Origin of the sequence: Klebsiella sp. HMSC09D12 (assembly GCF_001808475.1) — a bacterium.
GTDB lineage: Bacteria > Pseudomonadota > Gammaproteobacteria > Enterobacterales > Enterobacteriaceae > Klebsiella > Klebsiella oxytoca.
Window position 1 is genome coordinate 1 of the sequence record NZ_KV793439.1, and the last position, 45,635, is coordinate 45,635.

At 51.5% G+C, this 45,635-nt stretch carries 43 protein-coding genes and 1 pseudogene; 17 read left to right on the forward strand and 27 right to left on the reverse strand.

Going from position 1 to position 45,635, the window contains the following annotated elements:
* Positions 1-163: 163 nt before the first annotated feature.
* The 7 genes from HMPREF3178_RS07995 to HMPREF3178_RS08025 form a co-directional block, all read right to left on the reverse strand.
* Positions 164-433, reverse strand: a complete 270-nt coding sequence (locus HMPREF3178_RS07995; protein WP_004101670.1) for an HPr family phosphocarrier protein — start codon at positions 431-433, stop codon at positions 164-166.
* A gap of 9 nt (positions 434-442) precedes the next feature.
* Positions 443-1,303 (reverse strand): class II aldolase, encoded by an 861-nt coding sequence (locus HMPREF3178_RS08000; protein WP_004112667.1) that lies wholly within the window; start codon positions 1,301-1,303, stop codon positions 443-445.
* 37 nt (positions 1,304-1,340) lie between these two features.
* Positions 1,341-2,849, reverse strand: coding sequence for an FGGY-family carbohydrate kinase (locus HMPREF3178_RS08005; RefSeq protein WP_017145991.1), 1,509 nt, complete (start codon positions 2,847-2,849; stop codon positions 1,341-1,343).
* Positions 2,842-4,200 carry a PTS galactitol transporter subunit IIC gene (locus tag HMPREF3178_RS08010; RefSeq protein WP_004101663.1) on the reverse strand — a complete coding sequence of 453 codons (1,359 nt, stop codon included), beginning with the start codon at positions 4,198-4,200 and terminating at the stop codon, positions 2,842-2,844. The genes HMPREF3178_RS08005 and HMPREF3178_RS08010 overlap by 8 nt, the downstream gene beginning before the upstream one ends.
* A 77-nt stretch (positions 4,201-4,277) precedes the next feature.
* On the reverse strand, positions 4,278-4,565 hold the full coding sequence (locus HMPREF3178_RS08015; protein ID WP_004101661.1) for a PTS sugar transporter subunit IIB: 288 nt from the start codon (positions 4,563-4,565) through the stop codon (positions 4,278-4,280).
* A complete protein-coding gene (locus HMPREF3178_RS08020) occupies positions 4,562-5,035 on the reverse strand; it encodes a PTS sugar transporter subunit IIA (RefSeq protein ID WP_004101659.1) in 474 nt (157 codons plus the stop codon). Before HMPREF3178_RS08020 ends, HMPREF3178_RS08015 begins: the two co-directional genes overlap by 4 nt.
* Positions 5,036-5,048: 13 nt before the next feature.
* Positions 5,049-5,795, reverse strand: coding sequence for a GntR family transcriptional regulator (locus HMPREF3178_RS08025; protein WP_004101657.1), 747 nt, complete (start codon positions 5,793-5,795; stop codon positions 5,049-5,051).
* 397 nt (positions 5,796-6,192) lie between these two features.
* Here HMPREF3178_RS08025 and HMPREF3178_RS08030 point away from each other — a divergent pair, with 397 nt between their 5' ends.
* The 5 genes from HMPREF3178_RS08030 to gap all read left to right on the forward strand — a co-directional run bounded on the left by HMPREF3178_RS08030 (position 6,193) and on the right by gap (position 11,542).
* Complete coding sequence (locus tag HMPREF3178_RS08030) at positions 6,193-6,813, forward strand: histidine phosphatase family protein (RefSeq protein WP_032728685.1); 621 nt, start codon at positions 6,193-6,195, stop codon at positions 6,811-6,813.
* Positions 6,814-7,186: 373 nt separating this feature from the next.
* On the forward strand, positions 7,187-7,909 hold the full coding sequence (locus HMPREF3178_RS30805) for a hypothetical protein (protein ID WP_139146020.1): 723 nt from the start codon (positions 7,187-7,189) through the stop codon (positions 7,907-7,909).
* A 78-nt stretch (positions 7,910-7,987) separates the two neighbouring features.
* Positions 7,988-9,055, forward strand: a complete 1,068-nt coding sequence (locus HMPREF3178_RS08035; RefSeq protein WP_017145995.1) for a DUF6602 domain-containing protein — start codon at positions 7,988-7,990, stop codon at positions 9,053-9,055.
* A 417-nt stretch (positions 9,056-9,472) separates the two neighbouring features.
* Positions 9,473-10,453, forward strand: a complete 981-nt coding sequence (locus HMPREF3178_RS08040) for a GlxA family transcriptional regulator (protein ID WP_017145996.1) — start codon at positions 9,473-9,475, stop codon at positions 10,451-10,453.
* Positions 10,454-10,531: 78 nt separating this feature from the next.
* The gene (gap, locus tag HMPREF3178_RS08045) at positions 10,532-11,542 is read left to right on the forward strand and encodes a type I glyceraldehyde-3-phosphate dehydrogenase (RefSeq protein ID WP_004112651.1); all 1,011 of its coding nucleotides are present in this window, start codon (positions 10,532-10,534) and stop codon (positions 11,540-11,542) included.
* A gap of 282 nt (positions 11,543-11,824) precedes the next feature.
* On the opposite strand, the gene HMPREF3178_RS08050 is transcribed toward gap, so the two are convergent.
* Positions 11,825-12,808 carry a hypothetical protein gene (locus HMPREF3178_RS08050; protein WP_017145997.1) on the reverse strand — a complete coding sequence of 328 codons (984 nt, stop codon included), beginning with the start codon at positions 12,806-12,808 and terminating at the stop codon, positions 11,825-11,827.
* 797 nt (positions 12,809-13,605) lie between these two features.
* Between HMPREF3178_RS08050 and HMPREF3178_RS08055 the strand changes: the two genes are divergently transcribed.
* Positions 13,606-14,085, forward strand: a complete 480-nt coding sequence (locus HMPREF3178_RS08055; protein WP_004101646.1) for an RrF2 family transcriptional regulator — start codon at positions 13,606-13,608, stop codon at positions 14,083-14,085.
* Between the two features lie 67 nt (positions 14,086-14,152).
* Here HMPREF3178_RS08055 and oqxB read toward each other — a convergent pair whose 3' ends face one another.
* Both oqxB and HMPREF3178_RS08065 read right to left on the reverse strand, forming a co-directional pair.
* Positions 14,153-17,305, reverse strand: coding sequence for a multidrug efflux RND transporter permease subunit OqxB (gene oqxB, locus HMPREF3178_RS08060; RefSeq protein WP_017145998.1), 3,153 nt, complete (start codon positions 17,303-17,305; stop codon positions 14,153-14,155).
* Between the two features lie 23 nt (positions 17,306-17,328).
* Complete coding sequence (locus HMPREF3178_RS08065) at positions 17,329-18,504, reverse strand: efflux RND transporter periplasmic adaptor subunit (RefSeq protein ID WP_017145999.1); 1,176 nt, start codon at positions 18,502-18,504, stop codon at positions 17,329-17,331.
* A gap of 335 nt (positions 18,505-18,839) precedes the next feature.
* Here HMPREF3178_RS08065 and HMPREF3178_RS08070 point away from each other — a divergent pair, with 335 nt between their 5' ends.
* Entirely contained in the window at positions 18,840-19,184 is a 345-nt protein-coding gene (locus HMPREF3178_RS08070) for a helix-turn-helix domain-containing protein (RefSeq protein WP_004101642.1), read from the forward strand.
* A 177-nt stretch (positions 19,185-19,361) separates the two neighbouring features.
* Here the strand turns inward: HMPREF3178_RS08070 and HMPREF3178_RS08075 are convergent, their stop codons facing one another.
* Positions 19,362-19,832, reverse strand: a complete 471-nt coding sequence (locus HMPREF3178_RS08075) for a GNAT family N-acetyltransferase (RefSeq protein WP_004101640.1) — start codon at positions 19,830-19,832, stop codon at positions 19,362-19,364.
* Positions 19,833-20,074: 242 nt separating this feature from the next.
* Positions 20,075-21,574, reverse strand: coding sequence for an aldehyde dehydrogenase family protein (locus HMPREF3178_RS08080; RefSeq protein WP_004101638.1), 1,500 nt, complete (start codon positions 21,572-21,574; stop codon positions 20,075-20,077).
* Between the two features lie 235 nt (positions 21,575-21,809).
* On the opposite strand from HMPREF3178_RS08080, the gene feaR reads away from it, so the two are divergent.
* Positions 21,810-22,718, forward strand: a complete 909-nt coding sequence (feaR, locus tag HMPREF3178_RS08085) for a transcriptional regulator FeaR (RefSeq protein ID WP_017146000.1) — start codon at positions 21,810-21,812, stop codon at positions 22,716-22,718.
* Here the strand turns inward: feaR and HMPREF3178_RS08090 are convergent, their stop codons facing one another.
* From HMPREF3178_RS08090 to HMPREF3178_RS08100, 3 genes are read right to left on the reverse strand one after another with little or no spacing between them, the layout of a single operon-like run.
* A complete protein-coding gene (locus HMPREF3178_RS08090) occupies positions 22,719-23,042 on the reverse strand; it encodes a YdbL family probable chaperone protein (RefSeq protein WP_004112635.1) in 324 nt (107 codons plus the stop codon). It lies immediately after the preceding gene.
* A 7-nt stretch (positions 23,043-23,049) separates the two neighbouring features.
* On the reverse strand, positions 23,050-23,235 hold the full coding sequence (locus HMPREF3178_RS08095) for a YnbE family lipoprotein (RefSeq protein ID WP_004101631.1): 186 nt from the start codon (positions 23,233-23,235) through the stop codon (positions 23,050-23,052).
* Complete coding sequence (locus tag HMPREF3178_RS08100; protein WP_017146001.1) at positions 23,235-25,874, reverse strand: YdbH family protein; 2,640 nt, start codon at positions 25,872-25,874, stop codon at positions 23,235-23,237. Before HMPREF3178_RS08100 ends, HMPREF3178_RS08095 begins: the two co-directional genes overlap by 1 nt.
* A gap of 195 nt (positions 25,875-26,069) precedes the next feature.
* Between HMPREF3178_RS08100 and HMPREF3178_RS08105 the strand changes: the two genes are divergently transcribed.
* From HMPREF3178_RS08105 to hslJ, 3 genes are all read left to right on the forward strand, one after another.
* The gene (locus HMPREF3178_RS08105) at positions 26,070-26,570 is read left to right on the forward strand and encodes a DedA family protein (RefSeq protein ID WP_004101627.1); all 501 of its coding nucleotides are present in this window, start codon (positions 26,070-26,072) and stop codon (positions 26,568-26,570) included.
* A 146-nt stretch (positions 26,571-26,716) separates the two neighbouring features.
* On the forward strand, positions 26,717-27,706 hold the full coding sequence (locus HMPREF3178_RS08110) for a 2-hydroxyacid dehydrogenase (protein WP_004112629.1): 990 nt from the start codon (positions 26,717-26,719) through the stop codon (positions 27,704-27,706).
* Positions 27,707-27,831: 125 nt separating this feature from the next.
* Positions 27,832-28,272, forward strand: a complete 441-nt coding sequence (gene hslJ / locus HMPREF3178_RS08115) for a heat shock protein HslJ (RefSeq protein WP_004101623.1) — start codon at positions 27,832-27,834, stop codon at positions 28,270-28,272.
* On the opposite strand, the gene HMPREF3178_RS08120 is transcribed toward hslJ, so the two are convergent.
* The 7 genes from HMPREF3178_RS08120 to HMPREF3178_RS08150 form a co-directional block, all read right to left on the reverse strand.
* Positions 28,269-28,541, reverse strand: coding sequence for a putative hemolysin (locus HMPREF3178_RS08120; protein ID WP_029496829.1), 273 nt, complete (start codon positions 28,539-28,541; stop codon positions 28,269-28,271). The genes hslJ and HMPREF3178_RS08120 overlap by 4 nt on opposite strands.
* Positions 28,542-28,868: 327 nt before the next feature.
* Entirely contained in the window at positions 28,869-29,234 is a 366-nt protein-coding gene (locus HMPREF3178_RS08125; protein ID WP_017146002.1) for a hypothetical protein, read from the reverse strand.
* Between the two features lie 229 nt (positions 29,235-29,463).
* Positions 29,464-30,006 (reverse strand): glycoside hydrolase family 108 protein, encoded by a 543-nt coding sequence (locus tag HMPREF3178_RS08130; RefSeq protein ID WP_017146003.1) that lies wholly within the window; start codon positions 30,004-30,006, stop codon positions 29,464-29,466.
* Positions 30,007-30,013: 7 nt separating this feature from the next.
* Positions 30,014-30,286, reverse strand: a complete 273-nt coding sequence (locus HMPREF3178_RS08135; protein ID WP_004101614.1) for a phage holin family protein — start codon at positions 30,284-30,286, stop codon at positions 30,014-30,016.
* A complete protein-coding gene (locus tag HMPREF3178_RS08140; RefSeq protein ID WP_004101612.1) occupies positions 30,276-30,668 on the reverse strand; it encodes a phage holin family protein in 393 nt (130 codons plus the stop codon). The genes HMPREF3178_RS08135 and HMPREF3178_RS08140 overlap by 11 nt, the downstream gene beginning before the upstream one ends.
* 76 nt (positions 30,669-30,744) lie before the next feature.
* Positions 30,745-31,107, reverse strand: a complete 363-nt coding sequence (locus tag HMPREF3178_RS08145) for a hypothetical protein (RefSeq protein ID WP_004101611.1) — start codon at positions 31,105-31,107, stop codon at positions 30,745-30,747.
* Between the two features lie 460 nt (positions 31,108-31,567).
* Complete coding sequence (locus tag HMPREF3178_RS08150) at positions 31,568-32,269, reverse strand: S24 family peptidase (protein WP_049595801.1); 702 nt, start codon at positions 32,267-32,269, stop codon at positions 31,568-31,570.
* A 478-nt stretch (positions 32,270-32,747) separates the two neighbouring features.
* Between HMPREF3178_RS08150 and nifJ the strand changes: the two genes are divergently transcribed.
* The 5 genes from nifJ to HMPREF3178_RS08175 all read left to right on the forward strand — a co-directional run bounded on the left by nifJ (position 32,748) and on the right by HMPREF3178_RS08175 (position 39,091).
* Complete coding sequence (gene nifJ, locus HMPREF3178_RS08155; RefSeq protein ID WP_070585112.1) at positions 32,748-36,275, forward strand: pyruvate:ferredoxin (flavodoxin) oxidoreductase; 3,528 nt, start codon at positions 32,748-32,750, stop codon at positions 36,273-36,275.
* A gap of 354 nt (positions 36,276-36,629) precedes the next feature.
* The gene (gene ompC, locus HMPREF3178_RS08160) at positions 36,630-37,736 is read left to right on the forward strand and encodes a porin OmpC (protein ID WP_004101605.1); all 1,107 of its coding nucleotides are present in this window, start codon (positions 36,630-36,632) and stop codon (positions 37,734-37,736) included.
* A 149-nt stretch (positions 37,737-37,885) separates the two neighbouring features.
* The gene (locus HMPREF3178_RS08165; protein WP_004112591.1) at positions 37,886-38,098 is read left to right on the forward strand and encodes a KTSC domain-containing protein; all 213 of its coding nucleotides are present in this window, start codon (positions 37,886-37,888) and stop codon (positions 38,096-38,098) included.
* 82 nt (positions 38,099-38,180) lie between these two features.
* Entirely contained in the window at positions 38,181-38,615 is a 435-nt protein-coding gene (gene uspF, locus HMPREF3178_RS08170) for a universal stress protein UspF (RefSeq protein WP_004101601.1), read from the forward strand.
* 185 nt (positions 38,616-38,800) lie between these two features.
* Positions 38,801-39,091, forward strand: a complete 291-nt coding sequence (locus tag HMPREF3178_RS08175; RefSeq protein WP_017146008.1) for a Bor family protein — start codon at positions 38,801-38,803, stop codon at positions 39,089-39,091.
* 206 nt (positions 39,092-39,297) lie between these two features.
* On the opposite strand, the gene HMPREF3178_RS08180 is transcribed toward HMPREF3178_RS08175, so the two are convergent.
* Complete coding sequence (locus tag HMPREF3178_RS08180) at positions 39,298-40,236, reverse strand: omptin family outer membrane protease (RefSeq protein WP_023320857.1); 939 nt, start codon at positions 40,234-40,236, stop codon at positions 39,298-39,300.
* A gap of 951 nt (positions 40,237-41,187) precedes the next feature.
* Between HMPREF3178_RS08180 and ttcA the strand changes: the two genes are divergently transcribed.
* Positions 41,188-42,123 carry a tRNA 2-thiocytidine(32) synthetase TtcA gene (ttcA, locus tag HMPREF3178_RS08185; RefSeq protein WP_004101599.1) on the forward strand — a complete coding sequence of 312 codons (936 nt, stop codon included), beginning with the start codon at positions 41,188-41,190 and terminating at the stop codon, positions 42,121-42,123.
* Positions 42,124-42,167: 44 nt separating this feature from the next.
* On the opposite strand, the gene dbpA is transcribed toward ttcA, so the two are convergent.
* From dbpA to HMPREF3178_RS08200, 4 genes and pseudogenes are all read right to left on the reverse strand, one after another.
* The gene (dbpA, locus tag HMPREF3178_RS08190) at positions 42,168-43,541 is read right to left on the reverse strand and encodes an ATP-dependent RNA helicase DbpA (RefSeq protein ID WP_023320856.1); all 1,374 of its coding nucleotides are present in this window, start codon (positions 43,539-43,541) and stop codon (positions 42,168-42,170) included.
* A 40-nt stretch (positions 43,542-43,581) separates the two neighbouring features.
* A pseudogene (locus tag HMPREF3178_RS32075) lies at positions 43,582-43,746 on the reverse strand (hypothetical protein); the annotation flags it as partial.
* Between the two features lie 277 nt (positions 43,747-44,023).
* Entirely contained in the window at positions 44,024-45,007 is a 984-nt protein-coding gene (gene zntB / locus HMPREF3178_RS08195; RefSeq protein WP_004101596.1) for a zinc transporter ZntB, read from the reverse strand.
* 341 nt (positions 45,008-45,348) lie between these two features.
* Positions 45,349-45,597, reverse strand: coding sequence for a response regulator transcription factor (locus HMPREF3178_RS08200; RefSeq protein WP_227499102.1), 249 nt, complete (start codon positions 45,595-45,597; stop codon positions 45,349-45,351).
* Between the last annotated feature and the right edge of the window lie 38 nt (positions 45,598-45,635).

The window sequence follows — 45,635 nt, forward strand, 5'->3', positions numbered from 1 at the left end:
CAGCAAAAGTTCGATTTATTCAACAAAGCCATTAAGAGAGTAAGAAGGCCGATTCCATTAATGAAAAAAGCCTGCATTCAATAAGTTAAGTGATTGTGATTCAAAAGATCATAAGAGGCGCATCAAGTCGTCACAACTTCACGCGCCTCTTAAGGGAATGACACTATTCGGACTCACCAAAACCAGCAGCAAAGGCAGATTTTAATTCATCCATAAAGGCCAGTTCATCCTGTCCATCACAAATGAGATCAATCATCGTATTTCCTTTTACACCAGCACCCAGAATGCTCATCATTCCTTTAATGGGGATTTCTTTGTCATTATTAACCAGTATCAATGAAGACTGGTATTTTTTGACGATCCGGGCCAGGCTTGCGGCGGGTCGGGCATGTAATCCGGTACTGTTCATGACGCGTACTTTTTGTCTAATCATGTCCGATCCTTAACACGCTTTGCGAAATGCAGGATGAAGTTTATTCATCATCTGAATTTTAGAATACACATCATCTTCAACCGCCTGTTTTGCATTTGCCATTACGCGAGCAAGATTAGCCTCGTTATTATTGTTCACCCAGGCTTTTCCGACTGTAGTAATAAAGGCTTTGCGCAAATCACTCGCAATATTAACCTTTGCCACTTTATAATTAACAAAGCTACGTAGAATCTCTTCATCAATACCAGAGCCGCCGTGGATAACCAGGGGGACCGGGCAAACGGAAGCAATGCGTTGCAGTAGCGGGATATCGATGCGTGGGATATCTTCCAGTCCGTGGACATTGCCGATTGACACTGCCAGCATGTCACACCCTGTTTCTTCAACGAAGCGCTGGACTTTCTCGGGTTCGGTTTTGCAGTCAGCCTCGCTAACGTGATCGTCTTCTTTACCCAAAATAGCGCCAAGTTCCGCTTCAACGGGTACGCCAAATGATTTACAGAAATCAACCGCCTCTCTTGTAAAAGCAATATTTTCTTCAAACGGTAAAGCCGCGCCATCAATCATTACTGAGGTAAACCCGGCTCTTACCGCCTGCTTAACATCTGCCAGGGTTTTACCATGGTCCAGATGCAGGCTCACCGGGACATCCATTTTGTCAGCATACCGTTTAACAATTTCGTAAATGTAATCGTAACCAGAAAGCTGCGCATTAGTTGGCGCAATCTGAATAAAATTAGGTAACCCCGAGCGTTCTATTGCATTAAGAATAGAAATTGTCGTCTCCAGGTTTGTTGTATTAAATGCACCAGCCAGCACCTGCTTTTCCTGAATGCAATTGAGCAGGATCCTACCATTAACTAAAGGCATATTAACTCCAGATATCTATATTGAAAGTGTAAAGAAATTATCGAACTACTGAGCTATTATCCTCCTCACCAATAAATACTCCTTCCTGCATTAATTTAAATCGGTAAAAGGCTAGCCATTGCTGCTGATATTTTTGCAACTTCTCCGACCGTATTACGTCAGGAATATAGCGCCCGGCCACAGGAACAGAGGGAGGGTCAATCTCCGGGCAGGCTATCAATAATGCCCCAACGGATACGGCTTCATCAAAAGCAATGGCCTCAATGGGGCATTGAAGGATGTCAGCCTTCAACTGGAGCCAGTACGGGTTTCTCACCGCAGGGCCTATTACTTTTACACTCCTGCCAGCCTGGATGTTAAAGCACTCATAACAGAGAGAAAACTCCATCGTCAGACCGATAAAGACACTCTCAAGCAGAGTCGCTGGCGAAAGTGAATCCGTCAGACCAAAAATCAGACCGCGCGTGTGCCGATTTTTATTTGGCGAACCAGACCCCCGCAAATGAGGAATGAACACGGGAATGTCTTCGGCAGACCAGGAAGGCTGGACATAGCGCTCGCGTGCTTTTTCCAGGCCTGTTTGAATTTCCTCATCCGTCAAACGAAACGTTTTTCTCACCCATTCAAGCGCATAACCGCCAACAGGAAGTGATGCAAAAAGCGTGAAAAATTCAGCATCGGAATAACAGCCGTTTGCCAGCTTATCCCTCCGTGACTGGTCACTGAGTGTTGGCTGAGTATCCAGCAGCAAAATACCCTCTGTCGTCCCGGTAGAATTCAACACCTCACCGGGTTGCATCTGTAATGCCCGGGCTCCGACCATATGATCGTGTCCCGCAATCGTGATTTTGACTTCATGAGAGAATCCAAGCTCTTGTCTGAGCGTGGCGGTCATCCAACCCGCGACTTCACCCGGCTTTATCAATGGTGCCAGCGCATCAAATGGTATACCGAGGATCCCGGCAGCTTTACGAGACCAGGTCTGTCGGCTGACATCCAGGCACAACGTTCTGCTGGCCATTGAGACTTCCGTCTTTTTCTCACCCGTCATTCTCCACAGCAGTACTTCAGGTGCATGTAACCAGCAAATATCTCTTCGTTCATGTAATGAGTAGTTATCAAGCAACCATTTCATTTTGAAGGCTGAATAATTGCTGTGAGGCGGAAGTCCTGTAATAGCGTACAGCTCTTCAGCCTCTGATTTGCTTAACGAAGACAGATAAGATTCACCACGACGATCGTACCAGGCCAGCATCGGGGTAAGAATGTCACCGTGCTCATCAACGAAAACACCAGACTCACCGAAACTCGCAATACTGATATCTTTCACCGGTAAAGGTGCAGAAGCTACCAGTTCAGCCATTACCTGCCGCAGGGCCTGCCACAGCGCTTCGATATCGAAATCTACCCCGCCTTTCTCCGACGCCCTGGTAGGTGTAGGAAATTTGCGGACATCCAAAACTGACGCGTCATGACAGGAATAACAGCTGACTTTGCAGTTAGTTGTGCCAATATCGATGACAAGCGCGGCGCGGTAATCAGGCATAGACAGTTCCTTTTGTCAGACGAAAGATAGCGTAAATAATCAGAGCAATTACCGGGACCAGCCCAATAGCAATCATATTTCCGTTAAATATCTCAAGCAGCCAGTAACGGAAAGGGTTGCCACCATCCAGGAAGCTTGATACCTGACCACTTGAGCCTTCGGCCATTTTGAAATTAACGTCTTTAGCCATACCGGTAATAAATGGCGCAATTTTAGTCGCAATCCACAGGTCGGCGATGATCACCGGAATCGCGGTAATCACTGCCCGGAAAATATTACCTCGACAAGCCAGGACAATCATTGAAGCCATGACAGCCAGATTTGCCAGATCGCCAAGCGGCAAGACTTTATTGCCGGGAAGGAGAAATGCAATAAAGACAGAGATGGGGGTCAGGATCAGGGCCGTGGAGATAATAGCTGGATTACCGACTGCTACTGCGATATCCAGACCAATAAAGAGATCATCGCGACCGGGGTATTTTGCATTCAGATATTTCTTGATAGCCTCTGACAGCGGTAATAAACCTTCCATCAAGATACGGACCATGCGCGGGAGAATAAACATAACGCCACCAATGCTGATACCCAGCAGCAGGATATGTTTAAAATCGTAACCGGCAATAATACCCAGCAAGATACCCAGAATTGTCCCCACCATCATCGGTTCACCAAAGATTCCGAGCCTTTTCTGCACACTTTCCGGATCGATATGAATACGGTTAAGACCAGGGATTTTGTCGATAATTTTGTCAAACAATAGCCCAATCGGGAAGAAGACGACAGATGACAGAGTGGGAAGCGAAATGCCTTCCAGACCAAAGTACTTAGCGACTAATGGCGCTGACCAGTCCGCAACTTTGAGCACGACTATCGCAGCAATAGCAGCGGCAGAGAGCCCTAACACAAAACTCCCCGTGCTGTAGTAAACCAGCGTTCCGGCAAGAGCAAAATGCCAGTAGTTCCACATGTCAACATCGACAGTGCGTGTCTTGTTCAGAGCCAACATGGCGACGTTAATGAGCATAGTCAGCGGGATAACAAAGGGAGCGATCGGCGAACCCCATGTAATCGCAGCCAGCGGTGGCCAGCCTAAATCGACCACTGGAAGACTGATACCGGTACGCTCAACCATTGCCTGCGCAGCCGGACCCACATTGCTGGTGAGAATGTCAAAGATGGCATAAATCCCGACAAAACCAATTCCGACAATTAACGATGAACGAAGTGCTTTTGCTGGTTTTACCTTAAAGAACAATGCCAGGAAGAACAGCACCAGCGGTAATAAAACCGTAGGGCCAAACCCCAGGACATATTGCACAACGGTATAGAGGGTGTGTGCTATATCATTCATATCCGACCTCTTGATTCAGATGTAACCAGACCTCGCGTTAGCGCCTGGATAATTTATCTTGTTTTATATTTATGAAATCAGGCCTGGCCTTTAAGAATTGAAATTATTTTTTCCAGTACTTTATCCTCACCTATTCCGGTAATAATTGGCAGACCACTAACAACCGGGATATCCAGTTCATAAGGCACTTTTGTTGTTGATACCACTAAAGCTGCACCATCAGTATTATTTGGGAGAGAGGCGACATTAGTTTGTGAGTAATTAACATCAAGCCCATTCTCTTTACAATATTCCATTACCTTTTCTGCCACGGCTGTGGAAGTAGCAACACCCGTTGCACAAACAAACAGTATCATTTGACTCATAACTCACCTCTTTCAGATAATCGTATGTAAATTGATTGATAAATTTCATCATCATTCATGACCAGCAACTGCTGCATAAAATCCCCATCCTGGATGACATCCATAATCCAGCCCAGGATATTGAGCTGCTTGTTGCTTTCACCTAATGCAAGCATGAATACTACCCTGACTGGAACAGGTTCTGGCTCTCCGCCCATATCTTCGAAATTGACGCATTCTGCCAATATCCCAATACTGATCGCATTCTGACGAACATGTTGGTGATCGGTATGGGGAATAGCGACACCCACAGGTTCAACAGCCAGACCTGTTGGAAAACTTTTTTCCCGCTCAATAACGTGATCGGCAAAATCAGACACGACCATACCATCGTTAATGAGTGGACTGGCGAGAGTCCTGATAATGTCCTGTTGGCTGACCTCCTTTGGAAGGTGTCGCACGTAATGACGACGAAAATTAATATCCTGCATAATTCCCTCTTTACTAGTTAGCATCCCGGCGCTGCAATATGGTGCCAAGATAATATTTATTGCCTTTTAGCCAGACGTTTCCAAACTCAACGGGCAATCCTCTGGAGAAAAACACTAACTGTTCTAAATGTAAAACAGGCGCATCTTCACCAATATCCAGAAAATGTCCTCGTTCATTACCAATGAGTCTGGCAGCGTAACGACTTTCAGAGAAACTTATTTTCTTTTGAGATAATCGCTCAATCGTTGGAAATAAATTTTCCCTGGTAAAATCCACATCCACAATACCGGGACAAAGCTCAATGTTGATACGATTTTCAATCAACATCACTTTTTCATCACCAATAGAGCGAAGGCGTTCAAGAAACAGAATATCCTGCCCCGGGTGAATTCCGAGCTTTTCAGCCACGAAACGATTGGCTGGTTCCAGCCGGGAAGTAATAACGCTGGTGGTGAAGTTTATTTTCTGGCTTGCCAGGGCTTCTGCAAAAGAGAGCAAACCTTCACCCAGCGGATAAGCAACATTTTCCTTTTTCACAAAGGTGCCTTTACCCTGAACTTGCACAAGGACACCTTCTCTTACCAGTTGGTCCACCGCTTTCTTAACGGTACCGCGACTCACCTCAAGCATATCCATGATTTGAAACTCTGAAGGTATGCGGTCATCCTCAACAAGTTCCCCGCTATAGATACTTTCTCTTATCCACTCCACAACCTGCTGATAAAGCGGAATTTGTGAACTTTTTATTAATGTTTTCATGGTGCGCACCTGAACATTTAGAGTTGTCCATGGACAATCATGGACAACTTCGAGTTTATGATAGGGATTTTTTAGATGGGAGGTATGGCAGAGAGTCACAATTTTGGAGCTCTAATCAGGATCATTTTTATGTGATGAACATCACATAAAGTCCGTTATCTGGCCATTGAAGTCGATAATGCGTTAGCGATCGCTGGGTAAATTTAAGTCCAGGGTGGTGAAAGCTGCTGCGGACCAGGAGTGGAGGTTAACGATGTTCAATGCATCAATTCTGAGACTGAACATCCTGGTCAGCTACACTTATTGCTGTTTATCGTCCAGAGCAGAAACATCCTACTCTATTAAAGGGATAGGTTTGGTCTTTAGCATTTTCATCAATAACACACATGGCCCTTTAATGATGCAAGTGATACTTGTTCGACACGCGGAAACCGAGTGGAATGTGAGAGAGATTCTACAAGGACAGAGCGATAGCGCATTGACCTCCCGGGGGAAACGCCAGACATCAGCTTTACTCGCGGCGTTTGCAGCGTGTGATTACCGGGTAGAATGTGTCTACGCTTCTCCGCTTGGTCGTGCCTGGCAAATGGGACAGAGCCTGGCTGAAAGCTTTTGTTGCTCACTGATAGCTGAGCCTGCCCTGAAAGAACAAGCATTTGGTCAATTTGAAGGCATGGCAACAGCGCAGCTCCTGAAGCACAGCCCGGACGCTGCAGAAGCGTTATTCAAACTTGATGCCGAGTATTGTCCGCCCGGAGGCGAGTCTCTCTCATATGCCTCTCAGCGTATGATGCATTTTTTATACGCTCTGGAAAAAAATCGCCATCATCAAACGATATGCATTGTGTCGCACGGACATGTCATTCAGGGCGTTCTTTCGATTCTCCAAAGTGGAACTGTCGATGATTTCCCGCGGTATGCGCAACCCAACGCGAGTTACTCGGTTTTCGACCTGATTGATGGACGATGTGCCGCCCTTAGATGGGGAATTGCAACGCATTTACGGCTACGGGATTAGTTGTTACCTTTCAATCATCCACAGCTATCCTGCCAGCGCGATCATGGTTTAAGCACAAGGTCCGCTGAGCGCCAGAAACGGACGTTGGCATAAACAGGTATCTTTAGCTTTTGGATGCTTCCGTTAGAGAAATGCTCATTGAACCACTAACTCAAATTACAGCTATATCACTGAGTTCAATTTCTCCCACCTAGCAAACATACTGCCTATAAATATTATATCGATTGACATATCATAAATCTCTGGAAACATATTGCATTATAGATGCAACAGAGCTAGTTTAATCTTGGATAACATAATGTAAAAAGTCAGATTACATCTTAATCAAAGCATGTACTTTCTGTTATTTTTTTTGTAAAAGGACGATAAGCATATGAATGAAAATTTTGAAAGAAAACTCTGGCTATCCACCGTGCCGCTTGTGTCTACTGACGTGAGAGGCTTCCCAACAGGGATAGCTTCGGGGTGTTTTGTAAGGTATGGCAATAAAAGATTGCTTCTATCCGTTCAACATGCAACCGGAAATGGCGAAGTATGGGCTATTCAGCAACAGTATGTTCCTAATCGAGGTGCAGAATTATACAGGTTAGGCGGAGTCAACTTTTTAAGGAAAAACAAAATAAATACTTCGGAAATTGTGGATGTTGATTTTTCCTACGTTGAAGTGCCAGAATCAACAATTGCCAAACGCCAAGAAATAAACCCAAACACTGCTGAGATCCTTTCTGAAGAATATATTTCAACACTGACATCTTCTTTAGAAAATCAACCATGTGCAAACACTAAGTATGGTTTTAGTGGGCTTATTAAGCCATCAATAGATCAGTGCGGGGGAAATAATTTTCTAGTTACTGAATCCCGCATTTATACTGGCCTTGTGTATCTTCGTACCGAAGGTGACTATCATTATTTTAAACTTCCTTTCAATCATCCTGGCCACCAACATTTCCAAGGTTGTAGCGGCGCACCAATTATCGGTGAAGATGGTAAACTGGTTGCTTTAGTTTGTGGTGGGAATATCAATACAAATGAGTTGTGGGGGATTTCACTAAGGGCATATAAATTTTCCGTAGATGTTCTTGTTAAAGGCCTATAAAAGCAGACCTAATAATAGCCTGTATAGTTCATAATTTTTAAAATCAGAGAAAATAAGTTAACAGGGTGAGATATTAGCATGAGCATTATTTCCGAGAAAATATCTTCTAGGATCAAAACGTTAAAGCAAGAGTTCGCTTTAAATAAAAACGTTAAACATCAAGGCGTAAAGGGTGAATTAAACGAAGTAGAGTTGATAAAAATAATAAAAGACGTTATTCCAAAGAAGTATGAGATTTCAAAAGGTATAATTGAGAACTCATCTGGAGAGCAGTCAAACGAAACTGATATTGTAATTTATGATAATGAAATCCTGCCGCCATATATAAATAGTGAACTTGCATTCGTCCCTGTAGAGGCAGTTAGATATAATATTGAGGTTAAATCAACTTTGACAGCAAAAGAGCTCGAAACAACAATTGGAAAATTTAGAAAATTTCGATCAATTGGCGGACGCTCCCCCACTGTTCTATTTGCCTTTTCAAGTAACGCAAAAAAAAGCGAACTTAGTAGATATTATGATAACGATGTTAACTTCTTAACAAACCCAGCAATTAGTGTACTCTGCATTTCAGACAAGTGTTACTATTACAAACACACAGAAACTAAATACCTAAAAGACTATCTTAGTAATTCTGATATAATTAAAAGCATCCTGAAAGATGAAGATTTTGAAATTTCTAATTTCAAAAATGTCATTCAAGATACTTTAAAAAACGATGACATTCTCTCAAAACTAACGAGGTCTCAATTTGCCTTATTATTACAGTCTTCTATCCAAGCTAAGGCAATAGGTACCAATGTTGACACCAAAAAACTGACAATAAATGACATTAATTATAATGAAATAACATTTAAAATACACCAATGGATTGGAGTAGAGTGTTGTAATAATGATGTAGAGTTATCATTTTTCTCTGGAATATCGAACACATTATCCAAGGAAGCTTTCGGTAGTTACTTACTTAACGATAAAAAACTTCACCTCAAAGTTTTTTCTATTTGCTATGAAGATATGTGGGGTAATTTAAGTTGTCAGCGATTTGATAAAAACGGCCTAGATGAGGATTTGAATGATGTCAGCTTCAATTTTCAAAGCTCATCTGAGGAAAGTAAAATAATCTTTCACCTTAAAAAATCATCATAGGAAGAATACAACATGAACAAGATAGGTTCTGTCAGCCACCAGATTTATACCTTCCCCACAGTATGATGCTGAAGCCTTTTTAAAAGGCTCTTTTGTGGTTGCAGACAGTACCCTTCCCGCCAAAATGGGGATTCAGGCGGTAAGTTATGCTCCGCCCAATCTTTGTTAATTCCAGTATGATCCTGTAATCGTGGAAGTATCCCGGTAACCTTACTATTCAAATTTAGAGAATATACAGTATTCTAGGGGCCGATCCTCGCTCATAGCGGACATTCTGCCCTCTTTTCCAGCAGGCGACGCCGCTCAGGCAACGTCACCCATCATCTGGCTGAAAATACCGTCTCTCAGGCAAGTAAGATTGCCCCCTTCCCCATCCATCCTGTTGACTTATTCTGTAAAAAGATTACTTTTCAGGACATGAAGAAAATACTCATTATTGTCCCCGATGGCGGCATGCTGTTTGAATCCGCCGGTATTGCCGACATTCTGATGCAGGCTAACCGCCTGCATCCGCAAGGCGCCAGTGAGATCGGTTACCAGGTACGGCTGGCGACGACTCAACCGCATCAGGTGATCCATGGTCAGTCCGGTTTAAATTTGCTGGCCGATCATCGCCTGCATGAGATAGACCCTCGCGAGCCCCTCGATACGATCATCATTACCGGTAGAGGTCAAAACCCGCAGGAAGGGATTGCGGTGGTTGACTGGCTGCGCCTTGCCGCTCCCCATGCCCGCCGTATTGCTTCCATTTGCGGTGGTGCAATGCTGCTGGCGCAAACCGGACTGCTGGACGGCAGACGGGCCACTACCCACTGGAAGCTGCTGGAAACCATGCAGGCGGAATTCCCGCTGGTCCGCGTCGAGGGCGGTCCGCTCTATATTCAGGACGAACATATCTGGACCTCTGGCGGGGTCAGTTCCGGCTTTGATCTTACGCTGGCGCTGGTTGAAGAAGATTACGGCTTCAGCCTGGCGCGCGATATCGCCCAGGACTTCGTCATGTATCTGCGTCGCCCCGGAGGCCAGCTGCAGTTTAGCCGCTACAACCTTCAGCAGACTACCACCCTGGGCCCGATTAACGATCTGCTGGCATGGTTGCTCGAAAATCTCACCGCCGACCTCAGCGTGGATAAGCTGGCGGAAAAAGTCGCCATGAGTCCGCGAAATTTCACCCGCGTGTTTACCCGGGAAACCGGCGCTTCGCCGGCGCGTTACGTCGCGGAAGCTCGTCTGGCCGCTGCCCGGCAGCGTCTGGAGCAGACCAGCGACACGCTGGAGCGTATCGCCGAACAAACGGGATTTGGCAGTAGCATTAATCTGCGACGGCTGTTTGAAAAACAGCTTCATCTCACGCCCGGCGAATATCGCCAACGGTTTCACAGCAGCAGAATGGCGTAAAGTGATCCTTTTTTGTCATTTACGCCATCAAACGCCCGGCCTACATTGACTCCAGAGCCAATCAATAAGGAGTGGATTATGGTTAAGGTCGGTATTAACGGTTTTGGTCGTATCGGACGCAACGTACTGCGTGCTGCACTGGGCAATCCGGATATTGAGATTGTGGCAATTAACGATCTGACAGACAGTAAGACGCTGGCGCATCTACTGAAATACGACTCGCTGCTCGGTAAACTCGACGCCGACGTCACCGCTAGCGAGGGGCAGCTTGTGGTTGATGGTAAACCCATTACCGTGTTCAGCGAACGCGATCCGGCAAATATCCCGTGGCGTCAGCGTGAAGTCGATATCGTGATTGAAGCCACAGGCTTCTTCACCGAGCGCGACAAGGCGGCGGTGCATATCCACAGCGGTGGCGCGAAGCGCGTGATTATCTCCGCCCCCGGTAAAAACGATGATTTAACTATCGTGATGGGCGTTAACGATGGCCTCTACTCCCCGGATAAGCACTACGTGGTCAGTAACGGTAGCTGCACCACCAACGGTCTGGCGCCTGCCGCCCAGGTTCTGCACCAGCATTTTGGGATCAAGCATGGCCTGATGAACACGACCCACGCTTATACCAACAGCCAGGCGCTGCACGACCAGCCGGAAAAAGATCTGCGTGGCGCCCGCGCCGCTGCGCTGTCGATCGTACCGTACTCCAGCGGTGCCGCGAAGGCGCTGGGCAAAGTTATTCCTGCGCTGGAGGGCCGGCTGACGGGATATTCGCTGCGCGTCCCCGTTCCGGTGGTATCCATTGTCGACCTGACCGTCACGCTTGAGCGAGATGTGACAAGCGAAGAGGTGAATAATGCCTTTCGCGAAGCCGCCGCGACGGGGCCACTGAAAGGTATCCTCGGCTATAGCGATGAACCGCTGGTCTCCAGCGACTACCGGGGCGACCCGCGCTCATCGATTATCGACGGTCTGTCAACGCTGGTGATTGGCGGCAATATGGTCAAAATTCTGGCGTGGTACGACAACGAATGGGGATTCTCTAATCGCCTCGTCGACCTGGCGCTGATGATGGCAAGTCGTGAACGCTAATTCACTGCGGGTGTGATTGATAGTGAACATCATGGAGAGATTCAGGTGACGCGCAGCAGGCTCCGCTGAGCGCCTGATAAAAAGCATAAATGCCCTCAAAGGGCATTTATGCTTTAGCGGTAATGTGCGCAAGGCCAGTATATTCTTAACAACTATTCCTGCGGAGCCGGAAAATCGTTAGTGCACAAATAACGCGATCAAAATAATGATCGGGATAGGCACGCCCAGAAAGAAAAGCAATATTGAACGCATAGGTTCCTCCTGAATAATGAGTGTTAGAAATTATAAGTCACGCTGACGGCCGCCATAGGTTGCACACAGGCTGGCAACGAATGCGCCGATTAACAGAGAAATAAATGACCACAGGGTAACGTAGCTCGTGGCTTTTCTGGCAGCATCTGCGGCCTGCTGTGCTTTATTTTTTGCCTCTTTCAAATTGGCCTGCGCTTTATCATAAACAGCCTGAACCCGCTGCTCGGCCTCTTGCTGACTGATGCCGGTATTCTGCGAAACTAACTGCGCTACATAAGTCAGATCTTCCTGCGGAAGCGCACCAGTATAAATGCTGTTAGCAAAAATACCCGTAACCTCTGCTAATTGCGCTGGAGATTCGGCCTTTGGCGGTACGGGCTGATTCATTGCCATCGCGTCATTGCCTGATGAATTAGCCGGAAGTCCGCCGTTATCTGCCGGAGCGGAAGCGGTCGACCGGAACAGCGAGCGGGTAAAATATTCCATCGATGACTTCGACAGCACGGAAGATTCGTCTCCCGCGTTACTCATCGCGGTTGCCGTCGCGCCCCCAGCAACGGAGCCAATCACTTTTGCGCTGCCGCCGATGAGAGAGCTGATAGTGGTGGTCAAAAGCACAGCCGATACCAGCAATACAACGGCCCAGGTCAGAAAACCATGCGCTGTATCGCGAAAATAGATTTCATTGGTATGAGTATCAACCCATTTGGTACGCAAACGCCCGGCCAGATATCCCCCCATTCCTGACGCCACAATTTGGGTAAACGTCAGCCAGGCAATGGCGACAATACCCACGGTACCTGCTGCAAGACCGTGATTTTCCCACGGAGAAATGGACGTCAGGCCTAAGCCTGCGCCAAGCATAAGCAGCATCAGCGCCAGCGAAGCCGCTGCGGCTGCGCCTGCAAATATTGCTCCCCATGATACCGCGCTCGCGCTATTTACCCCGCCGACAGGCAAAGGTCTGGCTGTTTCCTGATTACTAATATTGGTAGATTCGTAGATATGCGTCATTTACGTTGTCCTTTGAAATAACTTTTTAACCCCGAACTCGTTATGCACAAACGTCCAGGGCAGAAGTTTACCTGCCAGACTTATGGCAATATCGAACTGAGTAATTATCGTCAGCAGCTATCATTCACCGCTGCAATTTCGGGCGATAGACAAAAGCCAATCATCTAAATTAATACGAATGAACAGTGTATGAATTTAATCAACAATTTGATTTTAGTAGAGGATTCCATTTTAACCATTTTTTCTCGCCAAAAATATTAGCAGGCAAGCGTAACCACCTGTAAATAATGAGAATATTAATGCAGATGCATTATTGGTGGAAATATCCTTGATGGGTAAATAGTGCCCAGCCTCGCTAGAATAATCTTATTTTTGCTACAGTCATTGACTGAATACTGATGTGTATTAGAAGTGGCGTAGATTTAAAGTTTGCAATATCGAATATTTTATACGTCAGCGTTCAAACCGTATAAATTACCTGACTGCTGCGCTGTTTGCTGGCCAGGGGACGACCGGGGACTAATCGTTTTTCGCTTATTACCTGCGGCATCTTTGCTCTCATGTTAAACCTTGCCCCCTCCCCTAACCTGATCATCCTGCCCTTCACCGATACATTTTTACGCGCTCTGGCATAACTTTGCGGTAAAGCACAGGTACACCGGAAACTCTTTTTTACGCGCCAGGTCAATCGTTGATGACTTCAAAAAAAATACCGTATTTGGTATATTGTTGTTTATTGATTACTCACCTCTGCGGTGCCAAAAAGAACAAGATTCACCGCAACCCAGGACAAGAAAATGTTAGATTACCGCTTCCCGACAGCTTTGCAGATGGTCCTCAGCGTAGCGATGGCGGAGCAATCGGGCGAACGCTCAACGAGTGCGATTCTGGCCTACGGTCTGAAAGCCAATCCGAGCTTTATCCGCAAATTGATGGTTCCGCTCACGCGTGACGGTATCATCGTCTCAACGCTTGGCCGCAACGGCTCTATCCATCTTGGTCGCCCGGCGGAAGAGATTACCCTGCGCGATATCTACGTATCCGTCATCGAAGATAAAAAGCTGTGGGCGTCACGTCCCGACATCCCTGCCCGCTGCGTGGTGAGCGCCAACGCGTGCTGGTACTTCAAATCTGTCGCCGATGAAGCAGAGCAGGCTTCGTTAGAGGTTTTAGCTCGCCATACCGTGGCCAGTGCGCTGGAAGAAGTCAAAAAAGCCGACACCAGCGGCTGCGATCCGGTTCCTGAAATCTGTACCCAGCACAACAAATCGCACTAATCCGTTGCTTATGGCAAAAAACCGCCTTCACAGGGAAAGCGGTTTTTCTTCACTGCGGCAGCCTGTCCTACGCAGGCATCACGTCCTTCACCGCTTTACCGCGCGTCACGAATAGACGCAGCGTCACGTAAAACACCGGCGTCAGAAACAGACCAAACAGCGTAACCCCCAGCATACCGGAAAACACCGTGATCCCGGTGACGCCGCGCACTTCCGCGCCTGCGCCGTGGCCGAGTATCAGCGGAATCGTCCCGGCAATAAAGGCGATGGAGGTCATCACGATCGGGCGCAAACGCAGGCGACATGCTTCCAGCGCCGCTTCCATAATCCCTTTTCCCTGGAGCTCCAGCTCGCGGGCAAACTCGACGATCAGAATCGCATTTTTACAGGCCAGCCCCATCAGCACCACCAGCCCCACCTGTACGAATACGTTATTATCGCCGCCGGTCAGCCAGACGCCAAACAGCGCCGAGAGTAAGGTCATCGGTACGATAAGGATCACCGCCAGCGGTAGCGTCCAGCTTTCGTACAGCGCCGCCAGCACGAGGAAAGCCAGCAGCACCGCCACCGGGAAGACGATCAGCGCCGTATTGCCTTGAGTCGCCTGCTGGAAGCTCAGATCCGTCCATTCGATATTCATGCCGTTCGGCAGTATCTGCTGCGACATCGCCTCCAGCTGCGCCATCGCCTGCGAGGATGAGAGTACGCGCGGATCGGCATCGCCAATCAGATCCGCCGCCGGATAGCCATTGTAGCGAATCACCGGGTCCGGCCCATAGGTGGTACGGATATTCACCATACTGCCGATCGGTACCATTTCGCCCTGATTATTCCGGGTACGCAAATTGGCAATATCTTCCACGCTTTCGCGGAACGGCCCGTCGGCTTGCGCCATCACCCGCCAGGTCCGCCCGAACTGGTTAAAATCATTGACGTAAGACGATCCCAGATAGGTTTGTAGCGTACCGAACAGATCGGTCAGCGACACGCCCTGGGCTTTGGCCTTATCGCGATCGACCTGCACATCCAGCTGCGGAACGTTAGCCTGGTAGGTTGAGATGGGGAAATGCATCCCCGGCGTCTGCATAATGGTACCGGACATCGCGTTCACCGCGTTTTGCAGCGCGCCATAGCCAAGACCGGCGCGGTCCTGAATATAGAGCGAATAGCCGGACCCCTGGCCCAGTCCTAAAATCGGCGGCGGTAAAATAGAGAAGCCAAAGCCCTGCTGGATTTGCGCAATTTTTGCGTTGATCTCAGCGTTAATTTCCGCCGCCGTATGTTGACGCTGGTCGAACGGCTTCAGGCCAAAAAAGACCGTCCCGGTATTCGGCGTATTAGTGAACTGCAGCGCGTTAAGACCGGGAAACGCCACCGCATAATCCACGCCTTCGGTATTCATTCCGATTTCGCTCATTTTGCGGATCACCGCATCGGTGCGCGCCAGCGAAGAGCCTTCCGGCATTTTCACGCCGCCAATCAAATAGAGCTTATCCTGGGTGGGAATAAACCCGCCAGGGACGGCTTTAAACATGACGCCGGCGGCGCAAAGCAACAGCAGATAGACCACAAAAACCGCCCCGCGGCGCCCGAGCGTTTTCCCCACCAGCCCTTGATAGCCGTTCGAGCTACGGTGGAAAAAGCGGTTAAACGGACGGAAAATCCAGCCGCACAGACGATCGATAAGCCGGGTCGGGAAGTCTTTCGGCGCACCGTGCGGCTTAAGCAGTAGAGCGGCCAGCGCCGGAGAGAGGGTCAGCGAGTTGATGGCGGAGATCACCGTGGAAATCGCAATCGTCACCGCAAACTGTTTGTAGAACTGACCGGTGACCCCGGAGAGGAACGCCATCGGCACGAACACCGCGCACAGAACCAGCGCAATGGCGATAATCGGCCCGGAAACTTCACGCATCGCCTGATGCGCTGCGGCAAGCGGAGCCAATCCTTCTTCGATATTTCGCTCAACGTTTTCCACCACCACGATGGCGTCATCCACCACGATCCCAATAGCCAGCACCAGACCGAACAAACTTAGGGTATTTAGCGAAAAGCCTAACAGATAGAGGATGCTGAACGTCCCCACCACCGAGACCGGCACCGCGATCAGCGGAATAATCGACGCACGCCAGGTTTGCAGGAACAGGATCACCACCAGCACGACCAGCACCACCGCTTCCAGCAGCGTTTGCACGACCGCGCGAATGGAATCGCGAACGAAAACCGTCGGATCGTAAGGGGCCGCCCATTGCATATCCTGCGGAAAACGCTTCGCCAGCTCGTCCATTTTAGCGCGCACCGCGTTGGACAGATCGATAGCGTTGGCCCCCGGAGACTGGAAGATACCAATCCCAACCGCGTCTTTATTATTCAGCTGGGAGCGCAGCGCATAGCTACCGGAACCCATTTCAATACGCGCCACATCGCGCAGGCGGACCAGCGAGCCGTCCTGCGCCGTTTTCAGGATAATATTGCCAAACTCTTCTTCGGTATGCAGGCGCCCCTGGGCGTTAATGGAGATTAAGAAGTCGCTCTCTTGCGGCAGCGGCTCGGCGCCCAATTGCCCGGCGGAAACCTGGACGTTTTGCTCCTGCATCGCCGTCACCACATCCGAGGCGGTCAACCCGCGCGCCGCTACCTTGTCGGGATCGAGCCAGACGCGCATTGCGTATTCGCCCGATCCAAAAATCTGAATCTGCCCGACGCCGGGCAGTCGCGCCAGCTCATCCTTCACTTTTAGCGTGGCATAGTTGCGCATATACAGGGAATCGTATTTACCGCCGGGCGAAAACAGATGCACCACCAGCGTCAGAGTCGGCGACTGTTTCTGCGTGGTGATGCCTAAACGCCGCACATCTTCCGGCAGACGAGCCTCGGCCTGCGAGACCCGGTTTTGCACCTGAACCTGCGCCTGATCGGGATCGGTACCCGGGCGGAAGGTAACGGTAGTCACCAGTACGCCGTCAGAGCCGGCGACGGATTTCATGTACATCATGTTTTCAACGCCGTTGATCGCCTCTTCCAGCGGCGTCGCCACGGTCTCAGCAATCACTTTCGGGTTGGCGCCGGGATACTCCGCGCGCACCTGCACGCTGGGCGGTACGACGTCAGGATATTCGCTGATCGGCAGCAGTGGAATGGCGATTAATCCGGTGATAAAAATCAGAATCGACAGTACCGCGGCGAAGATCGGCCTGTCGATAAAAAAGCGGGAAAAGTCCATGGGTCGGATTCTCAGATAGGGGATCAGTTAAGGGCGGCGCGGGTGGTCATGGCGACGGTTTTCGCGTTAACCGGCATCCCCGGCATAAACACTTTTTGTAACCCATCGACGATGACTCTATCGCCCGGATTCAGGCCTTTATGCACGATGCGTAAGCCGGCGGCCAGGCGTCCCGGCGTGATGTCGCGACGCTGCGCTTTCCCATCTTTATCAACCACATAAACATATTTGCGATCCTGATCGGTCAGCACCGCTTTATCGTCGATTAGCGTGGCGTTAAATTCGGCGCTGCCCGGCAGGCGGACGCGGGCAAACAGTCCAGGCGTGAACTGACGCTGGGCATTATCCAGCAGCGCACGCATACGGATCGTGCCGGTGCTCGGCGTTAACTGATTATCCAGAAAATCCACTTTGCCCTGATGGGGATATCCCTCTTCGCCAACCAGGCCAATTTCTACCGGTAGCGCCAGATGATTACTGGACGCGCCCTGCCCGCTGCGGGCGAGATGTTGATAGTGAAGGTAAGTGGACTCATCCACGTCAAAGTAGACGTAAACCGTCTTCTGCGATACCAGCGTGGTAAGTACGCTGGCGCTGTCGCCGGCGGTGACCAGGTTCCCGCTGGTGATCAACGCGCGGCTGGCGCGGCCATCGATAGGCGCGGTCACTTTAGTAAAGTCCAGATTAAGCTGCGCGGCGTCAACCGCCGCCTGCGCCGCGCGAATATCAGCCTGCGCCTGGGTGGCCGCCGCACGGCGCTGCTCCCACTCTTCGCGGGAGACCAGGTTGGTATTGATTAATTTATCGGTGCGGTTAGCCTCGCTTCGCGCCAGGCTAGCCTGCGTTTTGGCTCTCGCCAGCGTCGCCTGCGCTTGCTCCAGCGCGGCGCGATAGGTACGGTCATCAATGGTGAACAACACCTCCCCCTTTTTCACTTCCTGGCCATCGACGTAGTTCACTTTATCAATGTAGCCGGAAACGCGGGGGCGAAGCTGGACGCTTTCCACCGCTTCAATCCGCCCATTAAAGCTGTCCCACTGGCTAATGGATTTCACAACCACGTCAGCGGCGCTCACCACAGGCGCTTGCGGCGCGGCGTTTTGCGCGGCCCCCTCATCGCACCCGACAAGGAGCGTGGAGAGGAGTATCGCGCCCAGCGCAGCCAGATGAACGTTACCCCAGTTTTTTTGCAGGCTCATTATTTTTATTCCGATATGGGTAGCCGCCGGGCAAGACGCAGCGGGAGACGCCGCGCCACTTCCTTTGTCCGGACAGGCTTTAGGCTATTTGTGTCGGTCATCGCCACAAAAATGTAACAGTTGCGAATACACTATTCGCGGCGATTGTAGGAAGGCGCTTAATTTAGTGCAAGAATAATTGTTGCACTTTATGTGCTATTCCCGACTTTGAGAAATGGCGCAATACTGCCAGGGTTTTAAATGCAACAATAAAACTTGCAATTAGTCTAAAAGCGATCCATTTTTAAATGCAACAAACACAAATACTTTTTTCTAAGCTGCGCGGGGGGAACCAGATGAACACTGGCGCATTCATTCACGATTTACTCGACTGGATCGACAACAATCTTGATAGCCGCCTGGATATTGAGACCGTCGCCAGGCGCGCCGGTTATTCGAAATGGCACCTGCAGCGGATATTCAAAGAGCATACCGGTTATCCTCTCGGCGAGTATATTCGCGTGCAAAAGCTGCAAAAATCGGTCGAGCGCTTAGCCCACAGCGATGAACCGATTTTGAACGTGGCGATCGCCCTCGGCTTTGACTCCCAGCAGTCCTTCAACCGCAGCTTCAAGCGTCAGTTCGGCCAGGCGCCCGGCGCATGGCGACGCAGCATCGGCAGCGCGGAGACGCAGCGATGATGCCTATGAAGAAACGGGCGGCTGGGGCTGCCGGATGTCAATCCCGGCTTTATCTCGGTGCGGCCTGCAAAGCGAGGGCCTGTGCGTATTCACTTAGCAAAGGTGCCAGAAGGGATTGAACTAGCGGCGGGGTTTACTGCCAGCGTTGCCATGATACCTTAGAAAATTTTAAATTCGTTAAAGCACCATTTTCATATCAAAACAGAGTAGGTCTGTCCCCGTGACAGAGGATGTATACGCTTTTTCGCCGATTAAAACAAAACCCCGGCTGGCATAAAAAAAACGAGCATTTGGCGTAGATGATAACTCCAGAAATTGCATTCCTGACTTCCTCGCCTCATCCAGAAGTGCAGAGAGGAATCTGGTCCCGATTCCTTTCCCCTGGAGCTCGGGGAGAACGTAGAAGGCTTTCAGTGTGTTGGTGGCCACGTCAAGGAGTGCGGTAGCGATGATCTTTCCTTCATCATCTTGCCCGATGAAAAAAAATTCTTTGGTCATTAATTCACGAAATCCATCCGGCATCAAATCTGACGTCCAGGCGCTGATAACCTCATCACTATAACTGCCCTTACATCCAAACCGAATGGCTTGATTCCTTAGCGCCCAGCACTCCTCTGCGTTTCCAGTGTTTGCAACTTTGATATTCATAAGACCTGAACCCTGCAAATTTTATTATCACAATATATTTACATTATGTGTTAGACAAACGCTTTGCAATCACTGAATACCTGCTGCATTAGCCACCCTAACGCTCTGAGTGACATCAACAGGTAACGAACTAAAAAAGGTATTGTGCAGCGAGGTTTTTCACAGGCATAGCAGCAGAATTCACAAACTGCACGCCTGTAACCCCGGTAGGGCGCCAGCCGCCACCGGGGGAAGACAGGCCGCTAGTAGCGCACGCAGACCGACTTCGTTTCGCACCAGTCGTCCAGCCAGTCGGGACCGAAATCACGGCCGGTGCCGGACTGCTTCATGCCGCCGAACGGCAGGTTAGCGTCGATCAGCGTATGGCTGTTAACCCACACCGTTCCCGCCTGCAGGCGATCGGTATAGCTCAGCGCCTGGCTCAGGTCGCGGGTCCAGACGCTGGCGGTCAGGCCAAAATCGCTGTCGTTGGCCAGGCGCAGCGCCTCTTCGCCGTCGGCCACGCGCACCAGGTTTACCACCGGGCCGAAAACCTCTTCCCGGCTGAGGCGCAGCCCGGCGTCGGGATTAATTACCAGCGTTGGGGCAATATAGTATCCTTGGGTATCCGGCCCTATATTACCGCTAATCAGTTCTGCCTTCTGCTGACGGGCGTCATCAAGATAGGCCGCCACTTTGGCGCAATGCGCCTGCGACACTACCGGGTTAATCTGGCTGCTCTCCAGCATGCCTGGCCCCACCTGTAGCGACTTCACTGCCTGCTCGAAGCCGCTCACCAGCGTATCGAACAGCGGCGCTTCGATATAAATGCGCGAACTGGCGGCACATACCTGCCCCTGATTGAGAAAGCTACCGGTCATGAGTCCCTCAATAACCCATTGCGGATCGGCATCTTTCAGCACGATAGCCGGGTTCTTACCGCCCAGCTCCAGCGTGACCCGGGTCAGACGGTCGGCGGCGACGCGGGCGATTTGTTTGCCTGTCGCCGTTGATCCAGTAAAGCTGACTTTAGCGACGTGTGGGTGAGAGGTCAGCGCCGCACCGCACCCGGTCCCGCTACCGGTCACCACGTTAAAGACGCCGTCCGGCACGCCGGCTTCGGTTGCCAGTTCCGCTACCCGCAGCAGGGTCAGTGGCGTGGTTTCCGACGGCTTAATGACGATAGAACAGCCTGCAGCCAGCGCGGGCATCACTTTCCACATGCCGATCATCAGCGGGAAGTTCCACGGTACGATCCCGGCGACAACCCCCACCGGTTCTTTTTTGGTCCACGCCTGATAGCGCGCACCCGGCGGGAAGGGAATCGACACGTCCAGGGTCCGTCCGCTGATTTTAGTGGTCAGCCCGGCGGTATAGCGCATCCAGTTCAGGGTACAGCCCACTTCGAAGGCCCGGGAAATATTAATCGATTTCCCCTGTTCAAGCGTCTCCAGCTGCGCCAGCTCTTCGCCATGCTGCTCAACCAGATCGGCGAAGCGCAGCAGAATACGTTCGCGATCGGCGGGCGTTCGCCCTGCCCAGCTGCGGGAAACGAAGGCGCGCCAGGCAGACATGACTGCCCGATCGACATCGGCGGCACTGGCGTCCGCGGTGCTGGCGATAGCCTGGCCGGTTGCCGGGTTCCAGACGGTTAAGCGCTTTTCACTCTCTGCCGCCTGCTGTGCGCCGTCGAGATATAAACCATGCTGCCTGTCTAAAAACTGCTGTACGCTGGCGAGTAGCGCGACCTCTGATGTGGACATACCCCTTCCTTATTGTTCGCGGATAGTGGTTTCAGTCTATGCCGGGGGCGCGATTCACGCTTTTTTCTCTGTGACATTCGCTTTTGCCGCTGTGACAGGCGCCGCAATTAAGGGGATTTCGCGGACAAAAAATGTGCAGCAGGTAATAGTTCTTTCATATACTCCGCCTTTTACCCTTGTCTCCGGCATCATAAATGCAACAATGCATAAACATTACCATTACAAGGGATGCGCGATGAGTACGGCAAATCGTGGACAGGATTACCAGCATTGGTTAGCCAAAATCAATCAAGTGTGCGGCCAGTTCGCCGCTCGCCCGCTGGATGATAATTTTCACGGTGAGATAGACGCCAGCTATGCGGGCGACCTGAAAGTCAGCACGGTAACCGCTCGCGGCATCAACCTCTACCGTACCCGGCAGGAGATCCAGCGCGATAACGACGCCTGGTTTTATACCGTCTTCCAGCTCTCAGGTCAGGCGACAATCGAGCAGGACGGTCGCCAGGCGATGCTGGAGAGCGGCGATATCACCCTGATTGATGCTTCTCGCCCCTGTTCAATAATCTGGCAGCAAACCTCGCGTCAGGCTTCGCTGCTGCTGCCAAGGTCGCTGCTGGAACAGCAACTGCGCGGCAGTGAAATCAGCATTGCCACCCGGCTGGCAAAAACCCTGCCGATGGTCCAGCTCAGTCAGCGACTGCTGCATGAGAGCATGAACAGCCCCGAGCTATCGGCCAGCGAAAGCAAAGCGGCGCTGGAGGCGATAGTTTGCCTGCTGCGCCCCATGCTGCACCATCAGGAGGCCCAGCCCACCCGGCGCGATAAACAGTTTCAGAAAATCATGGCGTTAATCGATGAGTCGATTCAGGCGGAACATCTGCGCCCGGAGTGGCTGGCCAGCGAAACCGGTATGTCGGTGCGCAGTCTTTACCGCCTGTTTGCGGAAAAGGGGCTGGTGGTGGCGCAATATATCAAGAATCGTCGGCTCGATCTCTGCGCCCGCGCGCTGGAAAGCGCCCATGATGATGAAAAGCTGGCGGGGATCGGCTACAGCTGGGGTTTCAGCGATCATAGCCATTTCTCCACCGCCTTTAAGCAGCGCTTCGGCGTCTCGCCGGGGGAGTATCGCAAGCGCTGCCGATAGCTATTTTTTCAGCCATTTGCCGTTAAGGCCCTGCACATACTCGCCAGGCTGCGCCCTGGCGACGAGCTTCTGCCCGGCCATTTTCGCCACCTGATCCACCGGCAGGTTGTTGTCGTCCGCCAGTTGCTGATAGCTGTCGCTGCGGGCGGCGTTGATCTGTTTAACCAGCGCCAGGGTTTCTTTATCCTGGCGCAGCGGTTGAAGATAGCCGTTCAGCGTTTCGCCGACTCGCCCCTGCTGCCGCGCTTCGCTTAGGGTTAACGCCAGCGCCTGAGTGCTCAACAACGCCAGCGCCAGCGTCGCGATTAACCATCGTTTTCTCATCATCGCTTCAGAACAGATCGCTACGGGTTTTCAGCAGATTCTCAACGTCTTTATCCACTTTGATATGAATCTCATGTTCAATTTTGACGTTCATATTGATGGTGATCGGCTCTTTCGACGCCGCAATTTCAATACGCGGCGTACAGCCCGCCAGCAGCATGGTTGCCAGAAAAGCGGTGAATAGTTTGATCATTATTGTTGTTCCTTACAGGTATGACTGTCCTGGCAGCGCTGGGCGGGCAGTCTGGCGTTCTGCTCCAGCCACGCCTGCAGATTGTCGCCGAAACGCAAGCTGCGCCACAGGTCAAAAATATTCTCTTCATGGGAGTAGTTTAAGTGCACCGTGTTGCTTTTGCCCTCTACCCGACTGGTGCCGCTGATGGTCGCCTTCAGCGTCAGTACGCCGAGGTTATCGAGATTGATCCGCGTCCACGAGGTGGCCACTTCCATATAGCGCAGCCAGTTAATGGCCGCCCCGGCGGAGACGTTGTCGGCCACCAGCGCGTCAGCGGTGTCTTTATCCAGGCGCATCGTCATCGGCCCCGGATTGCTGAACCAGCCGTCCTTAATGATCCATTTATCGTTATCCAGCCACAGCGGCAGCGCGCCGTTGAACGGGCCGGAAACGGCGAACTGCTTCACTTTAATGGCGCTAATTAATTCGCTGCTGGAGATGTTCTGCAGGCGCAGCAGCGCCGGGTCGTGCTGCGGCATCCGCAGCTGCTGCATGGTTAGCTTGCCGCCGAGAATATCGACGCTGACGTTGCTCAACTGTAAAGGAGCGTCTTCGCTCCAGGGCCAGGCTCCCTGAAGATCTGCCGTCAGATTGCGCGCCGTAAACTGGTTGACGACTTCGCCAATGCGCAGCGAAACCGGATGGCGGGTGCCAAGCTGCCAGATGCCTTCGCTAAAGCGGAACGGCAGCACGAAATCGACGCCGTTGATCTGGTTATCCGGCATCCAGGCGCTGCCGCCTTTGAGCACCCCGTGCCCCCCCGCCTCAAAGCCCTGACCGGCGGCGGCAGAGAACGCGACCTGGGCGTACAGTGAACCTTCGCGCAGGTTCATCTTCCATTCCGGCGGCACCAGCGGCTGGAAAACGGTTAATGACTGTTTCGGCCACCACGCCTGCCCGCGCAGGCGCTCGCCGTCCCAGCGTCCGGTGACGCGGACGGGGCCAATTTTTTGCGCATGCAGGGAACCATTGAACTGGAACCAGGTTGGATCGCGACCCTCAACGTTAAATTTCAGCGTTGACGGCGGCAGTTCGCTGCCGCCGCTGAAGGTGGTTTTTCCGGCATCCAGCGACAGCGCGCCGGTCAGTCGCGGATGCTGCTCATCGCGCAGCCAGTGAATCGGTTTATCCAGGGTGAGGCGCGGCGTGCTCACCAGCATGGAACCATACTGCAGCTTATCGAAACCGGTCGACAGGCTATTGAGCACGATGGCGCTATCAACCCATTCACCCGCGCCTTTAACGTCCCAGCGCGCCTGCATCGGGGTAAAATGGCCATCGCCCCAGTAGCGCCACTGCCAGCGGCCGCGGTCGGGCATAAAATTGTCGGCCTGGCCGTCGAGATGCAGGGTAAAATCCCCCATCTCCTGCTCATGGGCGCGGAGAATGGCCTGCAGGCGGCCATCCACGCCCTGCTGCGTCACGGTGACGCCCGCCAGCGGCCAGCGAATTTCATCGATGTTCAGTGAGTCGATGACCCGCCCGCGCGAACGCAGCAGCGCCCCAGGATGAAAGTTGAGGATCGGCGCGATAAGCGGACCGCTCAGCTGCGCGGGCAGTCTGGCGTAAAAAATCAGATCGCCAAGTTTGGCCTCGCCGGTCAGCTGTAGCGGCATGTCGCTGCTGTCCATACTCAGCTTACCGGGGCCAATATTGAGCACGGCATTACCCTTACCAGCCTGACCCTGGGTAAGCACGTTCAACCGCCCGCTGACCTGCATCTGTTCGGTGCCCTGTTGCCAGTTACCCACCGAAAGCGCAACGCGACCGCTTAACGCATTGCCCGCATACTCGGTGTGCCAGCGGCCATCGCTGATAGCGATACGATCCGGGGTGATTTCCCACGGCAGGTCGAGAATCGGCTCCACTTCACCACGCGGCGTGACCAACAGCTGCCCGCGATTCTCATGCCACTCCAGTTCGGCGTCGACAAGGCCGGGTGTCTGAGGAAATTCAAAAGTGCTAAACAGATGACCATCAACCGGCAAACCGTCCGGCACCAGCGGCATCTGAAACTCGCCCACCAGCTTCACCGGCGCCTGGCCTTCTACCAGACGCGCGGAAAAGTCGCTGACCGTCAGCGCCTGGCCGCGCAGGCGCGCCTGGAGAGAGACCTCTTCTCCGGCGTAACCGATATCCTGCTGCTGCGGGGTCAACGACATCACCAGACGCCCCTGCCATTTCTCCCACGGCGACAGACGCAGATTTTCAATCGTCAGCCAGCTGTATGGCAGCATCGATTGCCACTCGGCAAGGGTTTTCGGCGCCCCCGGCGCGGCTTCGCTGTGCGGTAATTTATTCAGGCAGGCGCTGTTAATATCCAGCTCAGTGATATGTAAACGCCAGCGGCTGGGGCGGGAGAGCTCGGCGTTAGCGACACGCGCGATTTCGCAGTCGCCTACCAGGTAGCGTAAATCCGGAATACGCAGGGAAGAGCGCGTCAGGCGCGGGCTCTCGCTGAGGGAGATTCGGGTGCCCGCAGGTAGCCAGATGCCTGCCAGCGTGGGCACCCAGTGGGTGAGCGTCAACAGCAAAGCCAGCGGTAGCAGCACGAGTGCTAATAATAGCGCGATGGCGGCTTTATATTTACCCTTCATGGGCAGCTAATATCCTGATTCGAAATAAGTAAAAGCCGAGAGGCCGTCATTGTGGCACGTTCGACCTGCGAGTTAAAGTTCCCATCCCGTTTAAGCGTAGTCGCCGCCCTGTGATTCACCAGCAGACCATTTAGCCGGGGTTTAGTTTTCTCCTGCGACACTGGTCACCCACCGGGAACGTAAACGGATGCTGCTGTGGACTTAATTATCTCGCTGATGGCGTACGCTCAGGGCCACTATTCATTGGTATTACTGATGGTTTTCCTGCTGACGTTCACCAAATCCTGCGCCGTTATCTCGCTGCTGATTCCGGGAACTTCCGGTCTGCTGCTGTTCGGCACCCTGGCTTCGGCCAGCGCCGGGCATTTCTTGTTAATGTGGATGAGCGCCAGCTTCGGCGCAATCGGCGGATTCTGGCTGTCATGGCTAACCGGCCGTCATTACCAGCATCATCTGTATCGTATTCGCTGGCTTAACGCCGAGCGTCTCGCGCGCGGCCAGCTGTTCCTGCGCCGCCACGGCGCATGGGCGGTTTTTTTTGGCCGCTTTCTTTCCCCCCTGCGCGCCACCGTGCCGCTGGTAACCGGCGCCAGCGGGACGTCCTTCCGCCGTTTCCAGCTGGCCAACGTCAGTTCCGGCTTGCTGTGGCCGTTAATCCTGCTGGCGCCAGGCGCTTTAAGCCTCAATTTTTGGTGAAACGTATTGTCTTTTAAAGAGATTTCTTAACTCAGCGATATGCTCTAGAATTATTACTATAGCCTGGTAATTAAACTATTTTTTAATAATTGTAAGATTATTTTAATTATGCTACCGTGACGGTATTATCACTGGAGAAAAGTCTTATGAAAATCGCTGTGTACAGTACGAAACAGTACGACAAGAAGTATCTGCAGCATGTCAATGATGCATACGGCTTTGAACTGGAATTTTTTGACTTCCTGCTCACCGAAAAGACCGCCAAAACCGCCAACGGCTGTGAAGCGGTATGCATTTTCGTTAACGATGACGGTAGCCGCCCGGTACTTGAAGAACTGAAAGCCCACGGCGTGAAGTACATCGCGCTGCGCTGCGCCGGGTTCAACAACGTTGACCTCGACGCCGCGAAAGAGCTGGGCCTGCGGGTAGTACGCGTCCCGGCCTACTCGCCGGAAGCGGTCGCTGAGCACGCAATCGGCATGATGATGTCGCTGAACCGCCGCATTCATCGCGCCTATCAGCGCACTCGCGATGCTAACTTCTCCCTTGAGGGGCTGACCGGCTTCACTATGCACGGTAAAACCGCCGGCGTTATCGGCACCGGTAAGATTGGCGTTGCCGCGCTGCGCATCCTTAAAGGTTTCGGTATGCGCCTGCTGGCGTTTGATCCCTATCCAAGCGCCGCCGCGCTGGATATGGGCGTGGAGTATGTCGATCTGGAAACGCTATACCGGGAGTCCGATGTTATCTCCCTGCACTGCCCGCTGACCGATGAGAACTATCATTTGCTGAACCATGCCGCGTTCGATCGGATGAAAGATGGGGTGATGATCATCAACACCAGTCGCGGCGCGCTTATCGATTCGCAGGCAGCGATCGATGCCCTGAAGCACCAGAAAATTGGCGCGCTGGGGATGGACGTGTATGAGAACGAACGCGATCTGTTCTTTGAAGATAAGTCTAACGACGTTATTCAGGACGATGTCTTCCGCCGTCTTTCCGCCTGCCACAACGTTCTGTTTACCGGTCACCAGGCGTTTTTGACCGCAGAGGCGTTGATCAGTATCTCGCAGACCACCCTCGACAACCTGCGTCAGGTGGATGCTGGCGAAACCTGCCCTAACGCACTGGTCTGATTTTCCTTGCCCTTTTGTGCTCCCCTTCCGCGGGGGGCACATTCAGATAATCCCCACAGAAATCCCCTGCGATAAAGTTACAATCCCCTTCATTTATTGATGTGATAAATATTTATGGAGATTAAATGAATAAGATTGCTGCGCTGCTGGCGGCGGGAATGTTGCTATCGGGCTGCGTTTATAACAGCAAAGTGTCGACCAGAGCGGAACAGCTTCAGCACCACCGTTTTGTGCTGACCAGCGTCAACGGTCAACCGCTGAAAGCCGCCGATAAGCCGCTGGAGCTGAGCTTTGGCGAAAAGATGCCAATAACAGGCAATATGTACGTTTCAGGCAATATGTGCAACCGCTTTAGCGGCACGGGTAAAGTCTCTGACGGCGAGCTGAAGGTTGAAGAGCTGGCGATGACCCGCATGCTCTGCACGGACTCGCAGCTGAGCGCGCTGGACGCCACGCTGAGCAAAATGCTGCGCGACGGTGCGCAGGTCGACCTGACGGAAACGCAGCTGACGCTGGCAACCGCCGACCAGACGCTGGTGTATAAGCTCGCCGACCTGATGAATTAATAGTTACCGCAGCTTCCGCCTGCCAGCGCCTGCTCGCTGCATCGCTTGCCGTTCGGTAATGCGCACATGCCGATAGCGGAGCCATCAAGCTGGCGGGCTACGGATAACGAGCCGCCAACCATGGCGCAGTTCGCCTGCCCGCTGCTGCTCATCGCGGCACGCATCCCTGGCGTCACGTGCGCCGCCGTTGCCTGCTGAACAGGTTCATCATTACTACTACACGCCGACAGTAACAGCGCAGCACATCCCACTAAAAACGCAGCTCGCATCTTCTCTCCCCTCAGATACATCTTAAAATGAACAAGCTCAAGAATAATAGGCAGCTCAGCGCGCCACGTCGAGAGGCGAAGTACGTATTTATGCGTTGTGTTAACATTTTTTAGCAATTTTTTCGCGATAGCAGTTTGTCTGCATGAACGCATTAATCTCTCAGTGTGGGTGTGACACATCGTCATGATGCGATTGGGTCGTTGCACGTAAAGATATCATTCTTTATTCTGCAAACATATCTTCTACAGCGGAGCTGTTTTCTCTTCCTGTCATTCAATAAAAATGCCCGGCTAAGGGCTATGCCGATTTAGCCGGGCGTAGGGTCATTAATTTGGCACAACTCCAGAATAGAATGTTCCAGCCAGATATTGCGTATTGGTTACCGCATAGGCTTGCGTCATCACGCTTGAATCGACATCATCAAACGGATGACGGAAATAGGCATCGTGCTCTGATTTAGCTTTATCAAAAAACATCACACGCCCGGAAAAATAAAGAATACCATCATCAAGATTGCGAAAAACCATCTGAAAGACCGGCGTAATATTGACGCGATCGGCACTTTCATTAGAGGGGTCCCAAAGGTTAATGAAGTTCCCTGCCACACGGACATATTTCCCTTCAACAACCTCACCATTTTTTGCTCTGTAGATAGCCTGCAAAGTTGCCCACGGCAGTGCTATGAATTGCATATTTTCATCCTTAATAAAATTTAGTAATCTGGTTTTCTTGATAGATTAATCATCGACAGATTAACCTTGGGTTATATCATAACGTTGCGATACATTATCGGCTCATCTGCTATTAAAAAAATGAAATTAGCATGGCATACCCTCCATTTGCTGTAGTATAAACTTTGTCCTTTCAGGGGATTCCTGTAAAGGTGATATTCTGCTTTGGATTAGCAGATTTTATTGCCGGTCAACTCATTACTCGAGCCCTGAGCCAACCATAGATAAAGGATTCATTAGCATCGTTTCTTTCAGCCAACTCCAGATAATATTGCCCTTGACTACAGTTTAATGCTCGTAATAGTACCGTCTCACCTTCACTGCCTCTGCGAATAAGATACTGGCTTAAGGCGTTAATCGTTCTGGGGCCGATAGCACCATCGACCACGAGGTCCGGATACAGCACTCCGCGATGATTAAAGGCATTTAGCCATCGCTGAAGCCACTTACCCGGCAGAATGGTGCCCATATTGACCCCGGCATCACACAGTTTTTCAGCAAGCGGGGTAGATATCTCAGCAACATGGTCGAACCGGGGCGCAATCCAGTAGTCCGCGTTGAGAATATCCAGCGCCTGCTGGCGCGGCAGTTTTTGCATAGGTCCATCATAACCATGCGCGCGGGCAGTGGCCTGAGTAATCCCCCAATTTGTTGGGCCACCTCGATCGTCCGGATGATTTACATAGCCGCCCTCCTTATCCAAAATGGCGTTAAAAATCTCATCTTTATTCATACATCCCTCATTTATCGATTAAATGCGCGATATTCCCCCTGACGAGGAATACGGTAATAAGTATAAAAAAATTGACGCTGACGACTAACCAATGGGTCGATTCATACAGGCCAAAAAGATAGCGAAACGGTATGCTGGCATAGGTAAGTACCAGTAAATATGCCGTGTATGATATCCATGGCCGATGTCTTCGGTAGCACGCGCGGCGATAAAACATCAAGTTCAGAGTGATCAAAGCGCAGACAATTGCGTTAATCAGCGCCGGCAGTTCATTTTCCATTTGGCCGTTCACTATTGTTGCGAGTGAGTATTTTGTACAATTCGGTGAGATCTTGATTATTCAGAAATGTGAGTATCTTAATAATCAGCGCGGATAGCAGTACGGCGCCTAACGCGTCTAAAGACCGTTCACTGTATCCGGTCCAGATTGCCAGCTTCGTACCAATTAACCCGGCGCCCAATACGCCGACAATAAAGGAAGTCATAAAATAGGCAGCCAGTCTGAAACGTGAAATATTTACTGCGGTCGCCACATAAAACACGGCGCCAGCAAATGCGCCGAACACAACGCCATAATCAATACCTGCGATCAGGCCAAATAGACTCGCTGCCATTAATCCTCCAGTAACAATTGCCGACGTACCGGAAACAGGATCGGACATTCACCCTCCCTTCTTTCACTGACATTCCTGATGGTCATAACAAATGGCGAAGGAAAGCAGCATCATGCTAATGCTTTTACTTTGCCGTAATCTTTTTTCTTTTTTGCAAACCCAGCGCATAGATGGCCCTGTGACAGAGCCAGGTCCCAGGTTGCGCATAGTGGTGTGAAAATTCTTGCTGATAAACAATGGTGGCACGCGCAATTTGCCGTTTATATTCCTCAAGCTGCCAAAAAATATCCTGGGCAACAAAGTTAATGGGCAATGCGTCCTCGATACGCGCTGGCGTATGGTGCTTTCCCTTAGCCTGAATCTGAGCGCGAGAAGGCGTAGGCCGGTGGAGGCGTTCTGAACTGAGGGCTTGTGGATTTTGTAAGTGAGAGCGCTGCGCACGGCGACGACCGGCAGCGGAACCATGAAACGCGGTTTTACGGGACATTGCGGTCTCCTGAATGAGCTTTGACGGTGCGTCAGCGATGAATCCTCTCCCGCTGGCTTCACCCCAAAGCGCATTGCGTTATGGTGCTGGCTTTTCAGCCACGTAGATTCATTTTCGAATCGTTGTATTTCACCGACGATAGCGCGGTGTGTTTCAAGTCGATGAAGAAAGAATACCTCAGGGTTAATTAAAAACAAATACCTATGGGTATATTTTATGGTGCAATTAGAATAACACTCTGAAAATATTCAAAATTTAGTTACAAGGCAGGGTTTTGCCGGGAGGGAAACGATGCAGGCGGGCGATGCGCCAGATTGCCAGCATAAAAGAGCTTCTGGACATGATTTCTCGCATCCAGCGCAGGTAAACCCGGTGCTTAAACAACTTGCCGGGAAATTTTACCTGCTGGACTTGATACTTAAGGCTGGAACGGGAGGAGGGTTTGAACGCTAGTAAAGCGTTAAACAAACCGTTTAACGCTATGGCTGTAGATCACGCGGCCAATAATTTTCAGATACTGTTCATGGCTTTCGCCGATCGTCCAGTCGGCATATTTGCAGTTATCAGAATGCACAAGCAGGCCATCCGCCGTGAATTGAAGACGCTTCACCAACACCGCCCCTTTGAACGAAAAGACATAGATACCGTCACCTTCAAAGTAATCTTTCGAGACATCAACAAAGATGTAATCACCGGTCTCGATGGTGCCGGACATGCTATCGCCGGAAACCGTAATCACCTTGATATGCTCTGCGGGCCGGTTACCAAAAAGCCTCAGCGCGCCGGCAGTGTCATAGGTGATACTGTTGACCGTTTCATCAACCTCGCTTGAGACAATACATCCTGGTCCCGCGCTGGCCTGAGCGTCCAGAACCTCAATGACGTACTGCATCTGAGGTGTGTCTTCCACCGGTTCTCGTTCGATATCAATACTTCCGCTAATGCCGTCCATCCAGCCGCGGGGCAAATTGAAAGAAGATTCAATAAGATCGACCATCTCGTCAGCTATCCTTTTCTTTTGTTTCTTGCCTTCCGGGTAGAGCATCCTGGAAACGTAAGAAGGCTCCCGCCCAAGGGTTCGGGCTACATCAACAGCTTTACCGCCGCATAAATTATCACGGATATAGATCAAGCGCTGACGTCTGATTTCGTATTTATCCATCGTAATCTGTCTAACACCAGTTACCAGCAGGTATCTAAAATATAGCAAAGCGCCATTAAATTACCTATAGGTAATGTACGCGAAATTTTCGTTCTCAACGCTTTGCTCACCTCCACTGGCAACACTGCTACTTATGGAAAAATGGAGCCTGTGATTTTGGTGTAGGCTGTCGTTTATAAGCAAACAACGCTGTAATAAGTTGAATTAATTTATCTAAATTATGGATTTTATCGCTACCGGAGATCAAAAAAGCCTGTTGCTCAGGGGTCTATACTTAAACACGGTATCGCAAACCCTACGCCCTGCGCGAACTGAAGCGGGTCGCGTTTTGAGCGCGCTCAGGCTGATCAGAGATGCATTTTTAGCCAGCGACAGGATCGCGCCGATAGCGGTTTTAAAGCAGAGATAAGCGAGTGCCCAGGTTGCATCACTGGGCATAAAAAGTTTTTTTCAAATATTTAGCAATGTGAGTATTGATATGATCACTATTGACGGTAATGGCGCGGTTGCTTCAGTCGCGTTTCGCACCAGTGAAGTTATCGCCATCTACCCGATCACGCCCAGCTCTACAATGGCGGAGCAGGCGGATGCCTGGGCTGGCAACGGGCTGAAAAACGTCTGGGGCGATGTCCCCCGCGTCGTCGAGATGCAGTCGGAGGCCGGGGCGATCGGCGCCGTACACGGTGCGCTGCAGACCGGTGCGCTCTCAACCTCTTTTACTTCATCGCAGGGTTTACTGCTGATGATCCCGACGCTGTACAAACTGGCGGGCCAGCTGATGCCGTTTGTGCTGCACGTCGCCGCCCGTACCGTGGCCACCCACGCGCTCTCTATCTTCGGCGATCACTCCGACGTGATGGCCGTACGTCAGACAGGCTGCGCGATGCTCTGCGCCAGCAGCGTTCAGGAAGCTCAGGATTTTGCGCTGATTTCACATATCGCCACGCTGCAAAGTCGCGTGCCATTCATTCATTTCTTTGATGGCTTCCGTACCTCGCACGAAATCAACAAAATCGCTCCACTGGCAGACGATACCATTCGTAGCCTGCTGCCGCAGGAAAGAATTGATGAACATCGCCAGCGCGCCCTGAACCCGGAACATCCGGTTATCCGCGGCACCTCAGCTAATCCGGATACGTATTTCCAGTCACGTGAAGCGACGAATCCGTGGTACAACGCGGTCTATGAGTGTGTCGAAACGGCAATGGATGATTTTGCCGCCGCCACCGGACGTCAGTACAAACCCTTTGAGTTTTACGGTCATCCGCAGGCTGAGCGCGTAATCGTCATTATGGGCTCCGCCATCGGTACCTGTGAAGAAGTGGTCGATGAGCTGCTGAGCCGCGGTGAAAAAGTCGGCGTGCTAAAAGTTCGTCTTTACCGCCCCTTCTCTGCCGCGCACCTGCTTGAAGCCTTACCGCCGAGCACCCAAGCCGTGGCGGTGCTGGACCGCACCAAAGAACCGGGGTCCCAGGCCGAGCCGCTCTATCTCGACGTCATGACCGCCCTGGCCGAAGCCTTTAACCGCGGCGAGCGAGAAACCCTGCCGCGCACCATTGGCGGACGCTATGGCCTCTCTTCAAAAGAGTTCGGTCCGGAGTGTGTCCTGGCCATCTTCAAGGAGCTGAGCGCCGCTAAACCCAAGCCGCGCTTTACCGTCGGCATCTACGATGACGTCACTAATCTTTCCCTGCCGCTGGTCGAAAATACGCTCCCCTCGGAAGCGAAACTGGAAGCCCTCTTCTACGGGCTCGGCAGCGACGGTAGCGTCTCGGCTACGAAAAACAATATCAAGATTATCGGTAACTCTACGCCGTGGTTCTCGCAGGGCTATTTCGTCTATGACTCGAAAAAGGCCGGCGGGCTGACGGTTTCACATCTGCGCGTCAGCGAGAAGCCGATTCGTTCTTCTTATCTGATTTCGCAGGCCGACTTTGTCGGCTGTCACCAGCTGCAGTTTATCGATAAATATCAGATGGCGGAACGTCTGAAGCCCGGCGGTATTTTCCTGCTTAATACGCCCTACAGCGCCGATGAAGTCTGGTCCCGTTTGCCACAAGAAGTCCAGGCCACCCTCAATCAGAAAAAAGCGCGTTTTTATATCGTCAACGCGGCAAAAATCGCCCGTGAATGCAGCCTGGGGGCGCGTATCAACACCGTTATGCAGATGGCCTTTTTCCACCTGACGCGGATCCTGCCGGGCGATAACGCGCTGGCGGAGCTACAGGGGGCCATTGCCAAAAGCTACAGCAGCAAAGGCCAGGAGCTGGTGGAGCGTAACTGGCAGGCGCTGGCGATGGCCCGCGAGTCGCTGGCGGAAGTGCCGCTACGGCCGGTTGACGGCAACAGCCCGAATCGCCCACCGGTCGTCTCCGACGCCGCGCCGGATTTCGTAAAAACCGTCACCGCCGCGATGCTGGCCGGGCTCGGCGATGCGCTACCGGTATCCGCTCTGCCGCCGGATGGTACCTGGCCAATGGGCACTACCCGCTGGGAAAAACGCAACATCGCCGAAGAGATCCCGATTTGGAAGGAAGAACTTTGCACCCAGTGTAACCACTGTGTGGCCGCCTGCCCGCACTTGGCAATCCGTGCGAAAGTGGTCTCCCCGGAGGCAATGGAAAATGCGCCGGACAGCCTGCATTCCCTGGACGTCAAATCCCGCGATATGCGCGGTCAGAAATACGTTCTGCAGGTCGCGCCTGAAGATTGTACCGGCTGTAATCTCTGCGTCGAAGTTTGTCCGGCAAAAGACAGGCAGAACCCGGAAATCAAGGCCATCAATATGATGTCGCGCCTTGAGCATGTTGAAGAAGAGAAAGTGAATTATGACTACTTCCTCAACCTGCCGGAAATGGACCGCAGCAAGCTGGAACGTATCGATATCCGCACCTCACAGCTGATCAGCCCGCTGTTTGAATACTCCGGCGCCTGCTCCGGCTGCGGCGAAACGCCATATATCAAACTGCTGACTCAGCTCTACGGCGATCGAATGCTGATTGCCAACGCCACCGGCTGTTCATCGATTTACGGCGGCAACCTCCCTTCCACGCCCTACACCACCGATGCCAATGGTCGCGGGCCGGCCTGGGCCAACTCGCTGTTTGAGGATAACGCCGAATTTGGGCTTGGCTTCCGACTTACCGTCGATCAGCATCGGCAGCGCGTCATGCGTCTGTTGGCGCAGTTCGCCGATAAACTTCCGCCCGAGCTTAACGATGCGCTGCACGCAGAAGCAACGCCTGAGGTGCGCCGCGAGCAGATAGCCGAGCTGCGCAAGGTACTGGCAAATGAAGAAGGCGCGAAGGAGCTGTTAACCGACGCCGACGCGCTGGTGGAAAAATCGATCTGGCTGATTGGCGGCGACGGCTGGGCCTATGATATTGGCTTCGGTGGTCTCGACCACGTGCTGAGTCTGACCGAAAACGTCAATATTCTGGTGCTCGATACCCAGTGCTACTCCAATACCGGCGGTCAGGCATCGAAGGCTACGCCGCTGGGAGCCGTCACGAAGTTTGGCGAGCACGGCAAGCGCAAGGCGCGTAAAGATCTCGGCGTGAGCATGATGATGTACGGTCATGTTTATGTGGCGCAGATTTCGCTTGGCGCCCAGTTGAATCAGACGGTAAAAGCCATTCAGGAAGCGGAAGCTTACCCGGGTCCGTCGCTGATTATCGCCTATAGCCCTTGCGAAGAGCACGGTTACGATTTGGCGCTGAGCCACGATCAGATGCGTCAGCTGACCGCCACCGGTTTCTGGCCGCTGTATCGCTTTGACCCGCGTCGTGCCGATGAGGGCAAACTCCCGCTGGCGCTGGACTCCCGTCCGCCGTCAGATACCCTGGCTGAGACGCTGTTGAACGAGCAGCGCTTCCGTCGCCTGAACGCTCAACAGCCGGAAGTCGCGGAACAACTGTGGAAGGATGCAACGGCAGACCTGCAAAAACGCTACGACTTCCTCGCGCAGCTGGCCGGTAAGGCAGAAAAACCGACTACCGAAAGCTAATCTACTGACGTTTTTTTCAGCCCATAAAAAAAGCCCGAATATGAATTCGGGCTTGTCATTTTACCGATCAATAAAACCATTCTCAGGAACGGGCGGCAACATAAAAATTTGGATGACAATAAAAGGCATATAACGGGCGGATAATACGGCATTAACACCGATATGTATAATTTTTATTTTATATGCATTACACGGATTCATTCATTATAATTATCATCATTTCATTCGAATTATTTATTTTAGATTTTACTTATATCGTAACAATTGATATTTACCAGATCTCAATCTGCTCCTTTAGCATGAGTTTACTTCCCTGGAGGAAGCAAAAACAAAAACAGTTAAAGGATTGTCTAAATGAAAAGAAAAGTACTGGCCCTCGTTATCCCGGCATTATTAGCTGCTGGCGCTGCACACTCCGCTGAGATTTATAATAAAGACGGAAATAAACTGGACCTTTATGGCAAGGTGGACGGTCTGCATTATTTCTCTGACGATGCATCAAAAGATGGCGATCAGTCATACGTCCGTCTTGGCTTCAAAGGCGAAACTCAGATTAACGATCAGCTGACCGGCTACGGTCAGTGGGAATATAACGTCCAGGCGAACAACACCGAAGGCGCGGACAACCAGTCCTGGACCCGTCTGGCGTTCGCAGGCCTCAAGTTCGCTGATTACGGTTCATTCGATTATGGCCGTAACTACGGCGTGCTGTACGACGTAGAAGGCTGGACCGATATGCTGCCAGAATTCGGCGGCGACTCTTATACCCAGGCGGATAACTTTATGACCGGCCGCGCCAACGGCGTAGCAACCTACCGCAATACCGACTTCTTCGGTCTGGTTAATGGCCTGAACTTTGCCCTGCAGTACCAGGGTAAAAACGAAAATGCCGGCAGCGGAGAAGGCACCAACAATGGCGATCGCAGCGTACGTAACGCTAACGGCGATGGTTTTGGTCTATCCACTTCTTATGATTTCGGTATGGGTATCAGCGCCGCTGCCGCCTACACCTCCTCTGACCGTACCAACGATCAGATGACCCAGACCACCGCGCAGGGCGATAAAGCGGAAGCCTGGACCACCGGCCTGAAATATGACGCCAATAACATCTATCTGGCGACCATGTATTCCGAAACCCGCAATATGACGCCTTACGGCAACGGTAACGGCGTAGCCAACAAAACTCAGAACTTTGAAGTGACTGCTCAGTATCAGTTCGACTTCGGCCTGCGCCCGGCGGTCTCTTTCCTGATGTCTAAAGGCAAAGATCTGACCAATACCGATGGCGACAAAGATCTGGTGAAATATGCTGACATCGGCGCGACTTATTACTTCAACCGCAATATGTCTACCTATGTCGATTACAAAATCAACCTGCTTGACGAAGACGACAGCTTCTATTCCAACAATGGCATCTCTACCGATGACGTGGTTGCTTTAGGCCTGGTTTACCAGTTCTAAGCTGCGGGCCCGCTGGCAACGGCGGGCTCTCTTCCCTTGCCTCTGAAGCTGCATTCAAAGCAAAACAATATATCAATTGCTTTAAAATAATCGTCCGATGAATGATATATTACTGACAGGAACTGCCGTAGCCGTAGAGGACGCCTGCCATGCACCATCATTGCGTAAAATCATCCCGCATCCACTCCATCGCCTATGATGAATCCTCTGGCATTCTTGAAATCCGTTTCCGCGATAACCAAACGCTACAGTATCTCGGCGTCCCGCCACGCATTTTTCGCGATTTTCTCCAGGTTGTTTCTAAGGGCCGTTTTTACGACGGTGTGATTAAAGGCAAATTTACCGAACGCCGCCGCGCCTGATAGCGAAAGTGTGATTGGGTTCAATATACAATATTCGTCCGGATGGCCTACACTTTAAGTGGTTACTTAAACAGGAGGTTATATGAACAGAATGATTCTTGTGCCCATCGATATTTCCGATACAGAATTAACTGACCGTGTTATCAAGCACGTTGAGGCTGAAGCCAGAATCGATGATGCCGAGGTGCATTTCCTGACCGTCATTCCCTCCCTTCCCTATTACGCTTCGCTGGGAATGGCCTATACCGCAGAGCTGCCGGCGATGGATGACCTCAAAGCCGAATCGGAGTCGCGGCTGAAAGAGATTGTGAAAAAATTTACTATTCCGGAAGACCGTGTCCATTTACACGTTTCCGAGGGTTCGCCGAAAGATAAAATTCTCGCTATGGCGAAATCCCTTCCCGCCGATCTGGTGATCATTTCTTCGCACCGTCCCGATATCACCACCTATCTGCTGGGTTCTAACGCCGCCGCCGTTGTCCGCCATGCGGAATGCTCGGTACTGGTCGTACGATAAACCTATCCTGCCCGCCGCCGTGCGGGCTTTTTCCGCAATCTGAAACTTGGATCGTACCCGAAGTGTCGCAGATAAGGCGATCATTCATCTGGTACTTTAAAAATTTGTACGTTGTGTCTTTTTCATTTTGCTGTATAAAACCCTTGCCCGAATGTGGGGATGTTTTAGAAAATTATAGGGATGAAATGAAAAAGTTAATTATGGTAGTTTTCGCCGCGGCCGCTATTTCTGGTTGCGCCCAGCAGAGCTTCTCGGTAAATCCTGGCGTCACCGTTCAACCTCAGCAGGTGACCACTCACCACTTCTTTGTCAGCGGCATTGGCCAGTCGAAACAGATTGATGCGGCTAAAGTCTGCGGCGGCGCGGATAAAGTGGTTCGTACTGAAGTGCAGCAGACTTTTGTCAACGGCCTGCTGGGTTTTGTGACCCTGGGTATTTATACTCCGCGTGAAGCGCGCGTGTCTTGCGCTAAATAATTACCGGCGCATGAGGATAAGTTCCTCCTGCTTCCGGTTTTAAGCGATCCTTGAGCGATTAGCGCTTGTTGCGATATCCTTTTAAGCATTCGGGGATGTCGCGGCGAAAAATGTAGTGTCTCCCGGACAGGGAGACACTACACACTTATGATTGCACACCGTGGGATTAGCGAGTTTTTCTTGCTATATCCGCGGGAGGTGATGATTTAGAATCGATATTGTAGACCGGCTGTAATGGTATAGTTTTTATTTGCAATGCCAGCCGCATCTCCTCCTATAGAAGCTGATTCACCGCTATAGGTATCAATAATTTGAGTGCCTCCTTTGCCCTCTTCATATTTGCTGTAGGTGAATTCAGCAAAAACTTTGGCATGAGGCGTGATGTAATATCCGGCATCAACCGTTGTACCGTAATAACGCGAATTAGTTGATTTCTCGCGGAAAGTCAGCTCACGCATATAGTGTTCGTCATTATCATGAGCTCTGACCCAATCACTGAACTTAAACAAGGCATTAAATTCAAAGTCGTTGATACGATACTGACCCGCCAGACCAATGTAGGGCATGGAGAATCGCTGGCTGTACCCAATACCTCGCTCGCCGGTTGGAAAATTGCCAGTCGTCGCACCGTTATCATAATTGTAAGAACCACCGGTAGCTGTCCAGCTGAAACGTGTTTCCTGATAACCCGCAATGACGCCTGCTTTATAATTTTCGTCCTGAAAAATCCATCCTTGTACGCTGAGATCGTATTCATTGGCATAATTGACATTAGTGCTGGGATGCGATGAATGATCTGTCCAACCGGACTGGTTATCGTTCATCCAGTCGTAGTCATCCATATGTCCTGAGCCTGAAGCCATTGACGTCCAGCCTCTGGCGGTCAGCGTCAAAAAGGAGTAGGCATCCCATGAGATATCGCCTTTCACAATGGCGACATTCTTTATTTTCCAGTCAAGTTGACTGACTTTTCGCCCTGTATCCGCGTCATAAACTCTCTCCTGTGATTTTCCACTCAGCATCCCTGCAGACGTTGATACAGTAAAACTTTCTGCAGAAAAGTTTGGGCTTAGCTGTATTGATTCGGCATAAGTTGTTCCTGAAAGGGCCGCTATCATCATTACTGCAACGGTACTTTTTTTCATTTTTTTATTCCCATAACCAAAGTTAATCCATGAGTTGCAGTGAAAGTTTAAATCTCATAAAAATATTAGGCAACTGTCAATTTTTGTAATGTTATTATTCCTAAGCAAGACAAAAGGAATGGGGATATGATAAGCACTTCGTTTTGCAAGGAAAAATCACATTGTACAGGGATATACTCAGATTATTATTAGGAATAAATCTTACCCCAGTGAAGTTGCAGAGAATCAGCATGGGCTGGGTTATTATTCTCAATATGCACACCTGTTAAGTACTTAAAAAAATATCTTCGCGGTATAATTATCAGGAGGCAAATGATTATATCGCGATCCGGGTGGCTTAGGGTAAAGGCTGAACAATAAGTGTGAAAGCAAAAAATCTATATTACCTTGCGCCTGGCTGAGCCCGTCCATTCACCGTGTCACGGGGAGGGAAGAAATCTTACACCGTTTCTCTTCAGTGGTTGCAGAAGCCAGCTGGAGCAAGCTGTACCTATGATTACCTGGTACCTGCTTTAAAAGTGAGACACATTGCCAACGCTAACTGATTATCGCAAAGAGTAAGTTCTCGCCTCTTCTACCTGATACCGTCCATCACCAGGCGTATGGGCGTGTTGAGCCTGAAAACGACGTTTTTTTCTTCATGCCAGGTGCATGGAGACCAAAACTCACGACACTAATCGTCAGCAGATGGAAAGCTGCCGTAAAACGCGCTGGTATTCGTCGTCGGAATCCGTACCATACGCGACATACTTTTGCCTGCCGGCTGCGGTAAGCCGGAGCTAACCCATTGCTAACCAGATGGGGCATGAAAACGTAAAAAATGGTGTTCAACGTCGACAATACAGGGATGGAAGAAATCAACGGCGATAGGCTTTAAATGCCTGACGCCAGACTTGCACCGTAATGTTAACTTTGCCCCTTACATGCCTTTTGTTTCAGAGAACGTTTATAATGCTTGATAATCAGCAAGTTACAAAGAAAGAAAAATACAATATCGACAAATTGCAGAAGCGCTTGCGCCGTAACGTCGGCGAGGCGATCGCTGATTTTAATATGATTGAAGAAGGTGACCGCATCATGGTTTGCCTCTCCGGCGGTAAAGACAGCTACACCATGCTGGAGATTTTGCGCAATCTGCAAAAAAGCGCGCCGATATCCTTCTCACTGGTGGCGGTGAACCTCGACCAAAAACAGCCGGGCTTCCCGGAACATATCCTGCCGGAATACCTTGAGCAGTTGGGCGTTGAATATAAGATTGTTGAAGAAAATACCTACGGCATCGTTAAAGAAAAAATTCCGGAAGGCAAAACCACCTGCTCTCTCTGTTCGCGCCTGCGCCGCGGCATTCTTTACCGCACCGCGACTGAGCTGGGCGCCACCAAAATCGCCCTTGGCCACCACCGCGACGACATCCTGCAGACTCTGTTTCTGAATATGTTCTATGGCGGTAAGATGAAAGGGATGCCGCCGAAGCTGATGAGCGACGACGGTAAACATATCGTTATTCGCCCGCTGGCCTACTGCCGGGAAAAAGATATTGAACGTTTCTCTCAGGCGAAAGGTTTCCCGATTATTCCGTGCAACCTGTGCGGTTCACAGCCGAACCTACAGCGTCAGGTGATTGCCGATATGCTGCGCGATTGGGACAAACGCTATCCCGGACGCATCGAAACCATGTTTAGCGCGATGCAGAACGTGGTGCCTTCTCATCTCAGCGACGTTAATCTGTTCGACTTCAAAGGCATTCATCACGGCTCTGCGGTCGTTGACGGCGGCGACCTGGCGTTCGATCGCGAAGAGCTCCCGACGCAGCCGGCCGGCTGGCAACCGGAAGAAGATGATGCGCAGCTGGACGCTCTGCGTCTGAACGTGGTGGAAGTGAAATAATCCTCCTGCGTCTCAGGCAATCGCCTGAGACGCCGCTGCCGGGTCTATTTCAGCAAACGTACCCGGCAGGCCTTGCCTTTAATTTTGCCGTTTTGAAGCTGCCTGAATGCCTTATGCGCTACGCTCTGACGCAGGGCAACGTAGACATGTGCCGGATGAACGGCGATCTTTCCGATGTCAGCACCATCAAGACCGATATCACCGGTCAACGCTCCCAGCACATCGCCCGGACGCATTTTAGCCTTTTTACCGCCGTCAATGCACAGCGTGGCCATCTCTGCCTGCAGCGGCGTAATCGAGCTATTCATCGGCCCGTCCATCCAGTTGAGCTTCATTTGCAGCATTTCGGCAAGAATGTTCGCACGCTGCGCCTCTTCCGGCGCGCAGAGGCTAATCGCCAGACCGCTTTCACCGGCGCGAGCGGTACGGCCAATGCGATGCACGTGTACCTCCGGGTCCCAGGCCAGCTCATAGTTCACCACCAGTTCGAGCGATTTTATATCCAGGCCGCGGGCAGCGACATCGGTCGCCACCAGCACGCGCGCGCTCCCGTTGGCAAAACGTACCAGCGTCTGGTCGCGGTCGCGCTGTTCAAGATCGCCATGCAGCGATAGCGCGCTCTGCCCGGCGGCGTTGAGCGAATCGCAAACGGCCTGGCAATCCTTTTTGGTGTTACAGAACACCACGCAGGAGGCGGGCTGATGCTGGCTTAGTAGCTTTTGCAGCAGCGCGATTTTACCCTTTTGCGAAGTTTCAAAAAACTGCTGTTCGATAGCCGGTAGCGCATCAACGGCATCAATTTCAATAGTCTGCGGATTATTCTGCACGCGGCCGCTGATTGCCGCTATTGCTTCCGGCCAGGTGGCGGAAAACAGCAGCGTCTGGCGCGACGCCGGCGCAAAGCGGATCACGTCATCAATGGCATCGCTAAAACCCATATCCAGCATGCGATCCGCTTCGTCCATCACCAGCGTTTGCAGAGCGTCCAGCGACACGGTGCCCTTCTGCAGGTGATCGAGCAAGCGTCCCGGCGTGGCGACGATAATATGCGGCGCGTGCTGCAGCGAGTCGCGCTGAGCGCCAAAAGGCTGGCCGCCGCAGAGGGTTAATATTTTGATATTCGCCAGGAAACGCGCCAGGCGACGCAGTTCACCGGCCACCTGATCCGCCAGCTCGCGGGTCGGACACAGCACCAGAGACTGGGTCTGGAACAGCGAGGCGTCAACGTGCTGGAGTAGCCCGAGGCCGAATGCCGCCGTTTTACCGCTGCCGGTTTTTGCCTGCACGCGGACATCTTTGCCCGCAAGAATCGCGGGTAAAGCCGCTGCCTGAACCGGGGTCATCGAAAGATACCCCAGTTCATTCAGATTAGTGAGCTGGGCGGCGGGCAAAACATTCAGAGTTGAAAAAGCGGTCACAATAATTTCTCGCATTACATTGAGGGGCGGACAATCTGCTGGCGCGTATCCTCGCAGATCTCCGCTCCCGATGCGACAATTTAATTGGCTCATCGTCAGGCGGCGGATCGGGCAACGGGCGCGGACGTGGCTTGGGATCGTGGACCGGCACAGGATCGTTGGGTTCCGGCGGTATGGGTATTGAGTTCAGCGGTTGATAACGCATATTGACTCCCGGTGATGGACGGGTACACCAATTAAGCGTAGAAGCTGGGAAACAGAGCGCAAAAAAAAGCCGACTCATTAAAGTCGGCGTCGTACGAATCAATTGTGCTATGCAGTAATTCAAAAAAGGAAGTAAGACAATATGGAGCGCAACGCCCATCGCTTGACGTTGCATTCACCTGCGAGAGAGATATTGCCCTGAATGGGTAGATGGTTTATTGATTTCGCTCAAACATTGCCGGGTTTTCATCATCGCCATCGCGACAAAAGACGATTCTTTACAACCATTTACTACGATGCAACCACCATGTAACACCCCCAATGAGAACGACTAACATTATGCAGAAAATAGAAAAACCCATATGCCAGCTATTGCCGGGAATGCCGCCGAGGTTAACCCCGAACAGCCCGGTTAAAAAGGTACTGGGCAGAAAAACCATCGCCATGAGCGACATCGTGTAGGTTCTTCGCGATAACGACTCCTGCATAATCTGCGCGATCTCATCGCTCATAATCGCCGTTCTGGCGATGCAGCTATCAATTTCATCCAGACCGCGGCCAAGACGCTCAGCAATATCCTGCATCCGCCGCCGATGGTCATCGGTCATCCACGGCAGCCGCTCGCTGGCCAGCCTTGCATAGACATCACGCTGCGGCGCCATATAACGGCGCATGACGATAAGCTGTTTACGCAACAGCGCCAGAAAGCCGCGCGGCGGCACCTGCTGATCGAGTAAATCATCTTCCAGATCGATAATCCTGTCATGGAGCTGCTCAATAAATTCGCTGGCGTGATCGGTCAGCGCATCGCAGACTTCCACCAGCCAGCCGCCGCCGTCAACCGGCCCGTTGCCCTCACGCAAATCGCCGAGCACATCGTCCAGCGCCAGCACTTTGCGCTGCCGGGTAGAAACAATTAACCGCTCGTCCATATAGAGACGCATCGCAACCAATTGGTCCGGGCGCTCATCGGTGCTGCCGTTAATACAGCGCAGCGTAATTAATGCCCCATCGCCAATCCTCGTCACTCTGGGACGAGTGCTCTCCCCACCCAGCGCATCGCGTACGTTATTAGGCAGCAGCGGCGTCGATGCCAGCCATTCCGCGCTATCTACATGGGTATAATTGAGATGCAGCCAACAAGGATGCTCTTTATCAATGGTATCGCTGTCGACCAGCGGCTTTACGCCGCCCTGCCCGTCGAACACCCATGCAAAAACGGCATCCGGCACGTTCAGTTCCGATCCTTTTATGGCGTCCACTGGACCTCCGTTAACTCATGCACATTTTCGTAGTCTAGCCTTACGCGACGGTTACGCAAGAGTTAATAAGCCCATCCTGCTGAATTCACTGGCGAAAAGTGGGGACGCAAAAACGAAGAACCCGCCGGCGGCGGGTCGTGGATAAACTTTGCGATACAGCGGTTAACCTGCGCGATCGTCCGTCGCCAGAACGTATGCCGGCGGCAAGACAGGTTAACGGGAGTCGTTCATTTTTTCTCTTCGGCGTATTGACGCGCGTTATCATGCAAATGGGTACACATGCTTTTATCCTCCATTGTTACAAGCAGAATAAACATAGATGAGAAATAGCTTTTTGCAAGTTAGTCATTATGGCCCGCTGAGCTTCTGCGCAAATAATTTAACAGCAGCACGAGGTCGACATCATGGCGTAACTTGAATTTTGACATGATGATGCGCTTATGGGAGAAAACCGTTTTTTCGCTCAGCGCCAGCTTGCCGGCAATCTCTCTGACCGAAAGCCCCGCCAGTAGTGCTGCGGCCACTTTTTCCTGCTGTCTTGAGAGCTTGCGATGACGACAATCATGACAGCGAATATCGGATTGATTCATCGAGGGGCTTTGTTGAATAAATCAGATTTCGGGTAAGT

Bases quoted from the DNA above. Each gene is read 5' to 3' on its own strand.
- HMPREF3178_RS08010 (WP_004101663.1), bottom strand. From the start codon at position 4,200: ATGAATGATATAGCACACACCCTCTATACCGTTGTGCAATATGTCCTG.
- HMPREF3178_RS08070 (WP_004101642.1), top strand. From the start codon at position 18,840: ATGAACACTGGCGCATTCATTCACGATTTACTCGACTGGATCGACAAC.
- HMPREF3178_RS08200 (WP_227499102.1), bottom strand. From the start codon at position 45,597: ATGAATCAATCCGATATTCGCTGTCATGATTGTCGTCATCGCAAGCTC.
- HMPREF3178_RS08035 (WP_017145995.1), top strand. From the start codon at position 7,988: ATGAGCATTATTTCCGAGAAAATATCTTCTAGGATCAAAACGTTAAAG.
- HMPREF3178_RS08025 (WP_004101657.1), bottom strand. From the start codon at position 5,795: ATGAAAACATTAATAAAAAGTTCACAAATTCCGCTTTATCAGCAGGTT.
- HMPREF3178_RS08180 (WP_023320857.1), bottom strand. From the start codon at position 40,236: ATGAAAAAAAGTACCGTTGCAGTAATGATGATAGCGGCCCTTTCAGGA.
- HMPREF3178_RS30805 (WP_139146020.1), top strand. From the start codon at position 7,187: ATGAATGAAAATTTTGAAAGAAAACTCTGGCTATCCACCGTGCCGCTT.
- HMPREF3178_RS08050 (WP_017145997.1), bottom strand. From the start codon at position 12,808: ATGACGCATATCTACGAATCTACCAATATTAGTAATCAGGAAACAGCC.
- HMPREF3178_RS08005 (WP_017145991.1), bottom strand. From the start codon at position 2,849: ATGCCTGATTACCGCGCCGCGCTTGTCATCGATATTGGCACAACTAAC.
- HMPREF3178_RS08100 (WP_017146001.1), bottom strand. From the start codon at position 25,874: ATGAAGGGTAAATATAAAGCCGCCATCGCGCTATTATTAGCACTCGTG.
- HMPREF3178_RS08175 (WP_017146008.1), top strand. From the start codon at position 38,801: ATGAAAAAGTTAATTATGGTAGTTTTCGCCGCGGCCGCTATTTCTGGT.
- HMPREF3178_RS08095 (WP_004101631.1), bottom strand. From the start codon at position 23,235: ATGATCAAACTATTCACCGCTTTTCTGGCAACCATGCTGCTGGCGGGC.
- HMPREF3178_RS08165 (WP_004112591.1), top strand. From the start codon at position 37,886: ATGCACCATCATTGCGTAAAATCATCCCGCATCCACTCCATCGCCTAT.
- HMPREF3178_RS08015 (WP_004101661.1), bottom strand. From the start codon at position 4,565: ATGAGTCAAATGATACTGTTTGTTTGTGCAACGGGTGTTGCTACTTCC.
- ttcA (WP_004101599.1), top strand. From the start codon at position 41,188: ATGCTTGATAATCAGCAAGTTACAAAGAAAGAAAAATACAATATCGAC.
- HMPREF3178_RS08125 (WP_017146002.1), bottom strand. From the start codon at position 29,234: ATGCAATTCATAGCACTGCCGTGGGCAACTTTGCAGGCTATCTACAGA.
- HMPREF3178_RS08140 (WP_004101612.1), bottom strand. From the start codon at position 30,668: ATGTCCGATCCTGTTTCCGGTACGTCGGCAATTGTTACTGGAGGATTA.
- HMPREF3178_RS08110 (WP_004112629.1), top strand. From the start codon at position 26,717: ATGAAAATCGCTGTGTACAGTACGAAACAGTACGACAAGAAGTATCTG.
- HMPREF3178_RS08000 (WP_004112667.1), bottom strand. From the start codon at position 1,303: ATGCCTTTAGTTAATGGTAGGATCCTGCTCAATTGCATTCAGGAAAAG.
- HMPREF3178_RS08040 (WP_017145996.1), top strand. From the start codon at position 9,473: ATGAAGAAAATACTCATTATTGTCCCCGATGGCGGCATGCTGTTTGAA.
- HMPREF3178_RS08145 (WP_004101611.1), bottom strand. From the start codon at position 31,107: ATGTCCCGTAAAACCGCGTTTCATGGTTCCGCTGCCGGTCGTCGCCGT.
- hslJ (WP_004101623.1), top strand. From the start codon at position 27,832: ATGAATAAGATTGCTGCGCTGCTGGCGGCGGGAATGTTGCTATCGGGC.
- HMPREF3178_RS07995 (WP_004101670.1), bottom strand. From the start codon at position 433: ATGATTAGACAAAAAGTACGCGTCATGAACAGTACCGGATTACATGCC.
- HMPREF3178_RS08030 (WP_032728685.1), top strand. From the start codon at position 6,193: ATGATGCAAGTGATACTTGTTCGACACGCGGAAACCGAGTGGAATGTG.
- HMPREF3178_RS08135 (WP_004101614.1), bottom strand. From the start codon at position 30,286: ATGGAAAATGAACTGCCGGCGCTGATTAACGCAATTGTCTGCGCTTTG.
- HMPREF3178_RS08120 (WP_029496829.1), bottom strand. From the start codon at position 28,541: ATGCGAGCTGCGTTTTTAGTGGGATGTGCTGCGCTGTTACTGTCGGCG.
- HMPREF3178_RS08055 (WP_004101646.1), top strand. From the start codon at position 13,606: ATGTTAGATTACCGCTTCCCGACAGCTTTGCAGATGGTCCTCAGCGTA.
- HMPREF3178_RS08130 (WP_017146003.1), bottom strand. From the start codon at position 30,006: ATGAATAAAGATGAGATTTTTAACGCCATTTTGGATAAGGAGGGCGGC.
- ompC (WP_004101605.1), top strand. From the start codon at position 36,630: ATGAAAAGAAAAGTACTGGCCCTCGTTATCCCGGCATTATTAGCTGCT.
- HMPREF3178_RS08150 (WP_049595801.1), bottom strand. From the start codon at position 32,269: ATGGATAAATACGAAATCAGACGTCAGCGCTTGATCTATATCCGTGAT.
- nifJ (WP_070585112.1), top strand. From the start codon at position 32,748: ATGATCACTATTGACGGTAATGGCGCGGTTGCTTCAGTCGCGTTTCGC.
- feaR (WP_017146000.1), top strand. From the start codon at position 21,810: ATGAGTACGGCAAATCGTGGACAGGATTACCAGCATTGGTTAGCCAAA.
- HMPREF3178_RS08075 (WP_004101640.1), bottom strand. From the start codon at position 19,832: ATGAATATCAAAGTTGCAAACACTGGAAACGCAGAGGAGTGCTGGGCG.
- gap (WP_004112651.1), top strand. From the start codon at position 10,532: ATGGTTAAGGTCGGTATTAACGGTTTTGGTCGTATCGGACGCAACGTA.
- HMPREF3178_RS08090 (WP_004112635.1), bottom strand. From the start codon at position 23,042: ATGAGAAAACGATGGTTAATCGCGACGCTGGCGCTGGCGTTGTTGAGC.
- uspF (WP_004101601.1), top strand. From the start codon at position 38,181: ATGAACAGAATGATTCTTGTGCCCATCGATATTTCCGATACAGAATTA.
- HMPREF3178_RS08065 (WP_017145999.1), bottom strand. From the start codon at position 18,504: ATGAGCCTGCAAAAAAACTGGGGTAACGTTCATCTGGCTGCGCTGGGC.
- oqxB (WP_017145998.1), bottom strand. From the start codon at position 17,305: ATGGACTTTTCCCGCTTTTTTATCGACAGGCCGATCTTCGCCGCGGTA.
- HMPREF3178_RS08020 (WP_004101659.1), bottom strand. From the start codon at position 5,035: ATGCAGGATATTAATTTTCGTCGTCATTACGTGCGACACCTTCCAAAG.
- HMPREF3178_RS08080 (WP_004101638.1), bottom strand. From the start codon at position 21,574: ATGTCCACATCAGAGGTCGCGCTACTCGCCAGCGTACAGCAGTTTTTA.